At 62.4% G+C, this 57,379-nt stretch carries 52 protein-coding genes and 2 pseudogenes (2 of these 54 running past the window's edge); 30 read left to right on the top strand and 24 right to left on the bottom strand.

From position 1 onward, the window contains the following. A protein-coding gene (locus ACQ86E_RS03685; protein ID WP_431204239.1) for a general secretion pathway protein GspK crosses the window boundary here: on the top strand, nt 1–921 show its 3' portion. The gene continues 690 nt to the left of window position 1, outside the view; 921 of the gene's 1,611 nt are visible here — the last part of the coding sequence; its start codon lies off the left edge, out of view; the stop codon is at nt 919–921. A gap of 61 nt (nt 922–982) precedes the next feature. On the opposite strand, the gene ACQ86E_RS03680 is transcribed toward ACQ86E_RS03685, so the two are convergent. Next, complete coding sequence (locus ACQ86E_RS03680; RefSeq protein WP_431204238.1) at nt 983–1,759, bottom strand: hypothetical protein; 777 nt, start codon at nt 1,757–1,759, stop codon at nt 983–985. Between the two features lie 13 nt (nt 1,760–1,772). Here ACQ86E_RS03680 and ACQ86E_RS03675 point away from each other — a divergent pair, with 13 nt between their 5' ends. After that, nucleotides 1,773–1,961, top strand: coding sequence for a PilN domain-containing protein (locus tag ACQ86E_RS03675; RefSeq protein ID WP_431206387.1), 189 nt, complete (start codon nt 1,773–1,775; stop codon nt 1,959–1,961). Next, on the top strand, nt 1,958–2,551 hold the full coding sequence (gene gspM / locus ACQ86E_RS03670) for a type II secretion system protein GspM (RefSeq protein ID WP_431204237.1): 594 nt from the start codon (nt 1,958–1,960) through the stop codon (nt 2,549–2,551). The genes ACQ86E_RS03675 and gspM overlap by 4 nt, the downstream gene beginning before the upstream one ends. A 16-nt stretch (nt 2,552–2,567) precedes the next feature. Here gspM and ACQ86E_RS03665 read toward each other — a convergent pair whose 3' ends face one another. Continuing rightward, nucleotides 2,568–6,173: an autotransporter outer membrane beta-barrel domain-containing protein gene (locus ACQ86E_RS03665; protein WP_431204236.1), complete on the bottom strand. Its 3,606-nt coding sequence runs from the start codon at nt 6,171–6,173 to the stop codon at nt 2,568–2,570. A 360-nt stretch (nt 6,174–6,533) separates the two neighbouring features. On the opposite strand from ACQ86E_RS03665, the gene ACQ86E_RS03660 reads away from it, so the two are divergent. Then, nucleotides 6,534–7,205, top strand: coding sequence for a hypothetical protein (locus ACQ86E_RS03660; RefSeq protein WP_431204235.1), 672 nt, complete (start codon nt 6,534–6,536; stop codon nt 7,203–7,205). Nucleotides 7,206–7,263: 58 nt separating this feature from the next. On the opposite strand, the gene ACQ86E_RS03655 is transcribed toward ACQ86E_RS03660, so the two are convergent. Next, entirely contained in the window at nt 7,264–7,683 is a 420-nt protein-coding gene (locus ACQ86E_RS03655; protein ID WP_431206386.1) for a DegT/DnrJ/EryC1/StrS family aminotransferase, read from the bottom strand. Continuing rightward, nucleotides 7,683–8,405: a dTDP-4-amino-4,6-dideoxygalactose transaminase gene (gene rffA, locus ACQ86E_RS03650; protein ID WP_431204234.1), complete on the bottom strand. Its 723-nt coding sequence runs from the start codon at nt 8,403–8,405 to the stop codon at nt 7,683–7,685. Before rffA ends, ACQ86E_RS03655 begins: the two co-directional genes overlap by 1 nt. A gap of 187 nt (nt 8,406–8,592) precedes the next feature. Here rffA and ACQ86E_RS03645 point away from each other — a divergent pair, with 187 nt between their 5' ends. From ACQ86E_RS03645 to rfbB, 3 genes and pseudogenes are all read left to right on the top strand, one after another. Continuing rightward, entirely contained in the window at nt 8,593–10,161 is a 1,569-nt protein-coding gene (locus ACQ86E_RS03645; RefSeq protein WP_431204233.1) for a lipopolysaccharide biosynthesis protein, read from the top strand. A 91-nt stretch (nt 10,162–10,252) separates the two neighbouring features. Beyond that, nucleotides 10,253–11,145: pseudogene (gene rfbA, locus ACQ86E_RS03640) on the top strand (glucose-1-phosphate thymidylyltransferase RfbA). Nucleotides 11,146–11,157: 12 nt separating this feature from the next. Continuing rightward, on the top strand, nt 11,158–12,234 hold the full coding sequence (gene rfbB, locus ACQ86E_RS03635) for a dTDP-glucose 4,6-dehydratase (RefSeq protein WP_431204232.1): 1,077 nt from the start codon (nt 11,158–11,160) through the stop codon (nt 12,232–12,234). 63 nt (nt 12,235–12,297) lie between these two features. Here the strand turns inward: rfbB and ACQ86E_RS03630 are convergent, their stop codons facing one another. From ACQ86E_RS03630 to ACQ86E_RS03605, 6 genes are all read right to left on the bottom strand, one after another. Further along, nucleotides 12,298–13,509, bottom strand: coding sequence for a glycosyltransferase (locus tag ACQ86E_RS03630; protein WP_431204231.1), 1,212 nt, complete (start codon nt 13,507–13,509; stop codon nt 12,298–12,300). Next, the gene (locus ACQ86E_RS03625; protein WP_431204230.1) at nt 13,506–14,273 is read right to left on the bottom strand and encodes a class I SAM-dependent DNA methyltransferase; all 768 of its coding nucleotides are present in this window, start codon (nt 14,271–14,273) and stop codon (nt 13,506–13,508) included. The genes ACQ86E_RS03630 and ACQ86E_RS03625 overlap by 4 nt, the downstream gene beginning before the upstream one ends. Beyond that, nucleotides 14,270–15,391 carry a DegT/DnrJ/EryC1/StrS family aminotransferase gene (locus ACQ86E_RS03620; RefSeq protein ID WP_431204229.1) on the bottom strand — a complete coding sequence of 374 codons (1,122 nt, stop codon included), beginning with the start codon at nt 15,389–15,391 and terminating at the stop codon, nt 14,270–14,272. The genes ACQ86E_RS03625 and ACQ86E_RS03620 overlap by 4 nt, the downstream gene beginning before the upstream one ends. Beyond that, entirely contained in the window at nt 15,388–15,834 is a 447-nt protein-coding gene (locus ACQ86E_RS03615) for a hypothetical protein (protein WP_431204228.1), read from the bottom strand. Before ACQ86E_RS03615 ends, ACQ86E_RS03620 begins: the two co-directional genes overlap by 4 nt. Nucleotides 15,835–15,941: 107 nt before the next feature. Further along, nucleotides 15,942–17,120 (bottom strand): CgeB family protein, encoded by a 1,179-nt coding sequence (locus ACQ86E_RS03610; RefSeq protein ID WP_431204227.1) that lies wholly within the window; start codon nt 17,118–17,120, stop codon nt 15,942–15,944. A 5-nt stretch (nt 17,121–17,125) separates the two neighbouring features. Beyond that, nucleotides 17,126–18,403: a hypothetical protein gene (locus tag ACQ86E_RS03605; RefSeq protein WP_431204226.1), complete on the bottom strand. Its 1,278-nt coding sequence runs from the start codon at nt 18,401–18,403 to the stop codon at nt 17,126–17,128. Nucleotides 18,404–18,649: 246 nt separating this feature from the next. On the opposite strand from ACQ86E_RS03605, the gene ACQ86E_RS03600 reads away from it, so the two are divergent. Beyond that, a complete protein-coding gene (locus tag ACQ86E_RS03600) occupies nt 18,650–18,844 on the top strand; it encodes a hypothetical protein (RefSeq protein WP_431204225.1) in 195 nt (64 codons plus the stop codon). Beyond that, entirely contained in the window at nt 18,844–19,257 is a 414-nt protein-coding gene (locus tag ACQ86E_RS03595; protein WP_431204224.1) for a hypothetical protein, read from the top strand. The genes ACQ86E_RS03600 and ACQ86E_RS03595 overlap by 1 nt, the downstream gene beginning before the upstream one ends. Before the next feature lie 32 nt (nt 19,258–19,289). On the opposite strand, the gene ACQ86E_RS03590 is transcribed toward ACQ86E_RS03595, so the two are convergent. Further along, nucleotides 19,290–20,603 carry a hypothetical protein gene (locus ACQ86E_RS03590; protein WP_431204223.1) on the bottom strand — a complete coding sequence of 438 codons (1,314 nt, stop codon included), beginning with the start codon at nt 20,601–20,603 and terminating at the stop codon, nt 19,290–19,292. A gap of 655 nt (nt 20,604–21,258) precedes the next feature. On the opposite strand from ACQ86E_RS03590, the gene ACQ86E_RS03585 reads away from it, so the two are divergent. The 4 genes from ACQ86E_RS03585 to ACQ86E_RS03570 all read left to right on the top strand — a co-directional run bounded on the left by ACQ86E_RS03585 (nt 21,259) and on the right by ACQ86E_RS03570 (nt 26,821). Then, on the top strand, nt 21,259–22,896 hold the full coding sequence (locus ACQ86E_RS03585; RefSeq protein ID WP_431204222.1) for a carbamoyltransferase family protein: 1,638 nt from the start codon (nt 21,259–21,261) through the stop codon (nt 22,894–22,896). Between the two features lie 315 nt (nt 22,897–23,211). Continuing rightward, a complete protein-coding gene (locus tag ACQ86E_RS03580; RefSeq protein ID WP_431204221.1) occupies nt 23,212–24,210 on the top strand; it encodes an NAD-dependent 4,6-dehydratase LegB in 999 nt (332 codons plus the stop codon). Between the two features lie 11 nt (nt 24,211–24,221). Further along, the gene (locus ACQ86E_RS03575) at nt 24,222–25,448 is read left to right on the top strand and encodes a LegC family aminotransferase (protein ID WP_431204220.1); all 1,227 of its coding nucleotides are present in this window, start codon (nt 24,222–24,224) and stop codon (nt 25,446–25,448) included. Continuing rightward, nucleotides 25,448–26,821, top strand: a complete 1,374-nt coding sequence (locus ACQ86E_RS03570) for a hypothetical protein (protein WP_431204219.1) — start codon at nt 25,448–25,450, stop codon at nt 26,819–26,821. Before ACQ86E_RS03575 ends, ACQ86E_RS03570 begins: the two co-directional genes overlap by 1 nt. Nucleotides 26,822–26,828: 7 nt before the next feature. Here ACQ86E_RS03570 and ACQ86E_RS03565 read toward each other — a convergent pair whose 3' ends face one another. From ACQ86E_RS03565 to ACQ86E_RS03545, 5 genes are all read right to left on the bottom strand, one after another. Beyond that, complete coding sequence (locus tag ACQ86E_RS03565; RefSeq protein WP_431204218.1) at nt 26,829–27,818, bottom strand: polysaccharide deacetylase family protein; 990 nt, start codon at nt 27,816–27,818, stop codon at nt 26,829–26,831. Between the two features lie 138 nt (nt 27,819–27,956). Continuing rightward, a complete protein-coding gene (locus ACQ86E_RS03560; protein ID WP_431204217.1) occupies nt 27,957–29,228 on the bottom strand; it encodes a MaoC/PaaZ C-terminal domain-containing protein in 1,272 nt (423 codons plus the stop codon). 9 nt (nt 29,229–29,237) lie between these two features. After that, nucleotides 29,238–30,221, bottom strand: coding sequence for a hypothetical protein (locus ACQ86E_RS03555; protein WP_431204216.1), 984 nt, complete (start codon nt 30,219–30,221; stop codon nt 29,238–29,240). Nucleotides 30,222–30,274: 53 nt separating this feature from the next. Continuing rightward, nucleotides 30,275–31,951 (bottom strand): HAD-IIIC family phosphatase, encoded by a 1,677-nt coding sequence (locus ACQ86E_RS03550; RefSeq protein ID WP_431204215.1) that lies wholly within the window; start codon nt 31,949–31,951, stop codon nt 30,275–30,277. 20 nt (nt 31,952–31,971) lie between these two features. Next, nucleotides 31,972–32,271 (bottom strand): hypothetical protein, encoded by a 300-nt coding sequence (locus tag ACQ86E_RS03545; protein WP_431204214.1) that lies wholly within the window; start codon nt 32,269–32,271, stop codon nt 31,972–31,974. 242 nt (nt 32,272–32,513) lie between these two features. On the opposite strand from ACQ86E_RS03545, the gene ACQ86E_RS03540 reads away from it, so the two are divergent. Further along, nucleotides 32,514–33,731: a lipopolysaccharide biosynthesis protein gene (locus tag ACQ86E_RS03540; RefSeq protein WP_431204213.1), complete on the top strand. Its 1,218-nt coding sequence runs from the start codon at nt 32,514–32,516 to the stop codon at nt 33,729–33,731. Nucleotides 33,732–33,831: 100 nt separating this feature from the next. Further along, nucleotides 33,832–35,508, top strand: coding sequence for a hypothetical protein (locus tag ACQ86E_RS03535; protein WP_431204212.1), 1,677 nt, complete (start codon nt 33,832–33,834; stop codon nt 35,506–35,508). A gap of 3 nt (nt 35,509–35,511) precedes the next feature. Here the strand turns inward: ACQ86E_RS03535 and ACQ86E_RS03530 are convergent, their stop codons facing one another. Next, entirely contained in the window at nt 35,512–36,471 is a 960-nt protein-coding gene (locus tag ACQ86E_RS03530) for an NAD-dependent epimerase/dehydratase family protein (protein WP_431204211.1), read from the bottom strand. A gap of 137 nt (nt 36,472–36,608) precedes the next feature. Between ACQ86E_RS03530 and ACQ86E_RS03525 the strand changes: the two genes are divergently transcribed. Beyond that, nucleotides 36,609–37,412, top strand: coding sequence for an FkbM family methyltransferase (locus ACQ86E_RS03525; RefSeq protein WP_431204210.1), 804 nt, complete (start codon nt 36,609–36,611; stop codon nt 37,410–37,412). A gap of 31 nt (nt 37,413–37,443) precedes the next feature. Here the strand turns inward: ACQ86E_RS03525 and ACQ86E_RS03520 are convergent, their stop codons facing one another. From ACQ86E_RS03520 to ACQ86E_RS03510, 3 genes are all read right to left on the bottom strand, one after another. After that, nucleotides 37,444–38,598: a phytanoyl-CoA dioxygenase family protein gene (locus ACQ86E_RS03520; RefSeq protein WP_431204209.1), complete on the bottom strand. Its 1,155-nt coding sequence runs from the start codon at nt 38,596–38,598 to the stop codon at nt 37,444–37,446. Between the two features lie 90 nt (nt 38,599–38,688). Continuing rightward, a complete protein-coding gene (gene neuC, locus ACQ86E_RS03515; RefSeq protein WP_431204208.1) occupies nt 38,689–39,882 on the bottom strand; it encodes a UDP-N-acetylglucosamine 2-epimerase in 1,194 nt (397 codons plus the stop codon). Next, on the bottom strand, nt 39,879–40,625 hold the full coding sequence (locus tag ACQ86E_RS03510; RefSeq protein WP_431204207.1) for an acylneuraminate cytidylyltransferase family protein: 747 nt from the start codon (nt 40,623–40,625) through the stop codon (nt 39,879–39,881). The genes neuC and ACQ86E_RS03510 overlap by 4 nt, the downstream gene beginning before the upstream one ends. Nucleotides 40,626–40,797: 172 nt before the next feature. Between ACQ86E_RS03510 and neuB the strand changes: the two genes are divergently transcribed. From neuB to ACQ86E_RS03460, 10 genes and pseudogenes are all read left to right on the top strand, one after another. Further along, entirely contained in the window at nt 40,798–41,880 is a 1,083-nt protein-coding gene (gene neuB / locus ACQ86E_RS03505) for an N-acetylneuraminate synthase (RefSeq protein WP_431204206.1), read from the top strand. Continuing rightward, nucleotides 41,877–42,503, top strand: coding sequence for a NeuD/PglB/VioB family sugar acetyltransferase (locus tag ACQ86E_RS03500; RefSeq protein ID WP_431204205.1), 627 nt, complete (start codon nt 41,877–41,879; stop codon nt 42,501–42,503). The genes neuB and ACQ86E_RS03500 overlap by 4 nt, the downstream gene beginning before the upstream one ends. Nucleotides 42,504–42,515: 12 nt before the next feature. After that, nucleotides 42,516–43,556: a nucleotidyltransferase family protein gene (locus ACQ86E_RS03495; RefSeq protein ID WP_431204204.1), complete on the top strand. Its 1,041-nt coding sequence runs from the start codon at nt 42,516–42,518 to the stop codon at nt 43,554–43,556. Beyond that, nucleotides 43,553–43,810, top strand: a pseudogene (locus ACQ86E_RS03490) (SDR family NAD(P)-dependent oxidoreductase); the annotation flags it as partial. The gene ACQ86E_RS03495 and the pseudogene ACQ86E_RS03490, both read left to right, overlap by 4 nt. 82 nt (nt 43,811–43,892) lie before the next feature. Then, complete coding sequence (locus tag ACQ86E_RS03485) at nt 43,893–44,366, top strand: SDR family oxidoreductase (RefSeq protein WP_431204203.1); 474 nt, start codon at nt 43,893–43,895, stop codon at nt 44,364–44,366. A 37-nt stretch (nt 44,367–44,403) separates the two neighbouring features. Further along, the gene (locus ACQ86E_RS03480) at nt 44,404–45,582 is read left to right on the top strand and encodes an N-acetyl sugar amidotransferase (protein ID WP_431204202.1); all 1,179 of its coding nucleotides are present in this window, start codon (nt 44,404–44,406) and stop codon (nt 45,580–45,582) included. 43 nt (nt 45,583–45,625) lie between these two features. Continuing rightward, nucleotides 45,626–46,264: an imidazole glycerol phosphate synthase subunit HisH gene (gene hisH, locus ACQ86E_RS03475; protein WP_431204201.1), complete on the top strand. Its 639-nt coding sequence runs from the start codon at nt 45,626–45,628 to the stop codon at nt 46,262–46,264. Nucleotides 46,265–46,273: 9 nt separating this feature from the next. Continuing rightward, complete coding sequence (gene hisF / locus ACQ86E_RS03470; protein WP_431204200.1) at nt 46,274–47,050, top strand: imidazole glycerol phosphate synthase subunit HisF; 777 nt, start codon at nt 46,274–46,276, stop codon at nt 47,048–47,050. 4 nt (nt 47,051–47,054) lie between these two features. After that, a complete protein-coding gene (locus ACQ86E_RS03465; RefSeq protein ID WP_431204199.1) occupies nt 47,055–47,714 on the top strand; it encodes a hypothetical protein in 660 nt (219 codons plus the stop codon). A 90-nt stretch (nt 47,715–47,804) separates the two neighbouring features. Next, a protein-coding gene (locus ACQ86E_RS03460; protein ID WP_431204198.1) for an IS630 family transposase occupies nt 47,805–48,742 on the top strand; the annotation gives its coding sequence in 2 pieces (ribosomal slippage) (nt 47,805–48,147 and nt 48,147–48,742; 939 coding nt in all). Nucleotides 48,743–48,777: 35 nt separating this feature from the next. Here the strand turns inward: ACQ86E_RS03460 and ACQ86E_RS03455 are convergent. From ACQ86E_RS03455 to ACQ86E_RS03445, 3 genes are read right to left on the bottom strand one after another with little or no spacing between them, the layout of a single operon-like run. Then, nucleotides 48,778–49,641, bottom strand: coding sequence for a glycosyltransferase family 2 protein (locus ACQ86E_RS03455; protein WP_431204197.1), 864 nt, complete (start codon nt 49,639–49,641; stop codon nt 48,778–48,780). Further along, the gene (locus ACQ86E_RS03450) at nt 49,638–50,333 is read right to left on the bottom strand and encodes a class I SAM-dependent methyltransferase (protein ID WP_431204196.1); all 696 of its coding nucleotides are present in this window, start codon (nt 50,331–50,333) and stop codon (nt 49,638–49,640) included. The genes ACQ86E_RS03455 and ACQ86E_RS03450 overlap by 4 nt, the downstream gene beginning before the upstream one ends. A 44-nt stretch (nt 50,334–50,377) precedes the next feature. Then, nucleotides 50,378–51,166, bottom strand: a complete 789-nt coding sequence (locus ACQ86E_RS03445; protein ID WP_431204195.1) for a class I SAM-dependent methyltransferase — start codon at nt 51,164–51,166, stop codon at nt 50,378–50,380. A 159-nt stretch (nt 51,167–51,325) separates the two neighbouring features. On the opposite strand from ACQ86E_RS03445, the gene ACQ86E_RS03440 reads away from it, so the two are divergent. From ACQ86E_RS03440 to asnB, 3 genes are all read left to right on the top strand, one after another. Then, nucleotides 51,326–52,645 carry a hypothetical protein gene (locus tag ACQ86E_RS03440; RefSeq protein WP_431204194.1) on the top strand — a complete coding sequence of 440 codons (1,320 nt, stop codon included), beginning with the start codon at nt 51,326–51,328 and terminating at the stop codon, nt 52,643–52,645. Further along, nucleotides 52,645–52,950: a hypothetical protein gene (locus ACQ86E_RS03435; protein WP_431204193.1), complete on the top strand. Its 306-nt coding sequence runs from the start codon at nt 52,645–52,647 to the stop codon at nt 52,948–52,950. The genes ACQ86E_RS03440 and ACQ86E_RS03435 overlap by 1 nt, the downstream gene beginning before the upstream one ends. A 99-nt stretch (nt 52,951–53,049) precedes the next feature. Continuing rightward, nucleotides 53,050–54,966, top strand: a complete 1,917-nt coding sequence (asnB, locus tag ACQ86E_RS03430) for an asparagine synthase (glutamine-hydrolyzing) (protein WP_431204192.1) — start codon at nt 53,050–53,052, stop codon at nt 54,964–54,966. A gap of 7 nt (nt 54,967–54,973) precedes the next feature. Here the strand turns inward: asnB and ACQ86E_RS03425 are convergent, their stop codons facing one another. Then, on the bottom strand, nt 54,974–56,287 hold the full coding sequence (locus ACQ86E_RS03425; protein WP_431204191.1) for an aminotransferase class III-fold pyridoxal phosphate-dependent enzyme: 1,314 nt from the start codon (nt 56,285–56,287) through the stop codon (nt 54,974–54,976). Between the two features lie 148 nt (nt 56,288–56,435). Here ACQ86E_RS03425 and ACQ86E_RS03420 point away from each other — a divergent pair, with 148 nt between their 5' ends. Next, nucleotides 56,436–57,379 carry the 5' portion of a hypothetical protein gene (locus ACQ86E_RS03420; protein ID WP_431204190.1) on the top strand. The gene runs 766 nt beyond the window's last position, so only the first 944 of its 1,710 coding nucleotides appear in the window; the start codon lies at nt 56,436–56,438; the stop codon falls past the right edge of the window.

The following is a 57,379-nucleotide window of genomic DNA, read 5'->3' as shown; positions in this document are numbered from 1 at the left end:
GGAGCAGCAGCTGTGAGCGGCGTTAGATGCAACTCGCTCCGCGACGGCGGCGGCTTCATCGTCGTCGTCGTGCTCTGGATGCTGGCGGCGCTGGCCGCGCTCGCGCTGATCTATTTGAGCTATGTCACCAACACCGCGGTCACGGTCGCCGTCAACACGGACCGCTTGCAGGCCGATGCGCTGGTGGCTGCCGGGCTCGAACTTGCGGCCTACCGGCTTTCGGCGCAGCCCGAGGCCACGCGTCCAACCAGCGGGACATTCAACGCCCGCGTCGGCGCTGGCCGGGTGAACGTCACGTTCCGCTCAGAGGCGGCGCGCATCGACCTCAACATGGCGCCGAAGTCGATCCTCGCGGGCCTGATGACGGCGCTCGGCGTCCCCGCGGCGGACGCGCCGGTTTATGCCGACCGCATTCTCGCCTGGCGCTCGTCGACGGAGCCCGGGCAGGACAATCCGGAGGATTCCTACTACCGCACGCTCGGCGCGTCCTATCTGCCGCGCCATGCGCCGTTTCCGCACAGCGACGAGCTCTGGCTCGTGCGCGGCATTCCGCCCGCAATCGTCGAGCGCGTGCTGCCCTTCGTCACCGTATTCAGCAACATGCGGACGGTGAACGTGCTCGATGCCGCGCCGCAGGTGCTGGCGGCACTGCCGGGCGTGACGCCGCAAACGCTGCAGCAGCTGTTGCGCGACCGTGCCGATCCCAATATCGACCGGCGATCCCTGGTCGGGATCGCCGGCAGCGCCGCTGCGACGATCGAGGGCTCGAAGACCTACCGGCTCACGGTCGCCGTCGAGGCGCCGTCGCACCGGCGGAGCTCGACCGAGATCGTCATCCTGCTTCTCGAAAGCGGCGATGAGCCTTATCGTGTATTGTCGTGGCACAACGCCTTCGACGGTTCTGCCGGAAAGCCTTTGTGAGATGAGTTCGCTCGGGTCCCTTCGCGCCATTGTCGATGCCTGGACCGGCACCGTGGCCGCGTCAATCGTCTCCGGGCTGGAGCGGATGGTGTCGCCGCGCGTGGTGCGGCTGGTCGAGGCCGAGACCGGCGCGTTCGCGCTGGAGGCCGCGAAGTCGGAGAACATGCCGAAACAGATCGCTTTCGAGGACGGCAAGTTCGTAAGCACCAACCTTGCTCAGATCGTCCGTGGCAGCCGGGTCGAGATCGTGCTGCGGCCGTCGCGCTTTCTGTTCCGCCCGCTGGAGCTGCCGGCCCGTGCGGCGGATTTCCTCGACGGCATCGTGCGGGCACAGATCGACCGGCTGACGCCGTGGAGCGCGAGCGAGGCCGTGTTCGGTTGCAGCCGGCCATCGGCGCAGGGCAGCGAAAGCCTCGTCACGCAGATCGCGGCGGCACCGCGCCGGCTGGCGATCGGCTATGTCGAGGCGGTGTCCGGCTTCCATCCTTCTGCGATTGCGATCGCGACGGAAGGGCCCGAAGGCGGACGCATCAAGGTATACGAGCAGAAATCGCGCGGCGCGGTCGATCCCGCGCGGCTGAGCCGGCTGCTGCAGGTGGCGCTGGCTCTCACCGCGGTCGCAGCCGTCGTCGGATCGGTCGCGGCAGGCTATCTCGCCGACAGCTCGAGAGCCCAGGAGAGCGAGCTCCAGCGGCAGATCACCCAGCGCCGTGCCGCGCTTCGCGGCAGCGACGGCGGCGAGCGCTCGCCGCTCGCACTGCTCGAGCCGCCGCAAATACGAGACGCCGGCGAGCGTAATCGTGCTGGAATCGTTGAGCCGGGTGTTGCCGGACCACACCTATGTCACCGAGATGCATGTGTCCGGCAACAAGATCCAGATTGCCGGCATCACGCGCGATGCGCCCTCGCTGATCCCGCTGATCGAGCAGTCGCAGCATTTCACCCGCGCGACCTTTTACGCTCCGACCACGCGCAGCTCCTCCGATCCCGGTGAGCGCTTCCACATCGAGGCGCAGATCGAACCGAGGAACGCGCCATGAGCAGCGTCAAGAGCATCGGTGGGATCGCCAGCGGAAACGCCATCGCGCGGGCGCTCTCGGCTTCGCCGCTGATTGCGGTCACGCTCTATCTCGCAGTTTCAGGCGGGCTGTTGCTGATGGCGGGCCTGTCGATCGCCGACGTCATCGCCCACCGCCAGGCCCTGGCGCAGACCTCCGACCTGCTCGACCAGCTGCGCGGCCGCAAGGGTGGCGCCAGGAATGCCGCGACAACATCGGTAGAGCATCCGGGCACGCCGTTTCTGGAAGGGCCGACGGTGACGGTCGCGGGCGCAAATCTGCTGCAGCGGGTTGCCGCCGCGGTCGGCAATGTCGGCGGATCGGTGCAGTCCTCGCAGGTCGACGTCGCAGGCGCGCAGGCGAAGGACGGCTTCGTCGGCCTCGTCATGAGCTGCGAGCTGGAGCAGCCCGCGCTGCAAAAGGTGCTCTACGACCTCGAAGCCGGCATGCCGTTCCTGTTCGTCGACCAGCTCGACGTCCAGGTGCCGCAGGCGACTGCGCAGAACGAAGCCGGCACCGGCCGCGTCAGGGTGATTTTGGGTGTCTCCGGCCAGTGGCAGGCAGGAAAGTAGGGCCGGCGTTTTGAGCTCACCAAGAGTACTTGAACACGCCCTTGCCGGAATAGCTGGTGACGTTGCCTGAGAACTCGCCGTCGAAGGTGCCGGCGATCGAGAAGCCGCTCAGCCATTTCATCTCGGCGCTGGCGCTGAGAAGCGCGGAGTCGGCATCGACCCTGGCGCCGTTCACGACGAAGCTGGTGCCGGGCAGGGTCTGGAACAGAGCGGTGACGGCGCGGCTCGGATTGTAGTCGTGCGCCCAGGCGGCGCGGCCGCGCAGGGTCAGCACGCCGTTCTGCATCGCATAGGCTTTGTCGGCGCGCAGGCCCAGCTCGGAGCGGGTGTCGGTCAGCGATTGCGAGGCGTAGTTCAGCGCGAACAGGCCGCCGCCGTTGAGGCTGACTTCGGAATAGTTGGGCAGGTTGAAATTCGTCACCTGCGTGGCCGCATAAGGCGTGATGCCGACCAGCGGCGTTGCGAAGCGGTAGCCGCCTTCGAACCGCGCCGAGAATGTATCGGCCTTGTAACGGCCCTGGAGCTGGTCGGCACCGGCGAGCGCCACGGTGCGGTTGGTGGTGACGTCGTGCCAACCATAGGCGAGCGCGGCCGAGACATAGGCCGGTCCGAAATTGTGCCGGCCGTAGATTCCGGCCTGGAAAAGGTCGGCCGAGCCCGAGCCCATCGCATTGGCAACCGAGTAGTTCAGTCCGCCGCCGCCGAGCGCGAAGCCGACCAGCGTGTTGACCGAGAGCCTGTAGTCGGCGCCGGCAGCCCCGCCCCAGACCCGCGCGGTGAGGTCCTGCGAGCCGACCTGCGCATTGCCGCCGACATCGGCCGAGCCGCCGTAGCCGGCGGCCCAGACACTCCAGCGGCTGCTCGGCTGCGAGGACAGCAGCGGCGCCTTGGTCGCCATGGCATAGGCCTCGCGCTCGCGCGGGGTAGCCGGACGCATCCTGGCATAGGCGGCCATGTCATCGCTGTCGGCGAATTGCGCGACGCTGCCCGCCTTGGCGAAGCCGCCCGAGCGGCCGATCACGGTCGGGTCGAGCATCAAATTGAGGAACTGGCCGTCGGCGTTGATCGCGGACTGGATGATGCCGGTGCCGAGCTCGCCGGAGGCGGTGGTCAGCCCCGCCGGTGACAGTGCGGCGAAGGCTGCGGGAATGCCGCCGGTCGCGTTGAAGAAATTTGTCAGCGTGTTCGCGACGTTCTGCTGGTTGACGTTGAGGCCGCCGGCTTGCGCGAAATCGACGTTGACGTTGAGGAATACGTTGTTGGGGTCGTAGCTCAGCGTCGCGTTGATCGTCGGCATGTTGGAGACGACGGCCGGATTGAAGGTGGTGCCGCCGATGCCACCGGTTGCCGACAGGATGGTGTACTGTTTCTTGACCGTACCCGAGGTGAAGTTCGCGCTCACCGTCGCGTTGCCGAGCGTGGCTGCGCCGATGACGTTGGCGAGGCTGGCGTTGGTCGACGAGACCTGGACGAGATAGGTCGAAGCTGCGGTGAAGCTGAGCGATCCGTTGACCGTCAGTGGGCCGAATGGGCTCGCCGCGCTGCCCGGCGCCAGCGTACCGCCGGTGACTGCGACGCCGGCCACCGTTCCGCTGCCGGCGAGCGTGCCGCCGGCGTTGACGGTGGTGGCGCTCTGGATCGAGCCGTCCACCACCAGCGTGCCGCCGTTCACGGTGGTGGCGCCGCTATAGGTGTTGGCGCCGGACAGCGTCTGCGTGCCGCCGGCCATGGTCAGGCCTCCGCCCGCGCCGCCATCGTCGATGATTCCCGCGAAATTGCCGATGCCGTTTGTTATTGTCAGCGTGTTGGCGCCGAGGTTCACGTTGCCCGAGCCCGCCAGCGACCTGATCGAGGTGCCGGCGCTCAAATTCTGGATGTCGAAGATGCCATTGGCGATGACGTTGCTCGAGGTGGCGATGCTGCCGTCGCCGCCGCCCAAATTGACGAGATCGAGCTCGCCGCCGCTCGCGATGGTCGTGGTGCCGGTGTAGGTGTTGGTGCCGTAGAGCTGCTGCACCGCGCCAGTCGCGATCGCGAAATTGCCGCCGGTTCCGCCGCCGATGCCGCCGTCCTGGATCACGCCGCCGAACGCGATGCCGCTGCTGCCCGTGAGGGTCAGAGTCTTCGATCCCAGCGCGACGACGCCGTTGGCGCCGAACGAGAACAGCTGCGTCACCGATGTCCCGGACGTGGTCTGGGAGATATCGAGCGTGGCGCCCGCGCCCGCGAACGCGACGTAGAGCGAGTTCGCGATCGAGCCGCTGCCCTTCAGGGCCAGCGTCGCGCCGCCATCGATCTGGGTGACGTTGCTGTAGGTGTTCACGCCCGAGAGCGTCTGGGTGCCGGCGCCGACCTCGAATCCGCCGGTGCCCTGGATGACGCCGGCAAATTCGGTCGAGCCGTTGCTGATGAAGAGCCCGCGGGCACCCATGTTGACGATGCCGCTCGAGCTGCCGGCGAGCGTCGTGATGGCGTTGAACGGGAAAGAGGAGGCCGAGATGTCGAATGTGCCGTTCACCGTGACGACGCTGGAACTCGCGATGCTGCCGTTCCCCGACAGCGCCAGCGTTCCGGCCGAGATCGTCGTCGCGCCCGTATAGGTGTTGGTGCCCGTGAGTGTCAGCGTGCCGGTGCCGACCTTGGTCAGGCCGCCGCCGGTACCGGAGATCACGCCGTCGACCTGGGTCGAGACATTGTTGCCGCCGACCGTGAGCGTCTTGGCGCCGAGCAAATAGTCGCCGGCGCCTGCGATCGAGCCCGCCGTCATGCCGGCGCTGGAGAGCCCCGATATGTCGACCGTGCCGCCGACGTTGGTGATGAAGCCGGCATTGCCGCCGGTCGACGTGCCGGTGAAGCTCGTGATGCCGCCATTGTCGGTGGTGATGCTGGAGCTGCCGGCCGTGGCGGAGTTGCCGAAGGTGAGCGAGCCGCTATTGACGATCGTCGAGGTCGCCGCGGTCGCTGTGTTGTTGAATGTCAGGAAGCCGGCGGCGGCGTTGGTGATGTTGGCGCTGCTCGCGGAGGTCGCGTCGTAGAAGCTCATCACCACATTGTTGACGATCGCCGCGGTTCCGGCGTTGGAGCTGCCGTTGAACTCGACGACACCGTTGTTGGTGATGTTGGCTGTGCCCGCGGTCGAGGTGTCGTTGAAGCTGATCGAGCCGCCGCTGACGCTGTACGTCACGACATTGCTGCCGCCGCTTGCGGTGCTCGAATTCGTAAACACCATGCTGGAGCCGACGTTGAACGTCTGGACGTTGGTCGAATTGTTCGAGATGCCGGCGCCGTTTACCAGGAAGATGTCGTTGATGTTGACGGTGTAGGCCTGCGCATCGGGCACGGCCGTGAAGACCACGGCGCCGATGCCGACGAGGCCGTTGCTGTCGACCGTCGGCGTGCCGGTGTTGGTGAAGGTGGCGGTGCCGTCGGGCACGGCCGGGGTCGAGGTCCAATTCGTGCCATCCGTCCACTCGCTGGACGTGCCGCCCACCCAGGTGCCGTCGACGGCATGGGCAGCAACGACGCCGAGCGCGGTGGTCGCGAGCAGGGTCGCCAAGGCGCGGCGCAACAGGGAACTCACCCTGTGTCGGCTGCTCCCACGCGCCATTTTCGGTTCAGCCATCGCTTCTCTCAAATCAGCAAAGTAATCGCCGGCGAATGCGCAACTTGAGCGCGAGGCAACCGCGCGCCGGTATCATAGTCTAACGGCGTCGCAACGCCCCGCAATGAACGGGGGGCCAATTGCGCAAGGTTCCCGCTTTTTCCGTTTGAAATTCGAGCGAACGTGGCCATTGAGCAACATTTTCATGCGTCGCAACACGCGCAGAATTGAGAACGCGCGGCATGTCCGCACCGGCCGAGCGATTCAGCCCGGGTTGCTGGCGAAGCCTATCGGAACTAGGCTGCTGCGCGGGCTTTGCTGCGTGCCGGCGGCCGCTAGGGAATTCCGATGTCCAGGTGCATGGGATCGACAGGGTTAGCCATGCTGTTCGCGCTGCTCGTCATCGCGTCATTGGGCATCGCCGAGAGTCCGGCTGCGACCTCGTCGCGCATGGACATCCTGTCCGACGATGCCGCGAGCAGCCCCGCCGAAAGCGTCGATGTCGGCACCATGAAGCCGATCGCGCGGCCGGCGAAGGCTGCGAGCAAGCCGATCCCCCGCGGCAATCCGTTGTGGTCGGTGCCACTGTCGGCCCTGACGGTGACGCAGGAGCGCCCGATCTTTTCGGCCATGCGCCGGCCGCCGCCGGGCGCGGTCGCCGCTTCGCCGGTCGAAGCGGTGAACGTGCCGACGCCGCCCAGGCCGGTCGAGGCTCCGCCGCTGCTGCTGGTCGGGGCCGTGGTGGGCGAGGGCGATGCCATCGCGATCTTCGTCAATCGTGCCGATCAGAAGGTCGTGCGGTTGCGGCAGGGCGAATCGCTCGGCGGCTGGTCGCTGACCGAGGTTCAGCCGCGCGAGGTTACGTTCAAGCAGGGCGATCGCAGCGAGGTTCTGGCGCTGCAGCGGCTGGACGGAACGGCAGCGGCTCCGCCGGCAGCCGCCACCGCACCGGCGGACGCCGGCAAGCTGACGATGCCGACCACGACCGATACGTCGTTTGCGCCCTTCGTGCCGCGCTCCACGCCGAAGAACGGCGAGTCGGACGGGCTGTGAATCACTGTCTGAGCACGATCAGGTCGGATAGCCGCTGGACACGTTTCGGCATCGAGCTCTAGCCCCCGAGGATCGCGCCGAGCGAGTCGCAGATTCGCTGCTGCTGCGCCTCTTGCAGGCCGATCCAGAACGGTAGTCTGAGCAGGCGCTCTGACAGGTCGGTCGTGCGCGGGAGATCGCCATGCCCGCGCCCGAACCGCATCCCGGCCGGCGCGGAATGCAGCGGCACGTAGTGGAAGACCGCTTGAATCTCCGCTTGCCGCAGCTTGCGGATCACCGTGTCACGATCGGTGCCTTGCGGCAGCAGCACGTAATAGAGATGGCCGTTGTGGGTGCAATGGGCGGGCACGACCGGACGACGCAACAACTCGCGCTGTTCGAGCGGCGCCAGCATGGCGTGATATCTGTCCCAGATCGCGAGCCTTTCGCGGGTGATATTTTCTGCGTCCTCAATCTGGGCCCACAGGAAAGCCGCGATCAGATCGCTCGGCAGAAGCGACGAACCGACGTCCTGCCAGGTGTATTTGTCGACCTCCCCCGGAAGAAGCGGCCGCGATCGGTGCCCTTTTCGCGGATGATCTCGGCGCGCAAGCCGAGCGAGGGATCGTTCACCAGCAGCGCGCCGCCTTCACCCGATATGATATTCTTGGTCTCATGGAAGCTCAAGCAGCCAAAATCGCCGATAGAGCCAAGAGGCGTGCCGTTGTAGCTTGCCAGGATGCCCTGTGCGGCATCCTCGACGATGCGCAAGCCGTGGCGCTTTGCGATTGCCACGATCGGATCCATCTCGCAGGAGACGCCGGCATAGTGCACCGGCGCAATCGCGCGGGTTCGCGAAGTGATGGCAGCTTCGATCTGGCCTTCGTCGAGATTCAGCGTGTCCTCGCGGATGTCGACGAAGACCGGGATTGCTCCGCGCAGCACAAAGGCATTCGCTGTCGAGACGAAGGTGAACGATGGCATGATGACCTCGTCACCGCTCTTCAGGTCGAGCAGGATCGCGGCGAGATCGAGTGCCGAAGTGCAAGAGTGCGTCAGCAACACCCTGGCGCTGCCGGTGTGCTGCCCGAGCCATTGATGACAACGCCGGGTGAAAGGCCCGTCGCCAGAAAGATGATGGCCCTTCAGAGCAAGCTCTATATTGGCCTGCTCCTTGCCCGTGATGTAGGGACGGTTGAAGGGGATAAATTCGGATGCCATTGCCTAAGCTGTCTATCCGCCTTAAGACGCGCTTTCAACGGTCCGATCGCATTGTTCCAGTGTGGTGGTTTCCGCAACGGGAATCAATAGGCGGCGGGATGCGATCGACCGGTGTCGCGTGCTGGCGGTCTGTTGAATGCGATCCGGGCGGTTTTCTGCCGATTATCTAGCCAGGAAGGTTCGAGACTTGACCGACGCGCGCGTTGATGCTCCGGGCAAGACGGTCGCCCCGACCGAGACCGGCGGCCGACGCACACGGCTTATTCACGGCTGGTCGGCAAACTTGGTCCAGATGCTGTTGGGCCTGACCCAGCAGCTGCTTCTGATTCCGGCGTTCCTCCAATTCTGGTCTAGCGACCAGCTGGCGGCGTGGCTTGCGATCTACGCGGCAGGTGGTCTGGTCGTCATCGCCGACGCCGGATTGCAGATGCGAGCCATTAACCGTTTTCTTGCCTTCAAATCCTGTGCTGATTGCGACGGGCGGACGGCGAACTTCTACGCGCGCGTGCTGCGGATCTATGTTGGGGTCATCGTGGCGCTGGGTGCTCTGCTGTTGCCTTGCGCCTACCTTGCGCGACCCTCGCTGGTGCTGGGCTTTCAGGCGACGCCTTGGTTCGATGCCGCATTTATCGTGATGACCGTGGGCATGCTGCTTACGTTACCGTCCAATCTGGTCTCCGGGCTTTATCGCACGAGAGGCAAATATGGCCGGACGGTCTGGATCCAAAACTTAGTGCTCCTGCTCGGTCAAATCGCGCAGCTGGTCGCGGTCGCCACTTTCGGGAATCTCCTCGCGGTCGTGATTGCCTTCGTCTCGATGCAGCTTCTGTTCACGGTCTTTCTGGTCGCCTATGACGCGCCGCGCCGGTTTCCATTTCTGCGCCGGGGCCGGCGCGCCCGCCAGCAAAGTTGGCGTTGGGACATTGGGCAATTCGGCCGCGGCTTTCCTTTCGCGGTCGCGAACCTCACGGAACTGGCGTTGGTGAACTTCCCCGTGCTGCTGGTCAGTGCCCTCGTCGCCGACCGCGTTGCGGTGGCGCAATGGGGGTTGACGCGGGTGATCGCGAGTTTGGTGCGCGGCTTCTGCCTGCAGGCGGCGCTACCGTTGGCGGCCGAGCTCGGTCAGGACTATGCGATCGGCGACAGGGAGCGGCTACGCAAGCTCTACGCCACCGGCTCGGTCTTTGTGACGGTACTTGCCTGCGTCATCGTCGCGGGTCTGTTGCCCTTCTGGCACGACTTCTTCGCGCTGTGGACGCACGGCAGCATTCCCTACGATGCTCCGCTCGCCATCACGCTGCTGCTCGGCTCGGCCGCCGTGGCCCCCTCTCTGTTGGCGCTTTCCTTTGCCAATCATAGCAATCGAGGAGGGCTCCTGGTCCGGGTCAAGGGACTACAATTCGTTGTATTCGCGGTGCTTTCGGTGGGTTTGATACGCTGGCTTGGACCGCTTGGAGCAGCGATAGCGGTCGTCGCGAGCGACGTTGTGGTCCAGTTCGGAATTCTCGGGTTCGCCATTACCGGGACGACATTGCGACACCCGGTCCGTCATACGGTCTTCCTGATGGCAGTCGCGACGGTTATCGTGTCCTCAGGCTGGTTCATCGGCAGCGGGATTGCTTCAGTCGTGCCCGGAAGCAGCTACGTTCACTTCATTGGCGAGAGCACAATCTGGTTGATCGTGGTCGGAATGCTCGCCAGCCCGCTTCTGAGCAAACAGCGCCGCGATAGGCTGATCGCCTGTATTCCTGCTTAGAGTTGCTCGGCGGACGTGCGCAGAACCGGCTATACGGTGAGCCCATCATCCATTATCAAGTTGAAATGGCCGGACGAGGCTTCGAGGACGCATGAAGGGCATTATCCTGGCGGGGGGACGGGTTCCCGACTTTATCCGGTCACGGCCGTGGTGTCGAAGCAGCTCTTGCCTGTCTTCGACAAGCCGATGATCTATTATCCGCTATCCACCCTGATGTTTGCCGGCATTCGGGATATCCTCATCATCACGACGCCGCACGACCAGCCCCTCTTTCAGCGATTGCTCGGCGACGGCTCCGAGATCGGCCTGCGTTTCTCCTATGCCCATCAGGACAAGCCGCGCGGACTGGCTGACGCCTTCATCGTCGGCCGGGACTTCGTCGGAAAGGATTCCGTTGCGCTCGTGTTGGGCGACAACATTTTCTATGGCAGTCGATTGCCGGAGATGCTGAGCCAGGCCGCCGTACGCGGGCAGGGAGCCACGATTTTCGGATATACCGTCAACAAGCCCGAGGAATATGGCGTGGTCGAGCTCGATGCGAGTGGACGGCGCGCGTTGTCCATCGAGGAGAAGCCGTCGCAGCCGCGCTCCAATATCGCGGTCACCGGGCTCTATTTCTACGACAACGACGTTCTCGACATTGCCGCCCAGATTACGCCGTCGACCCGCGGCGAGCTCGAAATCACCGACGTCAACAGGGTCTATCTGGAGCGTGGGGATCTATTTGTGCGTCTCATGGGCCGCGGCATGGCCTGGCTCGACACCGGGACGCATTCATCGCTGGTCGAAGCCAGCCATTTCGTCCAGATCCTCGAACAGCGCCAGGGGTTGCGCATTGCCTGCCCCGAGGAGATTGCACTGCGGCAGGGCTATATCTCCCTTGAAGCCTTCGAGAAGCTGGCGCAAAAGAACGCCAAGAGTAGCTACGGCCAATATCTGCTGTCGGTCTTTCGCTCGTTCGGGCGCGACGCGGGCGGCTCCTGAAGCAGAGACCGAATGCGCTTCGATGGCATCACCATCTTCGTGACCGGCGGCGCAGGCTTCATCGGCTCCGCCGTGATCCGCCATTTGCTGTCGGATACAGGCGCGCGCGTCGTCAACATCGACAAGCTGACTTACGCGGCGAATCTCGATTCGCTGCCGGGGGCCCTCGATCATCCGAACTATGTGTTTGCACGACAATGCATCGGCGATAGCTCTGGTTTGCGCGCGCTGTTCGACAAATATCAGCCTGACGCGGTTATGAATCTCGCTGCGGAAAGCCATGTCGACCGTTCGATCGACGGCCCGGCAGAGTTCATCCAGACCAATGTGGTGGGCACCTTCATCCTGCTTCAGGAGGCCCTGCACCACTGGCGAAGGCTGGCGCCGGAGAGGCGTGCGCGATTCCGCTTCCTTCACGTCTCGACCGACGAGGTGTTCGGATCGCTCGGAAAAAGCGGCTTGTTCAGCGAGGACTCCGCCTACGCTCCGAACTCGCCTTATTCTGCCAGCAAGGCATCGTCAGACCATCTGGTCCGCGCCTGGAGGGAGACCTACGGACTTCCTACCATGGTGACGAACTGCTCGAACAATTACGGGCCGTATCATTTTCCTGAGAAGCTCATCCCGCATATGATCATCCGCGGGTTGGCCAACGAGCCACTGCCCATCTATGGCGACGGCGGCAACGTCCGCGATTGGCTCTATGTCGCCGACCATGTCGAGGCCCTGACGCTGGTGCTTGAGCACGGCAGGATTGGAGAGACCTACAACATCGGTGCGCGCTGCGAACGGAGCAATCTCCAGGTGGTAGAGCGCATCTGCGACCTGCTCGACGACATCTCGCCCGGCGCCGCCGAACGCCGTGGTTTGATTGGTTTCGTTCCCGATCGGCCCGGACACGATCGCCGCTATGCCATTGATCCCGGCAAGATCGAACGTGAACTGGGCTGGCGCCCGCGGGAAGATTTCGAGAGCGGTCTCGTGAAGACCGTCCGTTGGTTCTGCTGCAATCGGACCTGGTGGCAGAACATTCTCGATCGCGGATACGAGCATGCGCGGATCGGTCTCGAAGGAAATTCAAATGAATGACCCGCGGCTGCATCGGCCATCGAGCCTTATTCGACCGCGTCATGCCCGGGCGTTGCGCGGCTTTCAGTAGATCTGAGGGTAGCGGCGGTATCTCAGCCGCATCAGGTGCCGGGCGAGCTGCCGGTGTCCTTCGTCGATCCGCTCGGCAAAATAAGCGAGCCTTTGCTTGCCTGCGATGGCGAGCCGAGTGCGTTCTTCCGCAGAGCCGACCTGGACAATCGCCTTAGCGAGTGAGGCAGGATCGTCGTAGTCGAACAGGATGGCGGCGTCGCCGGCCTGTGCCTTGAAGGCTTCCGGATAGATCACCGGGGTGCCGACTGCCCACGCCTCCAGCGGCGGCAGATTGGTGGGACCGAAATAGGTGGCCATGACGAGCGCCTTCGCGCCGCGATAGAGCGCGCCGAGCTCAGCGGAGGGAACGAAGCCGAGCATGCGCACGGAATCGCCGAGGCCGTGCTGCGCGACGAGGACCTCGAATGCAGCGAGAGCGCCGGGGTCGGAGCCGCAGAGCACCAGGGTGTGGCTTTCGCCCCGATCCCTGAGCAGGCGCATCGCGAGCAGGATGGTCGCGTGGTTCTTGTGCGACCAAAATTGTGCCGGATAGAACAGATAGCCGGGCTCGATGCCGTGCTTCTTCAGGATTGCGACGTCCTCGACCTCACCGGTCGCGCCTGATCGCGACACGTAGAGCGACGGCGAGAACGGGATGCAGACGGCGTGGTCGCGCTCCATGGCGTAACGCCGGCATAGCATGTCGATCAGTTCATCGGCATTGGTGATGACCATCGCTGCCTTGGTGACGGCGCTGCGCCACACGATATCGCGCCGCTCGAACTGGCCGAACTCGCGCACCTCATCGAACTCGGGACTGTCGCGGAAGCAGCCGTCGAAGATCGTGATGATGAACGGCAGCTTGTAGAGCACCAGGTTCCAGTTCGAGGTGGTGGTGAAATAGACGATGTCCACGTCCGCCCTGGAGAGCTTCTTCTCGAACGGCGCGCAGACCCGCACGGCATATTGCAGCAGGTCGAACGGCCCCCAATATTTCAGGAACAGGAACAGACGATCGAGCCAGCCGAGCTTCAGATACGCGCTGTTGACGCCGAGATCGGCCAGAATCGCGACGTTGTCGGACAGCGTCGTAAACACGGTGACGTCGATACCCGCACTCTTCGCCCAGTCGCGCATCCACAGGATGTCGGTGAGCGACTGCTGGAAGCCGCCGCCGACGTCGAGCGGAAGCTCGAGGAAAATGCCGACGTGATAGCGTTTCACGGCTGCGCGGCCTTTCTGGCGATGGAATAGGCGGCCCAGTCCCTGGTGTTCGGTGCGGTGTCCGACAGCCATGCATGGCTGCCGGCCGGCTCGAATCCGCAAATCGTGAGCGCGGCCTCGACCTCGAACGGAAACCAGTAGCGCATGCGGTGGGTCTCGTCGACGCGGCGGATCGTGGAGCGATCCGTGTCTTCGCAGAACAGCGTGTAGTTCACGAGCACCGTGGCCTTGGGCTCGTCGTGGTGCGATTGCGCAATCCTGGTCAGGCGCAGCGGTGCCTGCTCGATGATCTTGACGCGCGTCTCGACGCCCTGGGCGAGCACGGCGCCGCCGTACCAATAGTCGAAGAAAAAGATGCCGCCGGGTTTCAGTGCGGCATGAGCGGTGCGGAACAGCGCCTCCAGCCTGTCGCGGTCGTTCTGATAGCTTGCAACGTGAAACAGCGACACGACCACGTCGCAGTCTCGCTCAGGGCCGGCCGCGCAGGCATCGCCCTGCCGGAAGGGAATTTCGAGGCCGGCTTGCGCGGCGCGCGCGTTCGCCCTCGCGATCATGTCGGCGCTGAGATCGACGCCGGCCACGTCCCAGCCGCGGCGGGCGAATTCGATCGCATGTACGCCGGTGCCGCAGCCGAGATCGAGGAGCTTGCCCGAGCCGATGCCGTGGTCGCGCAGCCGTGCTTCGACGAAGTCGACTTCGGCGGCGTAATCCTTGTCCCGGTACAAAAGATCGTACCAGGGGGCGTAGTCGGCAAACACGCTCACGCCAAAATCTCCTTCAGCGCCTGCGCGGACCTCGTGATGTCATCTTCGGTCAGCGCCAGCCCGCTCGGCAGATAGAAGCCGCGCCGCGCGATGCGCTCCGCGTTCGGATGCTGCTCGTCCAGCATGAAGCCCATGCGCCGCAGCACCGGCTGTTCGTGCATGCACCAGAAGAACGGTCGTGTGCCGATGCCCCTGTCTGCCAGACGCCGCATCGCCTCCTTGGCGTCGAAGGGGACGTCTTCGTTCAGGACGACGCCGTAGACCCAGTAGATGTTGTCGGCATAGTTGGTCCGGGCTACGGGGCGGCTGACGCGATCGACGTTGCCGAGGTGGCTGTCGTAGAGCCGGCCGATTCGGCGCTTGAGCTCGACCGTCTGCGGCAGCCGCTCGACCTGGGCGACGCCGAGCGCGGCCTGAAGGTTGGTCATGCGCGCGTTCCAGCCGAGCTCTTCATGGACGAAGCGCTGCTGCGGCTGGAAGCAGAGGTTGCGGAGGCTGCCGAGACGGTCGGCGAACGCGTCGTCGTCCGTGAGGATCATGCCACCTTCGCCGGTCGTGACGTGCTTGTTGGGGTAGAAGCTGAAGGTCGAGACATCGCCGAAACTGCCGCATGGCGCGCCGCGATAGGTCTGGCCGTGCATCTCGGCGGCGTCTTCGATCACCTTCAGGCCGTGCTTGCCTGCAAGTTCGAGGATCGGGTCGAGATCGACCGGCAGGCCGTAGATGTGGACCAGCATGATCGCGCGCGTGCGCGGAGTGAGCGCTGCCTCGACACCTTCGATCGTCATGTTCCAGGTTGTGGGATCGCAATCCACGCCGACGGGAACGAGGCCCGCCCGCACCACGGCGGCGGCGCAACTGATGATGGTGAAGGTCGGGATGATGACTTCGGAGCCAGCCTCGAGCCCCAGCGCGTGAATGGCGATGTCGAGTGCGACCGAGCCGTTGGTGACAGCAACGCCGTGCCGTCGGCCTGCGGCACGCGCCATCGCGTCCTCGAAGCGCTTGATGAACGGGCCTTCCGACGAGATCCATCCGGTGCGGATGCACTCAGCGAGATATTCGGCCTCGTTGCCGTCGAGGAGCGGCGTATTGACGGGAACGAAGGCTGGGCTCACAGCGCAGGACCCTTGACCCGCATCTCGGACGCCGGCGCTTCAGGGAAGCGCGTCTTGTCGTTCTCGCCGGCATAAGGGCCTTGCTTGATCTCGAACATCTCGAGCGGCTCGATGACGTGGAAGCCGTGAGCGCCGCTGCAGAGCAGGATGATGTCACCGGCGCCGAGCACGCGGCTCTCCAGATAAGCCTCAGCCTCGGTATAGAAATCGACCTGCAGCTTGCCCTTCTGGATCAGGAGGACCTCCTGCGTAAAATGCACCTCGCGCGTCACCTTGTTATGACGATGCGGAGCGATGCTCTTGCCTTCAGGATGGCTCATGAAGGCGAGCTGTTGCGACAGTTCAGGCGACGAGAAGAAGGTAATCCCGGGCTCGCGAAACGAGGCGCGAACGATGATCGCGTAGAGCTGCTCGCCGAATCTGACATGTTCGACGTGTTCCATCCGAGGCCTCGACAAAAACCGCTGTGATTATAGGGACATAGCGTCGCTATGCGGGGCACTTTGGCTATTTTGGCCCACACCGTCAAGGGCGGAAGGGCCCGCGAGCTTCAGCTGGCGAGGCGGAGAATGTGGTCGACCCGTTGCCTGAACGTATGGGTCGAAAGCGTCCGTGCTTGCCCCGCGGCGGCAACCGCGCGGCGCTCGTCTTCGTTGGCCAGGTAACGATCGATCTCGGCGAGACAATCGTTGGCCGACCGCCACGCTGCGACCTCGCGGTCCACGTCGAACAAGGTGTCGAGATTGTCCTTGAAATCGGTCAGCAGGAACGTGCCGACGCCGGTCGCCTCGAACAGGCGCGCGTTGCCGGCCTCGCGCCCGGCCATGTCGATATGCGAATTGAGCGTGAGCCGGGACGAGCGGAGCGCCTGGTACATCTCCACGCCCCACACCTCGCCCTGGTAGCAGCGGTGCAGCGGCGACGAGGCGGGGAGGGTGTGCAGGCCGCTGCCGTAGAGCTTCAGATCGTATCTCCGAGCCACCGCTTCGAGTTGTGCCACCCGCCGCTGGTGATCCGCTGACACGGCGCCGACGAAGGAAACGTCAATGCTGCGCTCGGGCGCGGCCGGAAGAACGTCGAGGATACCGGGTTCGAAGGCCAGATGAACCACCTCGGACCTGACATCGACATCGCGGAAGGACTGAACGACGCGGAAAAGCTGCGAGATCATCAGGTCATAGGCCGACCAGTCCTGGCCGCGCGAGGGCAGGATGCCGACCTGACCGATCAGGATCGGGCGGCCGATGCCTTTGATCTGGCGCGCGAGGCGCGCGTCGACGTGGAAGACGTCCTGGTTGAGCACGAGGTCGGGCCTAAACTCTTCGATCTGCGCCAGCAGGATCTTTTCCGCCTGCGCATCGAGCCGCGGACTCAGCCCGACCTTGCGCGCCAGCGGTCTGAGGACGGGCTTTAACGGTGCGATCGTGCGCTGCAGCCAGTTGGGGATCGCCTGCCGCTGCACGTCCGCGCCTGGCAACGGCGGCTGCTCGGCGACGAGGCCATGCTCGCGCGCCCAGGCCGCCCGCATCCAGGGATTGTTGACGTGAATGTCGGCGGCGACATGTCCCGCCGCGGCGAAGTTGCGCGAGTAGAAATCGGCGACGCCGAACAGGCTGGCATTTCGCGCCGCCATCTGCACCGCGTAGGGCTGGCTCTCGAGGCCCGGATGGCGGCGGTAGAGCCAGGACAGGAACCGCGGATAGTCGGCATTGAGGATCAGGATACGCATAGTCTTCAGCGCCCCTGTTCGAGGATGCCGCGCGGCATCACGTACCACAGGAGAAATAGCAGCGCCGCCCCGTGCGTCAGCATCACCGTCGTGAAGGGAACGTTCATGAACGTCTGAGGCAACAGTGCCCCGGATACCAGAATGATACGTTGGGACAGGCCGGCGGACATTCCGTTGGCGATGGAGATGACGATGCCGCAGGCAAGCGCCGAGACAGGAGCAAACAGCGGGCCGACCGATGCGACGCCTTCGGTCGCGAACAGGGATGCGTTCATGTAGCCGCCGATGCCGAACCAGTTGTAGATGACGACCGCGAGCGGTTCCCCATAGCTGCAAGGCACGATCGGCTTCAAGACGCTGATCTGGCAGAAGCGCGTCAGCTCGTGTGTAAAGAAGAACTCGTTGTAGTAGTCCATCGCGAGTGACGGGATGGCCATCATGCGGAGGTTCACAAACTGGAAGACGGTCATCGCGAGTCGTTCCGGAAACAGGCCGAGATGGTAGAGCCCGACCAGAATCAGGCCTGCCGCGCCCGGAACCAGCATCGACAAAATGACGGCGCGCCGAAGGTCCAGGAACCGCGTCGCCACCAGCATCAGCACAAGCCAGGCCGGAGCGAAGAAGGCCTGCTTGCTTAGCGTGACCGGATAGAACGACAGCAGCAGCAGCAGGATGCTGCCCGCCCGCCAGTAGCTGCCGCGAAGCGCGTAGCATGCGAATGTGAACGGCAGCAGCGCGGTCGTCATGATCCCGACCGAATAGTTCACCGGAGCCGGCGCGGTCATGGCGTCGCGATATTTGTAGATGTCCTCAAGCCCGACCAGCCTGAAATTGTAGTACGCGCCGATGACAGCGACGGCGGCGCCGAGCAACGCAATCATTGTCAGCAGCCGCTCGAAGACTTGCGGCGTCAATACAGGCAAACGCGGCAGTGTCGGCTGATAAAGCGCAGGTACCAGGAAAGCCACCACCGAAACGGCCGCCGAGAGGCCGCTCAGGCGATGGTCGTAGCCGAACCCGGAGAAGTTGTTCAACCAGAGAAAGCCGGCAATCATCAAGAAGAGGTAGTAGCCGACAAAATACCCGAAGCTGAAACGGGCGCGGACGAAAAGAAACGTCAGGACGGCGAACGCAGCAATCGTAGCGACCGCCGCGGGAAGCATCTCGTTGCGGAAGAAGAAATGGTACTCAGGATAGAACCGCGCGACGCAGATCAACGAGATACAGCCCAGAACAAGATGGCCCAGGATGAGAAGCGCGATGCTGCGGTCACTGCCGCGCAAGAGGATCCCCCGGCGGCTTGATGCTCCTCGATATCGGCAGGAAGACCCATTGAACGCTTCAAATATCTCATTCAAGTTGGAGGCACAACGTAGCGCGTGGCCCGGTTTCCGCCGAATATCCTCGGAGTTTCGAGCCCAACCTGACATGGGGCATGCGGAGCTGGCCATTGAAATTGCGTCTCGTGCGTCTAGTATGAATTTCCGGGCAAGGGAAGTTGCTTGGTGAGGCAGAGCAATGGTGCAGGAATGGCCGATGAGATCGATCCCCGAATTGAGCCTGAGACCAGGCGCATTGCGTCTGAAATGGGGATGCCGGTGCTGACTGATGCCGAGTGGGATATCTTCTTCGGTCGTCGTATCGGGGCGCTGTCGCGTCAAACCTCAAACAAGATGATTGCCGCGTATGCGGCAGCACAGTCGATCGCGCGAAGAGAGAAGTGATGCGCGTCCTGTCCGCCGTTGTAGCGATGCTGGTCGCATACGCTCCTGCTGTTTTGATTCTGAACAGGCGCCCGCAGCCGGACGGCACGATTTTGTCGGCGCCCTTCGTTCGCTACGATAACTCGAACGCTTTCATGACTTATCCCGTGATCCCCGGGGCGACGGCGGACGATAAGGATCATCGGGAGCAATCGACTTTGATCCTGTACGAGGACGACAAGCCGCTCGGCCCGGCACATAGCACAAATCGGGATGTGCTAGTCGAAGGCGGTGGGCGTTATTTGTTCTGGCACCACAACGCCAACATGCTCCTCTTCTCGACCAGCGACAACAGCGACCCCAACACGAACGGGCGAACCTACCGGATCTCTGATCCCGGGGCGCGCGATCCTTTTCAGGTCCAGCGTCGATAACGCTTGCTCCGGCGTATCGGACGCCCAATCGTTCAAGTGTGTTGCTTTCCGGGGCCAGGTTCGAACATTTCTCGCGGCATCAGGTACCAGAGCAGAAATGTGAAGCCGGCTCCGTGAGAGAGGAGGGTCGTCGTGAAAGGAACGTTCAAGAAAGCCTGGGCGAGAACGCCGCCGGAAAGCATGATAAACCGGTCAGGCAATCCGGTCGACATGCGATTGGCGGTTGCGATGACCAGGCCGCATGCTAATGCCGTTAGTGGCGCGAACACCGCGCCGACCGAGGCGATACCTTCAGTCGCGAACAGGGATGCGTTGAAATATCCGCCTATGCCGAAGTACTTGTAGATGATCACGGCCAGCGGTTCATTGTAAGGGCAATCGACGAGCGGGCTCAGCAGTCGAATCTGACAAAAATGGGTGAGCTCGTGCGTCGCAAAGAAGTAGTTGTAGTACTCCATTGCCAGTGACGGAATTGCCGTCATCCGAAAGTTGACCAGACCGAAATAGGCCATGGACATGCCTGAGGCGAGTACTCCGCTGTTGTGCAAGGCGTAGAGTATCAATCCGAGGGATACGGGGACCAGGACCGACAAGACGACGGTGGCCCGCGAGTCGATAATCCTGGAGGCGACAGTGAGGCCGACGAGCCAAGCCGGCGCGAACAACGACATTTTGGAGAGAGTGACCGGATAAAAGAGGAGCATGAGCAAAACGACGAGCCCTGCGCGCCAGAAATGGCTACGCAGGGCGAAGCAGGCGTAAGCGAAAGGCAGCAGGGCACTCGAGACGATTCCGATCGCGTAATTGAGGATCGTCGGGAACGCCAGTTCGCCCCGAAACTGATAGATGTCCTCCAGCGCGACGAGCTTGAAATTGTATTTTGCGCCAGCCGCGACTGTTGCGATCGCAGCCACGAGGATCGCAATGAGGAGCCGATCGACAGAGCGGATCGAAAGCGGGCAGATCTGCCGCAGAGGCGTGGTGATGAGCAGAGCTGGCAACAGGAACGACGCAGCCGATACGGCCGCAGATAGTCCGCTCAGCGCATGGTTGTACGAAAGTTGCGAGAAGGTGCTGAGCCAGAGATAGCCCAGTATCATTGCATAGAAATAGAGGCCAATCAGATATCCGAAGCTGAATCGCGCATAGGCAAACAGCCAGGAGAGACCAGCGAACGACAGAGTTGCGAGAACTGCCGAAAAGAGCCACCCGGGATGAAACGTGATGTGAAATTCAGGATAGAGGGCTGCGACGCAAATGAGGGATGCGCAGCAGATTGCGCTGCAAGCATACATCAGCGCGGCTAGCTGCTTTGGTCCAAACGTGTAATGGGTGACAGGCTTCATTGCGGATTTGCAAACCCTATGGCCGTTGATGCAAGTTCAACGTGTGTTCAGTCTATTTGTCAACGGTGCGGGATTTCGTCGCGTCCTCACGGTCGATTCCGGCGGCTGTCAATTTACCGGGATATCATATGTTGCAGAAGTGTCTGCCATCCGATCCGCCAGGACGAGGGGCGTCGGCCAGCGACAGGCATTTTCGAGCGCGTAGCACGCTCCTGCAAAGTGCAAAAGTTCCGTCGTTGAGATCCCGACCAGGTCGTCACCAATGTCGGCGCGGTGAAAGTCTCGCGATACGTGTAGACGTTTCCAAGCGAGACAGCTGAACTGCAGTAAGCTTCCATCATTTGCGACGAAAGCGAAGTCCGTCCGCGGTCTTGTGATCCATGAGGCCCGTGTGAGGCAGCGGTCGGATATCCCATCCGAAGAACGCACGCAATGTCCCAAGCTTGCCCCAATGGGGATATTTTGCGGCCTAAAGCCTTGATTTATTCGGGCTTTTGTTAATATACGTCGCCTGACCGGCGTGCTTGGACGTCGTGTCCTGAAGTTCGAGCATATCCCGCAGTTGCTGAGTCGCTCGTTGCGACCACGCCCGAGTCTGAGCCCCCACACATCATCACGTCGGGCTCTCTGTGAAAGGGTTTCGAGGTACCAACGCATGTACGTCATTGGAATCAGCTCCGGGCTCAAGCACGGTCACCACGACGGAGCTGCAGTCTTGCTGCGTGATGGTGAGTTGATCGCCGCCGCTGAAGAAGAGCGCTTTACGCTTGCCAAGCACGCCCGGGGAGAGCTCCCGCGCGGGGCGATCGCGTTCTGCTTGAAGCAGGCTGGAATAACGATCCGGGATGTCGACTGGATATGTTCGCCGCTTCGCACCTACACGAACTATGCCCGGCGCCTCGAGGAGTATTTTCGCTATCAGTTTGGCCACAGCCCCAAGATCGAGCTTTACGATCATCATACGTGCCATGCGGCGAGCAGCTTCTACGGATCGGGCTTTGCCGAGGCGACGGTTGCTTGCTTCGATTTCTCCGGCGATTCGGCCTCAGGTCTCGTCGCGCATGCCAAGGGTAACGACTTCCGCGTGCTGACCCGGTTCGGCCGGCACAACAGCCTCGGTCTCTATTACGGGATGCTGACGCAGTATCTCGGCTATCAGATGACCAATGACGAATACAAGGTGATGGGATTGTCCTCGTACGGCAGCCCGGAATTCCTCGACAAATTCGCCACGATTTTGCGGCCAGCAGGAATCAACTACGAGCTCGACCCCGATCTCGACAAGCGCAAGCATGACGCGGACATTTTTACGAGCGACTTCTCGACCCGTCAGGAGCGGATCTTTACCGAGAAAATGGAGAAGATCCTTGGTCCGCGGCGGCTGCGCGGCCAACCCCTCGATGAACGGCTGACCAACATCGCCGCGAGCGGGCAGAAGCAACTCGAGGTCGTGACCACCGAAGTTATCCGTTCTGCCATCGAGCTGACCGGCTGCGCGGATGTCTGCCTTGCCGGTGGTGTCGCGCTCAACTGCAAAATGAACATGGAGATTGCTTCGGAGCCGTGCGTGAAGCGGCTTTATGTTCCTCCTGTTCCGCACGACGCCGGTGTCGCGCTCGGCGCGGCCCAGCTCAAATGCGCCGAAATGGGCTGCAAGATCGCACCGCTCACGCATGCCTATTGGGGGCCGGAATATTCAAACGACCTGATCAAGGATACACTCGAGAAGATTGGCGCTCGTTATGATTTGCTCGATGATCCGGTCGAAGCCTGTGTCACCGATCTCGTCGAGCAGAAGACGGTAGGCTGGTTTCAGGGACGTATGGAGTACGGGCCTCGTGCGCTGGGCAATCGTTCGATCCTTGCCGATCCGCGCTCTGCGAGCATGAAAGATCGCATCAATTTGAGCATCAAGTACCGGGAGGAGTTCCGCCCGTTCTGTCCCTCGGTACTGTTTGACCGTCAGGCCGATTATTTTGAGGAGGCGTTCGACGCGCCGTTCATGGTCGTCACTTTTCCGGTCAACGAGGCTGTGAAGGAGAAGATGCCGGCCGTCGTTCATGTTGACGGAACCGCCCGCATTCAGAGCGTTCACCGGGAGAGCAATCCGCTTTACAGTCGACTGATCGGTCAGTTCGAGAGCGCGACCTCTCTGCCGGTGCTCATAAACACAAGCCTCAACATCAACGAGCAGCCAACCGTGAATGCGCCGCTGGAGGCCCTGCACACTTATTTCTGCTCCGGACTGGATGTTCTCTATCTGGGGCCTTACCGGCTGGCCAAGTCGCGCTGAGGCAGTCGCCGCTGACCGGAATCCGGACAACGTCCTGTCGCTGCATACCCTTGTTGAAATTACCCGGCACAGCAGGGTCGCGCGATTCCGGCTCCCGGTGAATTTTCCTGGCGTGCCGGCCGGGCTTCGGTGATGCGGAATTATTGATCCTTCTCAAGGGCTTGCGTGACCAGCGCGGTTGTATTTCGTGCCAGCGGTTCCCGGTGCAATGTCGGGAGCAGGGCTCATTCAAAACTGGCCTCCAGCGGCCAGAGTGGTTAGAAGCGGCCATAGCGGGTCGGCGGGGCGAGTGCCCCGGCCAGAGGGACAAGAGATTTGCGAAAGGTACTTTTGACGGGTGCAGGCGGATTCATCGGATCGCACCTTGCGGAAGAGCTGGTCCGACGCAACGTCGCGGTGCGCGCGTTCGTGCACTACAATGGCATGGGCTCGCTCGGCTGGCTCGATGCCTCGCCGCCCGATATCCGCAATGAGTTCGACGTCTTCGCCGGCAATGTGTGCGACCCCAACGGCGTGCGCACCGCCATGAAGGGCTGCGACGCGGTGCTGCATCTCGCCGCGCTGATCGCGATTCCCTACTCGTATCACTCGCCCGATACCTATGTCGAAGCTAACATCCGCGGCACGCTCAATGTGCTGCAAGCGGCGCGCGATCTCGGCGTTGAGAAGGTGATCCACACCTCGACCAGCGAGGTCTACGGTACTGCGCAGTTCGTTCCGATCACCGAGGAGCATCCGCTTCAGGGCCAGTCGCCGTATTCCGCGACAAAGATCGGCGCGGATCAGCTCGCGCTGTCCTTCGAGCGATCCTTCGGCACGCCAGTGACGGTGATTCGGCCGTTCAATACTTACGGGCCGCGGCAATCGGCTCGTGCGGTGATCCCGACCATCATCACCCAGCTCGCGGCTGGCGCGCGCAAGATCAAGCTCGGCAGCATCCATCCGACGCGTGACTTCAACTATGTCGGCGACACCGTCGGTGGCTTCCTGGCGGCGCTCGATTCCAAGGCCGGCATCGGCGAGGTCATCAACATCGGCAGCGCCTTCGAAATATCGATCGGCGACACCGCTCGGCTGATCGCCGAGCTGATGGAGGCCGAGATCGAGATCGAGCATGACGACGTACGCATGCGCCCCGAGCGCAGCGAGGTCGAGCGGCTCTGGGCCTCCAACGCCAAGGCGCAAAAGCTGCTTGGCTGGTCGCCACGCTTCGGCGGCGTGGACGGCCTGCGCAAGGGACTCGAACAGACCATCGCCTGGTTCATCAAGCCGGACAACCTGGCCCGCTATCGCGTCAATGCCTACACGTTGTGAGCAAAATGAGCATGTCCTCCGCGCAAGTGAGCCTGAGCCGTCCTGCCGTGGTTGACTTCAAGCCGGCGCTCGACGCCGTCGATGCGGTGCTTGGCTCGGCGCAGCGTCCGGTGGAACTTCACGAACCGCGTTTCGGGGATCGCGAGCGCGAGTTGGTGCTCGACTGCATCGATACCAATTGGGTGTCGTCGGCTGGAAAATACGTCACCCGCTTTGAGGAGATGGTGGCGGCCGCGACCGGATCGCGTCATGCGGTTGCGATCGTCAACGGCACGGCCGCGCTGCACGCGGCATTGGTGCTCGAAGGCGTCGAGCCGAACGACGAGGTGTTGCTGCCCTCGATCACCTTCGTTGCCACTGCCAATGCCGTGAGCCATGCCGGCGCCGCGCCGCATTTCGTCGATTCCACATGGGACACGTTGGGGCTCGATCCGCGCGCGCTCGAGGCGCATCTCGATGCGGTCGCGGTACGGCAGAATGGCTCCTGGTTGAACAAGCACACCGGGCGGCGGCTGCGCGCGGTGGTTCCCGTGCACATCTTCGGCCACCCCGTCGACATGGTCGCGCTCGGCGCGGTTGCTGCGCGATATGACCTGGTGATCGTGGAAGACGCGACCGAGTCGCTCGGCTCGACCTTGAATGGCAGGGGTTGCGGCACCTTCGGCCATTCCGCGGTGTTGAGCTTCAACGGCAACAAGATCGTCACCACGGGCGGCGGCGGCGTGATCGTGACCGACGACGAGGCGCACGCCCGCCGTGCCCGGCACTTCACCACGACGGCGAAGAAGGCGCATGCCTGGGCGTTCGAGCACGACGAGGTCGCGTACAATTATCGCTTGCCCAACATCAATGCGGCGCTTGGCTGCGCGCAGATGGAGCGGCTCGACGGCATGGTCACGGCCAAGCGCGTGCTCGCCGAGCGCTATCTTGCCGCTTTCCGCGATTTCCCCTGGGCACGCATCTATCGCGAGCCGAACGGGTCTGAGAGCAACTACTGGCTCAACACGCTGGTGCTCGACCGCGAATACGCTTCCGAACGCGACCGCCTGCTCGAGGCCCTGCACGGCCACGGCATTCGCGCCCGGCCGCTATGGACGCCGATGCACCTGTTGCCGATGTACCGCGACTGCCCGCGCGCGGCGCTGCCCGTCGCCGAAGACATGAATACCCGCTGCATCAACCTGCCGAGCAGTCCCTTCCTCGCCGGAGCGGCCCCGGAAGGCGTGAACCAGAGCTGATGCCCCGCATCGTCTTCTTCACCATTCACAGCACCACGGCGTGGTGGAAGTTCCTGGCGTCGCGGATCGATTTCGCCGACGTCACGGTGCTGAGCGACCTGCGCGGGGAGGGCGACTACTCGCTGGTCGACGACTTCTATCGCTTCATGACGAGCAGCGATCCGGCCAAGGTGGCGCTCGATCGCTATGGCGAGGAAGGCTGCACCGACATCATCCTGCGCTGCCGGTCGCTTCGCAGCCTGAAGCGCGATCTCGCGATGCGCATGATCGGCGGCATGACGCAGGCAATCGAGCTCGCCTTCGATCGTCTCGATCCGAGACTGGTGCTGACCTTCACCATGGACCGCTACGTCATGGACGTGATGGATCGCGTCGCCCGGGCGCGCGGCATCGACTTCCTTGAGATGACGGCCTCGATCATTCCAGACCAGATATTCTTTCATCGTCGCGGTCAGCTCGTTCCGCTCAAGGAGCCCTCCGAGGATGAGTTGAGCGTCGCGGTGGACGCGCTGTGCTCGGGCGACTTCGCGCCGGTCTATGTCAAAAACGCCAGGGATTTCTCCAAGAAGCGGTTCTGGCAGGTGTTCGGCTATTTTGCCGTGCGCGGCGCATTCTTCGATCTGTGGCGCTATCTCAAACGCGATCGGTACAACCTCCACTACATCGACGCGCTGAAGCGCCTGAAGCACAAGGTCAGGCCGGGTGACGTCGAGGTGCTCGATCTCCTGCGCAAGGACTGGCGCTCGCGGCTGGACGCGGTCCCGAGGGAGCGCCGGGTGTTCTGCGGCTTGCAGCTCTTCCCGGAAGCCTCGCTCGACTACTGGCTGAAATCCTACGACATGCTGCCGCATGACGATGTCGTCGTGCGCTATTGCGAGGTGCTAGGCGCGGCCGGCTATCACACTTTCGTCAAGGACCATCCGCTCCAGTTCGGCTTTCGTCAACGTGAGCTCTACGAACGGCTGTCGAAGCTGCCTTACGTGACCTGCGTGCCGTATGACATCTCGGCGAACTTCCTGCTCAGCCAGTGCGAGGTGTCCGTCACATTCACGGGAACGATCGGTTTCCAGGCGGCGCTCGCCGGACTTTGCTCCGTGGTGACCGAGCCCTATTACGCTACGGACGAATATTTTCTCCACGTGCGCAAATTCGCCGACATCGACGGTATCGTCGAACGGATCAGGCAATGGCAGCGGCCGGATAATCTCGACGCGGCGCGGCGCCAGATCATCAAAAAGCTCGCTAGCGCGGGCGCCGCCGGAAACTACTTTACCTGGAAGAATTTTGATCCCAACGACGAACTGGCTTGGGAGAGCACCAATTCGTTGGTGCGCGCCTTCAATCGCTATCTGCCTCAGTTCATGAAGCTCTGAGCGCGGGTTAAGCGCCGGCTGCCGAGGTCCATTCGTTTGACGGCGCGGATGCGTCCTTTGGCAAATGGTTGGTGTCCAGCCGCGGAAGCGCGAAACGTGCGGCCGCTGATGTCGGCGACAGCGCAACTTCGGTCGTGAGCGCGAGCTTGAATCCCCGCGATGCAATGGCCTCGATCGTCTCGGCGTTGTAGTCTCCATAGGGATAGCACATCGTGCGATAGGCGGGCGCGGTCCCGACCGCATCGAGCAAGGCGAGCGATCTGTCGATATCGGCCTCCTGTTCTTGCTTCGAGAGATGGCCGAGCCATTGATGCAGGTCGCCGTGCGAGCCGATGTGCATGCCGCTCGACCGCATCAGGCGCAGTTGCTCCACCGTGGCATAGAGCTCGCTCGCGAAGGCTGGTTCATCGGACGTAACGTAGCGGCGGAACAGCTGGTCGATCAGCGCGCGCCGCAGCTCCAACGGCAAAGCATGCTGCAACATCAGCTTGACGTAGTTGATGCCGGCCGGATCGAGAAAATTCCCGACCATGTGTTTCTCGCGGTAGTGTTCCACCGGCTGCAGTCCGAATTCCGCCGCGCGTTCCCGGCACGCATCCTCTATCATGACGACGAGATGGTCCGGATCGACGTCGGAGGCAAGCGTGAAGTGGATCTTGTTGACGTCGAGCACCTTGCGATCGAGCGCCGAGCAGGCCGGCGGAAAGAACGAGCCCTGAAACCTGCGCTCGGCCAGCTTGGGAAAGACGTAGGCGTAGTGGTCGAGATAACCGTCGTCGAACGTTAACAGGGCAGGGCGGGGCGGCAGCTCGCCGGCGCCGTCGATGGCGTCGACTAGCTGCTCCATCGTGATCAGTGAATAATGCCTTGCGAGATAGGCGAGCTGCGCCTCGAACAGGTCGAGGTCGAGCCCCTTGATCCTCGGAAACCGCGTGAGCCGGAGCGGACGCACATAGTGATACATGACGATCGTGACGTTTTGTCCCTGCGCGCCCAATTGTATCCCCTGTTCAGTGCGGTGCCTGCACCGATCGAATGAGCGGCAGCATGACGGCTTCCGGCGGCTCTGCCTTCACCTTCAAGAAGGTCTCGGTCTGCCTTGTCGCAGTCCGCGGCAATCGTGAGACGATAATTTTCAGGCCGGGCGTACTTTTTCCATGCGGTAGCAGAGCTGTTCACCCGCCAGCTTGGCGTCGCGATATTCGGCAAGATCCGATCCGGCCTCGTCGATTGCGACAGTCGAAGGATAGAATACGGTTAGCGGGAGGTGCTCCCGCTTCAGTGTGTCGACGATTGCACGGAAGCCGGTGACGAACACATCCTTGAAATCGAGAAAATCCTGCGCCTGGTACGGCTCGACCCGGCGGCGGAAGATGCGAGGCGTGGCGAAATAGTAGAGCTGGCGGCCGTCCCAGCCCGATGCGACGAGGTCCGCCAGCCCTTGCGCTGGTGCTGTCGCATCCAGCCGAAGCATCTGGCCGCTTGCTCCGAACGATCGGACGGTCTGCACGGTGTCGTCGGGCGCCGACGCATGCCACGTCAACAGCGGATCTGCGCCGCCGGCTGCGAGCAATTTCGCGGTCGAGGCCCCAAGTCCGCTCGATGCTCCCACAATGAGTGGCCGCTGGCCACTGAACTCGCCCGGCGAAACCATGCCGCGAAGCGCGTCATTCGGCGTCGAGGCAGCCGGCTCACGTCCAGCGAATGCCGAGACGCTGCCCTCGAGGCCCAGTCCGCGAACGTCGATTTCGACGAGGCTCATGGCGTCGTGAAACTTGCGAACCCTGAACGCGAGCTCGCCGCTGTCGCCCGGCGCAATCCTTACCGTCACCTTGGACAGCATGCTGCGCAGGCCCGGACAGTCCATGCCGACCAGGGTTGAGATCCCTGCGAGTCCAAGCAGACGATCGACCCCAATCGAGGACGCAAGAGCGCCAAAGCGGGTGGGGAGTGCCGTGATGGCCTGTGGGAGGCCAGCCGTACCAGTGAGTCCCGCGAAGTCCGAGACCGGGCGCGGGCGCGGCGAGGCCAGCGCGCCGCGGGCTTGGAATTCGCTCGCGCGGCGATCGGCGCTGTCGCCATAGGTGATGCGCGCCACCATCGCGATGTCGCGCATCAACGTGACGCGCACGAGCTTGCCATCTTCGGAGATGGAGGCCTCGACCCTGTCGCCGACCACGACCGGCTTGACGAAGGTCGCGTCGATCGCGGCGAAGGACGTGCCCGGCCGCAGAGTTGCGAGTTCATTCAGTGCCCAAAGCAGCACGTGCATGCCGTGGACCACGAGCGCGCCGGGAAAGTGCGTCGCAGCCCAGGCGGGATCGACATGGATCGGATTGCAGTCGCCGGAAGCGGCTGCAAACCAGCGCTGGTCGTCGATCTCGAAATGTCGTGCGGCGGCCGCCATGAATCGACCTTACAGGAGGTTCGGGCGGTCTTGGTCGGCGTCGCCCTTGCAAACGATGCGCATGTCGCCCGGACCGCGCAACGAGAAGGCAAGTTCGACGTTCGAGCGTTCGAATGGCTCGAAATAGCCCGGCAGCACGATCGTGGCATCCTTGGCAGGCGGTAGCCGCTGGAAGCCGGCTGCCTCAAGCTCGCTCTGAAGTCCGCTACAGAAGAAGTCGATATATTCGGTGCCGCTGGTCTGCAGCAATTCCTGGAAGCCCGTGCCTGCTCTTTGCAGGGCTGCGCTGTCACCGAGAAAATCCACCATCCGCAGCGCGCTCGCACCTTCGGCTTCGCAGCGTCTGAGCACACAGAGCGCTGCGTGCGGGCCGTCGGTAATCAGCGCCACACAATAGCGGTAGAATGGGTGCGAGAGGTATCGTCCATGAATGAAGGCGCGTGTCTTGCGTGGAACCTGGGGGCTGGTATCGAGGCCGAGAATCTCGGTCGCTGCCCAGAAACAGTCGCGATCAAGCTCGCGAACGCTCGCACCTGTGCTTGGCGCTGTGATGGTTGCCGATTGCGGAGGGACCGTAACGAGCTTGAAGTTCGTCATTGCGCTGTTGAGCATGTAATACCGCGGCAGCATGTCGACGTGATATCCGAGCGCCTGATAAATGCCCTTCGTCGCCAAATTGAGACCGACCGTGCCGATCCATCTGGGTGTCATCACGCTGTCGAGCTTGCGCAGCAGCAAGAGTCCGAGGCCGTGGGCGAAGTCAGGACGTACTTTCCACGTGGTCAGCCAGAGCGTGTCATGCTCGCCAGCGAGAGTGGCATCGTAGCGGCTGGCAAGGATGAAGCCCAGGATACCGACGATCTGTCCTTCGCCGTTGCGCGCGGCGATGAAATTGTAGCGCCGGTTTGCTTCGTCGCGGTGCTGCCAATCCATCAGGGCTTCACTGCGCGCCAGAACGTGGGTCTTGCTCCAGTAGTCGCGGATGAAGTCCATCAGGCCTTGTCGATCGTCAAGCCCGCACAGGTCGAGAGTGGTGCTCATGGCCGTCAGATCGCCGAAGCCATTTGTCCGGCCGGTGCGATGTCACCCTCCAGCGTGATGAAGGGCGGCTTCGGATAGACCGTCGCGGTCTTCCACGCAAACACGTTGTCCCCGTCTTCCGAAAACCCCGAGCTCTGCCAGAACTCCAAGCAGGGACGGTTCTTGGCGGTCGGGATGAACTTTGCGACCACCGTGTCGCACGATGCACGGGAGGCGGCCAGCACGGCTAGGTGAACCATGAGCTGCTCGACCTTCCGGCCCATCGCCCGGCAGCTCAGCACATAGTCGACGATCTCGAGCGTCGAGCCGATCTGCTCCCAACTGACGATGCCGGTCAGTCCGAGATCGCCGAACCGGTCGGAGACAGTGACAGCAGCGAGGTTGCGGTTCGTCCCGTCGGTAAGCCACTGAGCCAGCTCCTTCTCCGTGGTTCGCCGCGTGCGCAAGTTGAGCTGATTGGTTTTGTTCATGAGCTGGACGATTCGCTTCACGTTCGACGCGGAGACGGGGCTCGCCTGCACTCGCACGCCGAGGGATGCCTGCCAGTCGTCGAGTGAGGAGGCGACATCGAGGCTGTCGCGTCGTTCGCGCTCCTGGACATACATCCGGGTCCGCTCACGGTCTTCGGAGGTGACAGAAGAGCGGTCGAAGCAATCGAGCTGCCGCAACGCATCAGCATATTTTGCCGGATCGGTCGGCCATTCCGGGACCAGTACTTCGGGCAGCGCATCGCGGACGCGGGCGCGCTCGATCGGGTTGTCGTCGATGAATACGGTGGACTGCAAACCCAAATTCAATTCCGCGACGAGTTCGGCGATGTTCTGGGCCTTGTCCTTCCAGTTGATGCGCCAGGCCGCAAGATCGTCCTTGCGAATGATCATCTCCGGGTGCTTTGCAATCGCCTCGAGTGCCACCGCTTCGTCATTCTTGCTGACAACTGCAATGGCGATACCGCGATTGACCAGCGTCTTCAGAGCGCTCTGGAATTCGGCGTAAGCTTCGCCGACGTGATCGTGGCCGCCGAGCCGAAGATTTTCCCAGCCATCGTCGCCGACGATGCCACCCCACATGGTGTCATCCAGATCGACTACAACTAGCTTGCGGTTCTGACCCGAGGCGGTACGCAGAGCGGACTTCACGTCACCAGCTGCGGCCTTGAAGACCTTTTCGGTGAATGGCGCCTTGGTCAGATACCACGACTTGCGGTCGCGCGGATCGTCTGTTGCGTCGATCCATCTCTGGCTGTCGAGCACGAAGACATCGGCGGCGTCGCCGAGCGCTTCGGCGAGCCGCAGGTTCATCCGCGCCAGATGGCGGGCCGTGCCGTCCTTGCCCCAGCTCAGCAGTCCCAGGCCGCGATCGTGGTAGGTCGGTGCCCAGCTCGCAACGAACACATATTTGCAGCTTTTCGCGAAGGATTTGATCGCTGCGGCAAATGCATCGACTTCCGCGTCCAATTGAGCGGCTTCGACGTTTTGCCCGGCCAGCAGTCTGGCGAGTTCGGGGACGACGCCTTCGGGGCGCGTCCAGATCAGCGCGACGCTGCCGGGCGCCGCGGCCGCGGGATTCGAAAGGACCTGAAAGACCTGGCCGTAGGGCGCGCTGGCAGCCTTGCATAAGGGAGCGGTGCGGTCGGCGGACAAATACCTGCTGACCAGGTCGGCATTGAAGTCGGACACCACCAGCACATCGTAGGCCTTGCTCATGAGCCGACGGCCTCTTCGACCAGTTCAACCAATGCGGCAGGCGTGGAGAAGCGCGCCAGATTGTCTTCCAGCTCCCGTCCATCCAGCAGGCTGATCTCCTTGTCGGACAGTTTCGAGGCCTGACGCTCGAGGTTAAGAATCAACATCGTCAGCGCGAGCGAATCGAGGCTGCCACCTTCACCCACCAGGAGCACGTCCGGACGCTTCTCGATCGCTTCTTCCGGCGGCCTGAGGTCGTTGATCTCGTCGATGCAACCATAAACCAGAGCGAGAATTTGTCCCGTGTTGGGAGGCATTTGCAGAAGTTCCCTAAGTGTCCGGATAGGCGGACATTTTAGGATTTCGGGCGGGATTTGTCACGCACGCCGAAACACGGTAAACGCGCAATTCCTCGAGGTTTGCCCGAGCCGGCGCGCTCGGGAAGGACGCAATGCAAGCGCAACTCATTGACTTTGTCAGGCGGCCGGCGGTCATGGCGGCCGTGGCCGTCCTGCTGCTGCGCGGGCTGACGCTGTTCAGCCGCTTTCTGCTGTCCATCGTGCTGGCGCGGATGCTGCCCCCGGACGAGGTCGGCGCCTATGGGCTGATCACGGCAACACTGGCATTTGCGTTGCTGGGGCTCGGGCTCGAGTTCTACTCTTACACCCTGCGCGAGCTCGTGCCCGCCTCGCCGCTGCGTCGTGCGCAGATCATCATGGATCAGCTCGCGCTCGGCGCCGCGACGTTCGCCGCTATCATGGTGTTCTCCGGCCTGGCGGTCGTCGCGGGGGCATTTCCATCCCAGCTCGCGCCTTGGTTCCTGCTTGTGCTGGCTACCGAGCATATCTCGCTCGAAGCAACCCGCATTCTCATCATCACGTCGCGGCCGGTTCGTGCCTATATCGGCGTCTTCCTGCGGGGAGGGGTGTGGGTTTATGCGATCACGCTGCTCATGTTCGCAAATCCTTCATCTCGCACGCTTGAGACAGTCCTGATCTGGTGGGCACTGGGCGGTGCGGCCTCGATCCTCTTCGCCGCGTTTTCGCTAAAGGAGCTGCCGTGGCGCGAGATCGGACGCCGGTCGATCGATTGGCAATGGGTCCGGACGGGTCTTCTCACGGCGCGTCCGTTCATGCTGACCGCGGCGGGGGCGCTGCTGATCTCCTACGCCGACCGCTTCCTGATCGACATGTTCATCGGACGCGGCGCGCTGGGCATTTATACGTTCTACTCGACCATCGCGATCGGGATATTGTCTCTCGGCGCTTCAATTTCCCAGCAGTTCCTTCCGAAAGTCATCGCGGCCTATGCCAGGGATTTGCCGACTTTTCGCCGGTCCGTCCGCAATTTCTTCTGGTCGCTGCTTGGCGTCGCAGGCGGAATGATCGTTCTTGCGGGAGTCCTGATCTTACCCCTGATGTCGCTACTCCAGCTTGATCAATATACCCAGGGTATCGGGGTCTTCTTCTTGATGCTCCCAGGCTTACTGGTGCGGGTGCTTGCTGATGTTCCGTCATACGCACTCTATGCGGCGCGGGCGGATTCAAGCCTGCTGTATTGTAATCTCGGGTCCGCGGTCGTCTCGGTCGCGCTCAATCTCGTCTTCATTCCGATTATGGGCAATTACGGTGCCGCGTTGTCCGGCTGCATCGCCAGCACCGTTCTGCTTGCAACGCTGACATATGCGACGATCCGGCGGTATCGCGAGGATATCGGAAAGCCGGCTCCGGCCACGCCCGCGGGTTTTCCGACTGACGCCGATATGCTCTATCCGTGATGTCGGCGCGACCGGATTGCGAATCGCAAGAGCGGGTCTCTCCGCCGCAAGGGCATGTCACCGTCGCTGACGGTGCTAAATTAGGACGTTCGATATTGCGATGGTGAAGCGGTCGGTCAAGTCAGCGCTGAGTCTTGCTTCCCCCGCGGTCCTCATCGTGATCGTCTGGAGTGTCCTTTTGCTGGCGGTGGCGGTCGGTCCGCTGGATTATCACGGTCAGCCGTCCGTGCCGGTTCTCGTTCTCACGGCTTGTGGCACGATCCTTTTCATCATCGCCCATCTGATCGGCGTCCGGTCTTCCGAGGCCTGGTTCGATCGACAGGTTGACTTCGAGGCTTCCTCACGACGCGTCTTGAACTGGGTGGTCGGCGCTGCGTCCGTGACCGGCATCGTCGGAATAGCGTTGATTGCGCTCGACCGGGTCATATTGAGTGGAGCCAACAATGCCGACTATACCCAGTTGCTGCGTTGCGCGCCAACGCTGGTCGATATCGTCGAGATCAAGCGGACTCCGCTGCTCTATCTCGGTTACCTAACTTTCTCGTTCAGCTACGCAGCGCTGGTCCTGTTCCTTCTCAGAGGTGAGCAGGTCCGTGGATGGATGGCGGCGCTTGCGCAACTGTCCTTCGTCTCCCCGATCGGCTACGCGCTGCTCTATTCCGGACGCATGCCGATCCTGTTCTTCATCGTGCTCATTGCGGCCGCGATCCTTGTTCGATGGTGCCAGGGGTTGTCTCCGTTGCCGCCTGGCCATCATCTCCTCACCAAGACGATAGCAGTTGTTCTACTATTCGCTGCCTATTCCAGCGCCATGTGGTCGATCAGGCAAGGCTTCTGTGTCGAGATGGGCGGCTTGATCCGCGAATTGCAGGCGAAACTGCAGGAGCAGGAAGCGGAGCAGGAACGGATCTTTCATGCGCGCATAGCCGCGCGCGAGAGGGGCTCGGCAGACGGCCAGCGCAAGTCTCAGATCTCCAGCGACGCAGGCCCGACGGATCCCGTGAGCATGCCGCCTGCGCAGCTGCCCGCGCCGGAAAACCAGGCCGAGACAGAGACGACCATCAGTGCCGAGAACGTCAGCAGAATGATCAAGCAGGCGCGGCAAACCGCTCAAGCCGAAGCTCGGGCCCATGCGCAAGCCGATCCCGGCACCCATTCCAAAGCGCCCCCGCCGACGCCGCTTTTGTCGGTCATGATCGAGGCGTGGGAGGCTCCACCGCGTGGCTACATCATGTCGGCCCTCAACTCTGGCCTCGTGCCGCAGGGGACCGTGATGTCGGCACTCAGCTCATACTTCTACCTGACGCACGGTGTTCGCGTGTTTGATGTTACGTGGCGTGCGCGGAACGAGTTTTCACCGCATTGGGGAGTTTACGAAATCGGCGTCTTGTCGCCGATCCTTAGGGTGTTCTTTCCGGACAACGAGCTTTTGGCCACGCTAAGTGTTGAGCTGAAATCGGCAGGAATCTATGGTTTTTTCCCGTCTGTTTGGGCTGCCGCCTTCATCGACTTCGGTATCGCCGGTACGGTCGTCTATATTCTGATCTGGGGATTTGTCGCAGGCTGGAGCTTTGCGGGTGTGAGACACTCGACGTTGATGGTTCCCTCGATGATGTTGACCTTCGTCATCGCAAGCATCCTGCTGAGTCCGGTCAACGGCCCGCTGGGCGTTGCGAATTCAGCACTGGTGCTTGTGTCAATGTTTGTCGTCGGCGCGGTCGCAGATCTCGCGGCATCAAGCCCCGCGAAGCGGCGTCGGAGAGACAGGATGGGCTAACGGTCAGTCCGGCGCAGAAGCGACGAGCCACTTCGCAGTCTCGGCAACGCCTTGCTCCATCGTATAGGGAAGCGGGCCGCAGACTGCTTCGGTCTCACGCATGTCAAACCGATACTGCGTCAGCACGTTGTTTAGACGGAACGAGTTGAACGGAAACCGCCTCAGCCCGGCGGCATTCACGAGGTCGCCGCAGTGCGCCACGAGGCGAGCGAGCGCCGGGGGAACGTGCGGGATCGGCCGCGATCTGAACTCGCGCTGAAACGCGTCGCTCCACGTCAGCAAGTCGATCGGGTCGTAATCGGCAAGGTAGAACGTCTTGCGGTTGATCTGCGCGACGGGGGCTTCGAGCAGCCGGTGGTACTGAAATGCGATGTTGTCGATATAACTGTAGGATTTCCAGAGCGGGGTATGACCGACATGAAAGTACCGGCCGCGCTGGATCATGCGAAGAAAGCGCTGGTAGTGCGCGCTCATCCCCGGGCCCCAGACCGTCGTCGGGCGAACCAGGCACCATTCCCGTCCGGCACCGTCGCTTTGGCGAACGAGTTGCTCGGTCAGTACCTTGCTTTGTCCGTAGAGCGTCGTGGCGGCGTAGTCGGTGTCATGACGAGGAACATACCCGACGCGGCAGACAAGCTGCGACGAGGTCCATATGGCTCGCTTTACCGAGGGCGTGTTCGCGATGGCGGCGATCAAGTTCTGTACGCCCTCGATATTGGCCGCGTAACCTGCAAGGTCGGTCTTCTCGTCGAGATCGATACGCGCGGCGAGATGCACGACCGCGTCGGCGGCGTAATCTTGCAGGGCGGCGCCAAGCCGCTTGGCGTCTAGTACGTCGCACACGTAGCCGGTTCCGGTCCCCGGTCGGTTGTCGAGTCCCGCGACGTCGTGACCCTCGGCGTTCAGGCGGCGTGCGACAGCCTGGCCGATGAAGCCCGAGCTGCCGGTCACGAGGACTTTCATGCGGAATTCGCTGCTCTGATGTAAGGGCTGTCGCTTGACCAGCCGGGGAGGGTGATCTACCAAACCGGCTTGTTGTTTGCAAACAGAGGTGGCACTGCGTTGAACATGCGGATGCCCCCGTCACCAAACCAGATCTCATGAGAACGTTCGTTTCCACCGTATTCCGCGGCATCAATGTCGTGCTTGAGAGTTTCGGGCTGCGCCTGATGCGCACCAACGCGCCAGTGCGAAGCTTCGGCCTGTTCTTCAAGCACCTGAAGTCGCTCGGCTTCGAAGTCCGCACCGTGATCGATGTCGGTATCGCATTCGGAACGGAGTCCATTTACGAGGCGTTTCCGCGCGCGAAGTATTTCCTGGTTGAACCCGTAGCGGAATGCCGTCCGGTCCTCGAAAGGCTCAAGCAGCGCCTGAATGCGGAATACTTCCTCGTTGCCGCCGGCTCGGAGAACAAGGAGGTCGTCCTCAACGTCCACGACGACATCTCAGGATCGAGCCTCTACAGCCAGACCGAGGGTGGGGCGTTCGACGGCGAGGCGCGGCCGACGCAGATGCGACGGCTCGACAGTCTGCTGCCGGAAACGCTCGAGCATCCCGTGTTTCTGAAGCTGGATACGCAGGGCGCGGAGATCGAGGCCCTGAAAGGGCTCGGCAGTCGGATCGGCGAGATCGACCTCTTGATCGTCGAGACCGTGATGATGAAGGTGCGTAAGGGTATTCCGGAATTCGCCGAGCTCGTGCGCTTCTGCGATGAGGCCGGGTTTGCCGTTTACGACGTGCTCGAAGGACACATGCGTGAACTCGACGGCGCGCTGGCGCAGATCGATCTCGCCTTCGTTCGCAAGGACAGCGTGCTGCGGCGTCAGCTCGAAACCTTCACGCCGGACCAGCTCACCGCCTATCTCAAGGCGCCGAGCAAGCTGCGCGCCGCGCGCAACGCCTGATCGAAGGTGCGACGCGGAAGCGTCGCTGGCCTCAGATCTCCGCGAGCAGGATGAAGAGGCAGCGGCGTTCCCCCTTGTTGACCATGCCGCCGCGATGGATGCCGTTGCCGTCGAACAGGATGCAGTTGCCGAAGTTCGACGTGGCGCTGAAATGGCCCTCACGGAGCCGGTCGGCTTCGGGTGAATCGTCGCGAATGTCTGCGCCGAATTCGGCCTTCTTGCGCAGGAAGGCGGGCAGAGCCATGAATTTCTTGCGGATGTCGACCTTGCGGCTGGCGAAGCCGGCGAAGTCATTGGTGCGGCGGACCATGCCCTCGAACCAGCCGACCTTCGCGCGCTGGCTGCCACGCACGTAGCAGAACGGGCCGCCATCCGGGCCGATGTCGTGGGTATAGATGGCGCATTTCAGCATGCCGTAGGTCGCGTCGATGTGCAGGTAGCTGCCCCAAGGATCGGCAATCTCGGTGTCGGGGAACTGCCGCTTCCAGAAGGCATATTCCTGGTCGTTGATCTGCGCATTGACGTGCTTCACGCCGACCGGGCGGCCGAGATAGGCGCTCGCGGCTTCGATGACCCCGTACCGATTGAAGATATTCTCGACCGTGGTGAACGCCTGCGGATCGAGCGAGCGTGTGCACCAATAGACATTGTCGTCGAACTTGCGCTTCTCGAGCGGAATGTTGGCGCGACGTTCGTCGAGACGGGCGAAGCCTTGTGCGGTTGCGGCGTTGATCCGGCCGATCTCGTCGGGCGTCAGCGTCAGGCACACGATGCCGTCGGACTTGATCTGATTGAGCAGCGCCGGATTGGTCGGAGTGGCGGGACGACGCGTGCCGATCAGGCTGCCGATCATGCGGCCGACGCGGATGCGCGTGAACATGGTGATGTAACGGATCGCGGTCGACGCATTCAACCCGGTGAAGCCGGCTTCCTTGGAAAGGAGCGGCATGTTCTCATAATCGACGACGCGGCGGATGGCGACGAAGGCGAAGGTGCGCAGGAACCTGCTCAGCGCCTCAACGCGTTCGCCCAGCGTCGGCCTGGGCAGCATGGCGCCATAGGCCGGGTGCGTGTCGTAGTCGATCTGCGGCAGTATCGAACTGCGGTACGGTGGGATCGGCAATTCATGGATATCGACGGCGCGTACCACCGGCGTCGCGTCGGAAAGTGATTCGATCGTCGTCATGTCGCGTTCTCCCGGAACGAGCGCGGTTCGTCTCAAACTCGCCCCGATCTATACAGCCAGGCACGCTGCACAGGCAACAATGGGTGGGAGTTATACGGTCGGCTCGGGCGGGGCAGGCACATCCGCTAAATCGTGGAAATGCTTGGGGAAAGCGCGCTCGATAGCAATCTTTCGAAGGGTTCCAGCAATGGCTTCGGACGCGCCGCCGCGGCCATAGGGCGGCACAACCGCGGGATCGGGCTGGAACCGGCCCTCGAATATGCGCCGGAGGCTTTCGAGGATCAGGAGCGAATCGGCCGGGCAATCGATGATCGAGGCGGCGCGCAGCCGGCCTTTTTGGCGGTCGCCGATATTGATCGAAGGCACGCCGACCGCCGGTGCCTCCAAAATGCCGCTGGAGGAGTTGCCGATTACGGCGTCCGCAAGCCGCAGTGCGGCCCAGTAGCGCTCGCTGCCGAGCGAGGTGAAGAGATGGGCGCGACCGGGGCACGCCGCTACGAACGCCCGGATCGCATCGTCGATGGCGCGATAGCCGGGATCGGCATTCACGCCGGTGAAGATGAAGCTGCGGTCCTCGATCCCGGCAAGCGCGCCGAGGAGAGCGCCGACATTGGCAGCGTCGGTCTGGGGCTGAGCCGTGGTCGGATGAAGCGTCACCAGCAGAAAGCGCTCGGGACCGGCTATGCCGAGCTTTGCGAACAGCTCGGTGCGGGTCAGGGTCGGCGCGGTGTCCGCCATATCGAGACCGGGCGCACCGACGTTGAAGACGAAATCGGGCTGCTCGCCCATCTGGATTACGCGCCGGCGATAGGGCTCGGCCGCGACGAAATGCAAGCAGGCCATCTTGGTGATGGCGTGACGGATCGCGTCGTCGAAGGCGCCCGCGGTGATCTCGCCGCCATGAATATGCGCGATCGGGATGTTCAGGAGCGTTGCCGCGACTGCGGCAGCCAGCACCTCGAAGCGGTCGCCGAGCACGACGAGAATATCGGGCGCCAGCTTCGGCAGCGCGTCGGCGAAGCCGGTCACCCCGATGCCGGTGCCGCGCGCGATAGTCTCGGCGCGATCGTCGCCGAGCGCGAGATCGATCTTGGCTGCGATCGAAAAGCCGTCGGCCTCGATCGCCCGCCAGGTCTCGCCGAAACGCGGCGCCAGATGCATGCCGCAGGCAATCACACTCAGTGCGACGTCGTCGGCCGCCTCGAGCCGCGCCAGGATCCCCCGCAACAAGCCGTAATCGGCGCGCGAGCCTGTAACGACGGCAATGCGGCGGCGTGAACTCATGCCGGTCGCCTCCAGGGAGAGGCGTCGAGCATCCCGTGGTCGACGACATAGGACGCGTAGGCGAGGTCAGCCGCGCTTTCGATCTCGATGGAATGCATGCGGTCCATCATGATGCCGTAGCTCGCGGCCGGATCGGCGTAGATCTTGCGATGCTGGCGCATCGCGTCCCAGCCGACGAGATAGAGCGCGCCGTTCATCGTGACTTCGATGGCCTGGTCCTGCCGCCGCTGCGCTGTGGTCGTGAGCATCTTCTCGACGATCCCGCCGATCGAGCCGTCCTTGCCGAGCGTGCCGACGAAAATAGAGGAGACTTCGGTCTCGCGCATGCCGACCACGAGACTCGCCTTGCGTGCCGCGAACAACTCGACCGCTTCATCGAAATGGTCCGGTGTCGCAAACGGCGACGAGGGCTCCAGCAGCATGATGGCGTGGTAGCGCCGCTTCTCATGCGCCTCGATCCAATCCATCGCGTGCAACACCACGTCGTTGGACGAGGCGGTGTCACTCGCAAGCTCGGCCGGTCGCTCGAACAGCACCTCGGCGCCATGCCGTTTTGCTTCTGCGCGTATCTCGGGGCTATCGCTGGAGACGATCAGGCGTGAGCAGTAGCGGGACTGCCGCGCCGCGATCGCCTTGTAGCCGGTCAGGCTAAGGCCACCGATCTCGCGCAAATTCTTGCCGGGCAGGCCCTTCGATCCGCCGCGGCCGACCAGCAGGAACAATATCTCGGGCGAGTTCGACATGGCTCTCGATAATCCTGCCTTCAAGCGCCCCCGAGTCGGGGTGATTCGACACCTGGCTGGGCCGTTGGGGAGCGCCGCAAGCCGCCTGCTTGCGTTGCTTTTACCAGCGTGCTCGACTAAGACAACCGCTTGATTGGCGGGCGATTTCGCTTCGTCCTGGCGACCGAACCCCATGCATCCCAAAACCCTGATCATTGCCGAGGCGGGCGTCAACCACAACGGCGACCGTGCACGCGCGCTGGCGCTGGTGGGGGCCGCCGCAAAGGCGGGAGCCGACGTCGTCAAGTTTCAGTCATTTCGCGCCGACAGGCTCGCAACCGTCGCGGCGACGAAAGCGACCTACCAGCAAGTGACCACCGGCGAGGCGCAGACGCAACTCGACATGCTCCGCGGGCTCGAACTCAGTGCTGACGACGAGGAGCAGATCGCCGCAGCCTGCGCAGCCTCTGGCATCACCTACATGTCTACGCCGTTCGATGCCGAGAGCGCCACGCATCTGGTCCACCGCGTCGGCGTGTCCTCACTGAAGGTCGGCTCGGGCGATCTCACCAATGCGCCGCTGCTGCTGCATCTGGCGCGCTTCCGCCTGCCGATCATCCTCTCGACCGGCATGGGAACCCTCGCCGAGGTGGAGCAGGCGCTCGGCGTCATCGCCTTCGGATATTTCCGGGATGCGACGGCGCGGCCCGAGCCCGCCGCGTTTGCAAATCTGTTGCTCGACCGTGCGACCTGGACGAAGCTGCGCGCAAAGGTCACTCTGTTGCATTGTACGACCGAATATCCGGCCGATCCGCGGTCGATCAATCTTCGCGCCATGGTGACGTTGCGCGAAGCGTTCGGTCTGCCGGTCGGCTTCTCCGACCATAGCCGCGGCATCCATATCGCATCGGCCGCCGTGGCGCTCGGTGCCACCGTGATCGAAAAACACCTGACGCTGGACCGCAATCTGCCGGGACCGGACCACCGCGCCTCGATCGAGCCGGACGAACTGGAGGCGATGATCGCGGCGATCCGCGACATCGAGGCCGCGCTCGGCGACGGTCGCAAGGTGCCCGCGCCGGAGGAAATCCCGAACCGCGCGGTGGCGCGCCGCAGCCTCATTGCACTTCGCGCGGTGCTGGCGGGCGAGCGTTTCACAGAGGACAATCTCGGCATCAAGCGCCCGGGCAACGGCGTTCCGCCGATCGAATATTGGAGCTATCTCGGCAAGACCGCTGGGCGCGACTATGCGGCCAACGAGGCGATCGAGCCATGAGCCTTATCGTGCTTTGCGCCGGCGGTCACGCTCGCGTCGTCATCGAGGCCTTGCTGAGCAGCGGCATTCGTCCGGCGGGCATTGCCGACCGCGACGTCGCACGTATCGGCTCGGCCATCGGCGGCGTCAAGGTCACGGGATCCGACGACGACGTCATGAAGATGGCCGTGGACGAGGTCGAACTCGCAAACGGTCTCGGCAACCGTGCTTCGCGGAAGGATTCAGGGTTGTCGGATAGGCGTGCATTGTTCGATCGATTTGACGTGCTGGGGTTCAAGTTTCCAGTCATTGCACATGCCTCCGCCGTGATCGCCTCCGATGCGCAACTCGGCGACGGCGCCCAAGTGATGGCGGGTGCCGTGATCCAGCCGGCGGCGCGGATCGGGCGGAACGTCCTGGTGAACACGCGGGCGGTGGTGGAGCACGATTGCATCGTCGGCGATCATGCGCATGTCGCGCCTGGCGCGGTGCTGTGCGGGGGCGTATCGATCGGTGAGAGTGTCCATGTCGGCGCTGGCGCCGTGGTCTTGGTCGGCGTCAAAGTGGGCGCAGGAGCCGTCGTTGCCGCGGGCGCGGTGGTTACAAAGGATGTCGCGGCCGGCGGGTTCGCCGGCAACGAATAGGATTGGTCGGTCATGAAGGGCGCGTTCGTCGTCAATGAAGATACACCTCTGATGGAGACGCTGCGGCGGATCGATCAGGGCACGCTGCAACTCGCCATCGTCGAGCGCGACGGCAAAATCGTCGGCACCGTCACTGACGGCGACGTGAGGCGCGCGCTGCTCGGCGGCACCGGCCTCGACGCCTCCGTCAGCCTCGTGATGAACCGCACGCCGATCACGGCGCCCGTCGGCATCTCGAATCCGGCTGCGCTCAATTTGATGCGCAAGCATTCGATCCACCAGCTTCCGCTGGTCGATGCGGAGGGGCGGGTGGTCGAGGTCCGCCTGATCGACGATCTCGCGCTTGCACACCAATCCGATCATTGGGTCGTGCTGATGGCCGGCGGCCTCGGCTCGCGGCTGAAGCCGCTGACTGACGACGTCCCAAAACCACTAATCCGCGTCGGCGACAAGCCGATCCTGGAGACAGTGCTTGGCGGCTTCGTCAAGGCCGGTTTCGGCAAGTTCTTCATCTCGGTCAACTACAAGGCCGACATGATCCGCGACTACTTCGGCGACGGCTCGGCCTGGGGTGTGGAAATCAGCTACCTCCAGGAGAACGAGCGGCTCGGTACTGCCGGCGCGCTGTCGCTACTGCCTGAGCGGCCGTCGCAGCCGTTCTTCGTCATGAACGGCGATCTGCTGACAACTGTGAATTTCGAACAGATGCTGAAATATCATCGCGAACACCAGGCGTTTTCCACCGTCTGCGTGCGCGAGCATTCCGTGACCGTGCCGTTCGGAGTGATCGATTTCGACGACCATCGTCTGCTCGGTATCCGCGAGAAGCCGACGCAAAAGTTCTTCGTCAACGCCGGCGTCTATCTGCTCGATCCCGGCGTGCTCGATCATCTCGACGCGAACGAGGCCGTGGATATGCCGACCCTGATCGAGCGCACCATCGCCAAGGGCAAGCCGTCAGTCGTGTTCCCGTTGCGGGAGTACTGGATCGACGTCGGTCGGCTCGACGATCTGCAACGCGCCTCCGACGAATTCCAGAGGATATTTGGATGAGCACCGAGCGTTCGCTTCGCGAGATGATGTCGCTCGATGGCCGCATCGCCGTCGTTACCGGGGGCGCCGGTCATATCGGCCGAGCCATTGCCGCGGGTCTCGCCGAACTCGGCGCCAGCATCGCGCTGGTCGATATCGCCGCGTCCGCCGGCACGGAGATCGCCGCGAAGCTGGGCTCGGACCATTCGGTCAAGTCCGCAATGTTCGATTGCGATTTCGAGCAGGGCGAGGGGGTGAAGGATCTGCCGAGGCGGGTGCGGGAAGCCTTTGGCGGCGTCGACATCATCGTCAATTGCGCAGCCTTCGTCGGCACCAGTGGAGCTCGAGGGCTGGGCGGTGCCGTTCGCGCAGCAGTCGGATGCGACCTGGCGGCGGGCGATCGAGGTCAACCTCACTGCGCCCTTTGTCCTGATCCAGGCTGCAGCCGAGGATCTGGCCAAGTCAGGCCATGGCAGCGTGATCAACATTTCCTCGATCTACGGCCTCGCGGGGCCGGACTGGCGGCTCTACGAGGGAACCGCACTCGGAAATCCGGCCGCCTATTCCGCAAGCAAGGGCGGCCTGATCCAGATGACTCGGTGGCTGGCCACCACGATGGCCCCAAAAGTCCGCGTCAATGCGGTCGCGCCGGGCGGAGTCTTCAGGGCCACGCCGGAACCGTTTTTAAGCCGCTATGTGGCCCGGACGCCGCTTGCACGCATGGCGCGCGAGGACGATATGAAAGGCGCTGTAGCCTACCTCGCGAGCGACCTGTCGGCCTATGTGACGGGCCAGTGCGTTGCAGTCGACGGGGGGTGGACGGCGTGGTAAGCCGGCAGCAAATCATTCAATCGCGAGAATCTCCGAAATGTTGAGCTGTAGCAAGTGCTTATTGCCGGAAACGGCGGAGGCCACTTCATTCGACGAAGCCGGCTCGTGCAGCGTCTGCGCGCAGATCGAGGTGCGCGATACCCAGATCAACTGGGAGGAGCGCCACGGCCAGATGATGGAGCTGGTCGCACAATACCGCGATAAAGGACTGTACGACTGTATCGTGCCCTACTCGGGCGGCAAGGACAGCGTTTTCCAGCTCTGGTACGTCGTCAAAAAGCTCGGCCTGAAACCGTTGGTGGTGCGCTTCGACCACTGGTTCTATCGCCCGCTGATTGAAGAGAACAACACCAGCGTGTTCAAGCAGCTCGGCGTCGATGTCCTCAACTTTACGCCGAACTGGCATGTGGTGCGTGAGCTGATGCTCGAATCGCTGAAGCGCCGCGGCGATTTCTGCTGGCACTGTCATACCGGCATCTACGCCCATACCATGCAGATTGCGATCCGCTACGAGACGCCGCTGCTGTTCTGGGGCGAGAGTCTGGCGGAGTACCAGTCTTTCTATTCCTACGACGAGATGGAAGAGGTCGACGAGAAGCGCTTCAACCGTGCGATGAATCTCGGTATCACCGCCGACGACATGTACGAATTCCTAGGCGGCCGCGTTGCCAAGCGCGACCTGTATCCATTTGTCTATCCGCCGCGCAAGGAGCTGATGCGGATCAAGTGCCGCTCGATCTGCCTCGGCAGCTACATCAAGTGGGACACCAAGAAGCACGTCGAGATCATCAAGCGCGAACTCGGCTGGAAGGGCCAGGAGGTCGAGGGCATTCCGCCGGAGTACGACTACGAGAAGATCGAGTGCTTCTTTCAGGGCGTGCGTGACTATCTGAAATACATCAAGCGTGGCATGGGCCGGACCAACCATCTCGCAAACATCGACATCCGTAACAAGCGTATGACCCGCGAGCAGGGCGAGGCGCTGGTACGCGAGTTCGACGGCAAGCGGCCGCCGAGCCTCGATCTGTTCCTCGACTATCTCCAGCTCACCGAGGAGCAGTTTCTGGGCATCGCGATCAAGCACGAGGTCAGCCCGTGGCAGTTCTCGGCGAACACGGTCGAGCCGGGCCGTCGCATGCCCGACATGGACAAGTGGAACAACACGCAAGTTCCCTGGCCGAACCATCCGGGCGTCGAAATCGGCGGTAAGGGCTGAGCTAGCGAGGGGCGATCGGGCGCGCGTCCCGGGGGAGCAGGCGATGTCAGGCGTAGCGATCGTTGACTACGGCATCAACAATGTGCGCTCGATGAAGAACGCCGTCGAATATTGCGGCTTCGATCCGATCGTGACCCATGACGCCGACGAGATCGCGAGCGCCTCCCACGTGATTCTGCCTGGTGTCGGCGCGTTTGGGGATGCCATGAGCAATATCCGCGCGCGCGGCATCGACGAGATGCTCGAGCGTCAGGTTCGCGAGAAGGGCAAGCCGTTCCTCGCCGTGTGCCTGGGCATGCAGTTGCTCGCGAACAGCTCCGAAGAGCATTCCGATGACGGCATCCCGCATCGCGGCCTTGGTTGGTTCGATGCCGACGTCCTGCGGTTGATGCCGAACGACCCGGCGCTAAAAATCCCGCATATGGGCTGGAACATGGTGGCGAAGGAACGCAACCATCCAATCCTCGCCAATATCCGCGACAGCAATCTCGCGTTCTACTTCGTGCACTCCTTTGCCATGCGCTGCAGGGATGCGGGCGACGTGGTCGGCTTCGCCCAATATGACCAGCCGGTGACCGCGATCATTGCGCGGGACAACATCGCCGCCACGCAGTTCCATCCCGAGAAAAGCCAGGATACCGGGATCGAGCTGATGGGCAATTTCCTGCGCTGGAATCCATAAAGTCCAGAGATGCTGAAGAAGCGCCTGATCCCAAAATTTCTGCTGCGCGACGGCAGGCTCGTTAAATATGTCCGCTTCTTCGAGAACGAGCGCGCCGCCGGCAACCCGGTGACGACTGCGAAGGTCTACAACGACTACGGCGTCGACGAACTGATCGTGCTCGACATCGTGCCGAGCGCCGCCTCGCGCGGCCGCGTCGTCGACATCATCGAGCGGATGTCGGAAGAGATATTCATGCCGTTTACGGTCGGCGGCGGCGTCAAGACCCTCGACGACGTCAACGTGCTGCTGCGTGCCGGTGCGGACAAGGTTTCGGTGAATTCGGAGGCCGTCCGGCGCCCGGAGTTCCTGCGTGAGGCCGCGCGCACTTTCGGCGACCAGTGCATGACGGTGTCGATCGACTACAAGACGACCGGCCCTGGACAGGCCAGCGTGTTCATCGATGGCGGGCGCGAAGACACAGCGCTCGATCCGGTGGAATGGGCGCAGCGCTGCGAGGACCTGCATTGCGGCGAAGTTCTGCTTGGCTCGATCGACCGCGACGGCACCATGAGCGGCTACGACCTCGACCTGATCCACAAGGCTGCTCGCGTGCTGAGCGTGCCCTTGATCGTCTCCGGCGGCTGCGGTTCACTCCAGCATGCGATCGACGCGCTGGAGGCGGGTGCCTCGGCGGTCGCGATCTCCTCGATGTTCCTCTTCACCGACCACAGCCCGATCAAGCTGCGCAGCCATCTGTTCTCGCGCGGCCTCGACGTGCGTGCCAGCTTCTCAAGCAGGAATTAGCACCGTGCAGCTTTCGCTTGCCCGCAACGACCTCGCCCTCTATGTGCGCAAGCAGTTCGAGAACCTGTTTCCTGACGGCGCTGACCTCGGCGACCTCCCGAGATTCGTGGATCTCGCGCTCGACCGGGTCGATCACTGTTTTTCGCGCGTGAGGCTGAAAGGGTTCTTTGCGAACGGGGAGGCGCGGTTCTCGCACTGGCACTCCGACCAGTATGCGATCTTCCTCTACTATCTCGCCAATTCAGCGTTTCGCGAACGGCCCGGCCATCCCGTCGCCGACAAGGCCTATGCGCTGAACAAGGCACTGCACGCGCTCGACGCGTTCTATGAGGTGGAGTTACCCGACGTGTTCGCGGTGCAGCATCCGGTCGGCACCGTGCTCGGCCGCGCCAGCTATTCGGACTATTTCATCTCCTATCACAACTGCACTGTTGGGGCGAACCTCGACAATGAATACCCATCGTTCGGCCGCGGCGTCGTGATGTTTGGCGGCGCTCGCGTGATTGGGAAGACCGCCGTGGGCGACAACACTTTCGTATCGACCGGCGCGATCGTTATCGACGGCGGTGCGCTTGCCGCGGATAGCATTTTGCATGGTATCTATCCGAAGGCGGCGAGGTTGACGACCACGCGGAACGTGGTGCGGGACATTTTTGGCATTTAAAGCGGGATGGCATTAGGCTGAATCGATTTGGGATTCCCAAATCAGTGCATTTCTGATTCACCATGCTGGCTGGAGTGGAGGCCAGCATGGATGGGCAAGCCTTATTCGCTGGATCTTCGCAAGCGTGTCGTGGCCGCCATCGAAGGCGGGATGTCCCGCAATCAGGCAGCCAGACAGTTTGGGGTCGCGATCAGCACGGCGATCGGCTGGATGCAGCGGGTCGAGAAGACCGGTAGCGTTGAGCCCAGCCAGATCGGTGGCTACAAGCCAAAGGCGATCTCGGGCGAGCATGCGGTCTGGGTGTCGCAACGGATCAAAGACGGTGACTTCACCATACGCGGCCTCGTTGCCGAGCTTGCCGGGCGCGGTCTGAAGGTCGACTATCACTCGGTGTGGGACTTCGTGCATGCCGAGAAGCTCAGCTTCAAAAAAGCGTGGCGGCTGGCGAACGCGATCGTCCCGACGTAGCGCGGCGGCGGGCCCAGTGGACAAAATATCAAGGTCGCGTCGAAGCTGAACGGCTGGTCTTTATCGACGAGACCTGGACCAGAACTGATATGGCCCCTTTGCGGGGATGGGCGCCGCGCGGGCGCAGACTTCATACCAAGGTTCCTCACGGCCGCTGGAGGACCATGACCTTCCTGGCTGCCTTGCGCCATGATCGGATCGATGCGCCATGGTTCATCGAGGGGCCGATCGATGGCGTGAGCTTTCGCACCTATGTCGAGAAGGTTCTTCTGCCCACTCTAAGACCTGGCGATATCGTCGTTCTGGACAATCTCGGAAGCCACAAAAGCAAAGCCGTGCGCCAGCTCATCCGCTCGGTCGGCGCCAAGTTGTTCTTCCTGCCGAAATACTCGCCCGATCTGAACCCGATCGAGCAGGTCTTTGCCAAACTCAAGCACCTGATTCGCAAAGCTGCAGCTCGAACCGTCGACACCGTCTGCGCCGCAATCGGTCAGGCTCTCGATGCCTTCACCTCCGAAGAATGCGCCAACTACCTCAAAAATTCAGGCTATCGAACCTAATGCCATCCCGCTTTAGTCTAGCCCGCGCAGCCCTGTCAGGCCTTGTCCATGATCTGCTTGAGCAACACCGCGAGCATGCCGATGCCAAGCATGATCACCGAAACCATCGCGGTCCCGATCGAAAGCATGATCCCCGTCACGATCGAGAACGAAAGGGACACCAGCATCATGGCCGTCGCTACTGCGATGCAGATCAGGCTGGTGAGCAGGAAGATTTTCAACGGATTGTAGTAAACGATCGCTTCGACGATGTACTGCAGCGTCTTCAGGGAGTCCCTGAACAGGCGGACCTTGCTGCTGCCAGTTCGTTCGAAATAGTCGATTTTGTGATAAGTGACAAAGCGCCTCGTCATCATGTACGCGAGCGTCATGGACGTCGTGAAGCTGAACGTGTCGCACAGATGAGGAAAATATTCCATCGCGGTGGTGCGGCCGAAAACGCGCAGGCCGGAATTGATGTCCGGAATGCGACGGCCGGCAGTCCACTCCACCAGGAAGCGCAGTAGCGCACGCAACGGCATCTTGAGCGCGGATTGCCGGTAGTGGGGGCCATGCCGCTCGCCGACGGCCATGTCGAAGCCGTCCTGGTAGAGGCGGACGAGGTCTGGAATCGCCGCAGCAGGGTAGGTGCTGTCGGCATCGCAAATTGCGATCATGTCATGACTTGCCGCCTCGATGCCCTTCTTGAGCGAACGGCCATAGCCGACATTGTGCGGGTGGCGGAGAACCTTTGCTCCGGCTTCGCTTGCGAGCCTTCCTGTCGCATCCTTGGATCCGTCGTCGACCACGATGATCTCGAACGGGATCAGGTTGGCCGTCGTCAGCACGGCGGCGATGTTCTTGACCGTCTCGCTGATGCCTCTTTCCTCGTTGAGGGCCGGAATGACGACGGAAATCATGATCGGCGGGCCACGCAGATCAGGGACTGGCCGAAGAAGCTTCGTGTCAGGGGGTCAACGAGCCTGGAGATCGGAAGGATATATTTGTCGAAGATGCGGATCTGGATGTTGACCGCCGAGTCGTCCAGGGTCTCGTGCTTCGCGAAAGTGTTGATCCACCAGGCGAGACCTCCAATCGGATTGAAATAACGCAATTCGAGGATCTCGATCGGCGCTCCCGCGCAGGCCTTGAGCATCAGCGCCTTGTTGTATCGGCGATGGTGACCCGCGAGCCGGTCCAGGTCGCCGTAAAGCTGCTGCAACGCCGGCACCAGCAGCAGCAAATGACCGCCCGGCGACAAGGCGTTGGCCATGTTGGCAACGGCGCGATTGTCGTCTTCGATATGTTCGATGACGTTGCAGCAGACGACGGTGTCGACGCTGCCGGGCGCGAAGCGCGCGCGAAATTCTTCCGAGCAGATGTCAGCGATCGCGAAATCACCGCCAGGGTATCGGCCTCTGGAATTCGCGACATTCTCGGGGTCAATGTCGACGCCACGATACCGGCCGGGTTTCCCGAGAATTTCGTAGTAGCTGCCATGGCCGATGCCGACCTCAAGGACGTCACGGCCGAGATAGGGCCGCATCGTCCCGATGATCCAGTTCATGTAGTTGTGCGCGTCTCCGATGGCGCTCGAAAATGTGGGCGCCAATCCGTGCGTGTCTGATCCCTGTTCGTGCGCAGGCATGGTGCCCATCAGGAGACCGGCACGGCGGTTCGCTTCCACTTCGCTAGGAAACACGGATACATGCTGGGCAGTGGAATGTTGCTGAACGCAACTTCGAACGGCTTCACGAGGGGCCAGAGGATCGGCTTGATGCCGAGCGGCACGCGCATGATGAGGCTGTTGAGGATGAGAAAATAGGCCAATCCGCCAAAATAACGCACGGCTTCGCCCTCGAAATACGGAGATGCCTGCTTCAGAATGGCGTCGTGCGATAGAGCTTCTTCAGTCGGAGCGTCGAAGTACCTGTCAGATGCATACCACTTGTTGCGGACGACGTTCAGCGCAAAATCGGCGCTGGGCTCCATCATCAGGAGGTCACCGCCGGGTTTCACCAGATTAGCGACGTTCCGAAGTGTCTGGCGGAGGTCCGCAACACAGTGGTGGAGCCCACCTATGATGATGGCGCCGTCAAATTGCTCGGAAATGTGGGCCGGCTTCGTCAGATCGATGACATGCGCGGTGTTCTGTGTGGTCCGGGTATAGGACTCGCATGCCGGCGTCGAGATGTCGAAGCCGACGGTTTTGACGCTGTGATACCGTTCGATGATAGCGAGCGAGTTGTGGCCGCTTCCACATGCCAGATCGGCGATCGACTTGTTGTTCAGGTCAAGACCGTCGAACAGCCAATTATACATGAAGCGCGCACGATATTTCATCGACGACACGTCGTAGTAGTGTGCCTCGTAAGCATCGTGGATTGCCGTATAGTGCTGCTTCTGGCGGGAACTATCCGGACTGTGGTTTGCGAGTGCCGTCAATTTCGACCGTCTCTACCCTTTAAAGTGGCAAGTTGCCTTATGATCGCCCTTATTGCATATCTTTGCGGAGTCTGAAAGACAACCAGAACCTGTTTGGGACTTTTTTGGGGGGGAATGAAGTTTAGGCTTTGCGCAGCGTGGGCTGTCGCTTTCGGTGTCTTGGCGGTCTGGCTCTACACGGTGCGGCTGCGGCTCGCCTACATGGATCAGGTGCCGGTATTCGATGCCGATGGCATTACCCCCGAGGCGAAGATGTGGGCCCTGATGTGGTGGGATGAAAATCCCTTCAAGATGTGGTTCTCTACGCCGCGGGCGCCCCGTTCCATCGAAACGCCGACGCTGGCGGCGCGCACGCTCTACGAGTCCTGGCCGTCCGGCGCCTTCGTGCCGATCTATCTGGTGGCAAAGATACTGGGCGTCGAGCCAAGCGTCACCATGGTCAACTGGATCAATGCCACGCTGCAGGGCCTGATCGCGCTCGCGGCGGCATTCATCGGCTTCAATCTCGCTCTGCTGAATCGGCTGAGCAAGCTCAGCAGCGGGATCATTGCGCTTGCCGTCTCGTTTCCGATTTTGCTGTCGAGCGGGTTGATCTACATATTCTCGCAAGTCTACGATGTCGTGACGGTTGTCCTGATCTACACCGCGTTTTTCATTTTGCTCGAGGTCCTGTTCTATCGAGCGCGTTCGCCGCGTAAACGGCAGATCATTACGATCGCTCAGTTCGCGACGATATACGGTGCTTTTCTGGTCGACTGGCTTTCGTACACCTTGTTTGCGTTTTGGATGCTGACGCGCCTGGCTGCGGGATTTCTTGGGGTCGGGCCGCGCATTACCTTCCGGCGCTTGGCTGGCCTGTCGCTGCTGCCGGTCTCGGCCTTTGCCATTTACCTCTGCTGGCGTTTCTTTGCCCCAGGGTCGGTAGCCGCAAGCTACGGAGTCTCAGCGTCGATCCGTGAATTGATCGGAAAGATCATGGAGCGGATGAACTTGACCGACGAAAGTCATATCAGCGGATTTGGCGCTGCTTTTGTCGAGATGCATCGTGACTTTCTGTGGCCATGGGCGTTCCCGTGGATCGCTGGATCGGTGCTGATCGCTTTGGCATTGCTGGTGATCGCATTGCTCCGGGCGCGCGATCAGACCGATCGGCGTGCCACTTTTGCAACCGTGTCGGTCCTGGTGCTGGTCACAGTTCCATTCTACGTACATATGCTCGTGCTTTATCAGCATACGTTCATTCATCGCTGGGCCATCACCAAGGCGGTGCTTGCCCTGGGCGTCGTTCCCTTTGCAATCGTGCCGATCGCTATTTTTACGCTCCTCAGACAGTCTTCTCGAGCAGTAGCTGTGTCGGAACGCAAGGGGTCCAGGCGACTGCGGGCCTGGCTCTTGCTCTGGTCTCATTCCTGTGTTCGGCAGATACTTTCCGCGCGCCCTTTCATTTTCTGGGGCGGATCAATCGCGAACATCTGCTGATGTGGGAGGATATCGGACGTAACACCAGATACGAGGACGTCGTAGTGTCGCCGGTGCTCGAAGCTCTCCCGATCACCAAGGAGATCGGCGCGTCGAACAAGCTGATTCACCACGCCGCGAATTTTTCCGAGGTGGACCGGGTAGTCGAGCGCGTTTGCGGCAAATTCAACGTCGTACTTGCGTTGCCGAAGGGGACCGAAGCGGGTGAACTTGGCTCTCGTGAACCAAACGAGGTCATCGACACGGGGCGCATTCGCTTGCTTCGGTACGTATCCTATCCCGGAAAGGCTGCAGGGTGCTCTTAGAGGTAGCCCGTTCGCGTGACGCTAGCTGGCCGTCCTTGGCCCGCGACCGCCACCGTCGTCTCGTTCATCGCTTCCCCAAATCCGGTCCGTCCTGAGCGCATGTGTGGTATCGCCGGCATCTTCAATCTTGACGGCCGGGATGTTGACCCGGCCATTCTGACGCGGATGACCGACGTCATGATGCACCGGGGGCCGGATGCCGGTGAGATCTGGCGCGACGGCGCCGTTGGTCTTGGACATCGGCGGCTTGCGATCCGCGACCTCACCGCCGCCGGACGGCAGCCGATGAGCGATCCAAGTGGACGGATCACGGTCACCTACAATGGCGAGATCTACAACGAAGCGGAGCTGCGCTCCGAGCTCACGCGCGACTTCGGCTTCGTCTCTCGTTCTCACTGCGACACCGAGATCCTTCCGGCCGGGTATCTGGCCTGGGGTGAAAAGCTGTTCTCCCGCATCGAGGGAATCTTCGCCATCGGCCTCTGGGACAGAGCGGCCAAACGCCTGATCCTGGCGCGGGATCCCGTCGGCACCAAGCCGCTGTTCTTTTCCGCGATCGGCGGCGTCGTGCGCTTCGCGAGTGAGATCAAGGGACTTCTGGCCGACCCGCAACATCCGCGCGAGCTGGATGGCGAGGGGCTGCACCGATTTTTCGCGATGGGTTATGTCGGGCCGGCTGCGACGACGATGCGACATATTCGCCAGGTCGAGCCGGGATCGATCGTGGTTCACGACGGGGACGGCGAGGCATCTCGGCGCTTCTGGCAGCCGCACCGCAAGCAAAGCTTCCGAAGTCTCGACGATGCCGTCGAGTGCTTCCTTCCGCTGTTCGAGCAAGTCGTCAACGACCAGCTGATTAGCGACGTTCCGGTCGGGATTCTGCAGAGTGGCGGAATAGACAGCTCCTTGATCGCTTACTCCGTCGCAAAGCGGGGAAAGTTTCCGCTGATGACGGCATCGTTCGCCGAGCAGTCGCATGACGAAACGGCGATTGCTGCCCTGGTCGCGCAAGAGACCTCGATGCCGCACCGCATCGTCCCGGTCAGCGAGGACCCGCATCCGGCGGATACGCTGGCGCGCGTGGTTCATCATTTCGACGGTCAGGTCGCGGACGAAAGCGCCGGTCCGTTGCTGTTGCTGACGCAAGAGCTCCGTCGCAACTCCACGGTGGCGCTGTCGGGGGACGGCGCCGATGAGTTCTTCGGAGGCTATCCGACGTATCGGGCCTCACGTCTTGCCGGCGGACTGGGCGCTGCGATCCCGGCCGGCTTTGCAGGAGCGGTCGGAAAACTGCTTTATGCGGCATCGGGTGCCAACGAAAAACGGCTTCCTGCGACGGCTCTTCTTGCACGGTTCCTGCTCGGCATCGCGGCTGGCGGGCGTCACGCGCACGCCGAGTGGAGGCGATACATCCCGGACTTCATGCTTCCTGCGTTGTATGGACCCGGTCTTCGCGAACTCATCGACGTCAGCCCGATGGCCGGTTACCGCGCGGCGATCGATCGCGCCGACGGTCCCACAATGCTCGACCGATGCCTGATCTCGGATCAGACCTACCATCTGCCGAGTGGGCTGTTGATGAAGACAGATGCGATGAGCATGGCCAACAGCGTCGAGATCCGCGTCCCCTTCCTCGACCGGCGCATCATGGAATTTTCAGGGAGCTGCAGCCTCGACCTGGTGGTGCCGGCGCGGGGGCCGACCAAGCCCGTGCTGAGAAACGCGCTTCGCGGGAAGGGCGCTTCTGAGCGGATATGGAATGCACCCAAGCGCGGATTCAACAATCCGCTCGCCGGACTCTTGCGTGGGCCGCTGAGGCAGCTCTGTGACAACGTGTTCGACCGTTCGCGCGGCATCTTCGAGCCGTATCTGCAACCCGATGCGGTTCGCGATCTCTGGCAGAGCCACGCGAGCCAGACGACAAACCACGCCTATGCGCTCTGGCCGCTGTTGACATTCGCGCTGTGGCGGTCGGAGCTGGCGGGGGGCGATCTGTTCGTCAGGCGCGATCGATAGTGCGCGGTTACGTCAGCCGCTTGAATCCCGAATGCGCGACGGGGCCGCGCAGCAACTGCTTGACGGCCTTCTGGTCTACGGCGGTACGCAACTCGCGGAATACTTCCGTCACCGTCTCCAGATATCGATCGACATGGGCGTCGGTATGCGCCCACATCGCGTAGAACGAGCCGGTGGCAAGGATGCCGCGGTCCAGCATCATCTGCGTGAACAGCGTGCGCACCTCCTGGGCGTCAGGCAGGTCGAAGCCAAAATGGCCGAGCGGCGAGATGCCGGACACGTGCAGTGGCATGCCGGTCACCTGCGATGCCTCGGTCCAGCCCTTCTGAATGCGGGTTCCGATCCGCATCAGGTGGCGGGCGACATTCTGCTCGCGATGCTTGCGCAATGTAGCAAGCGCTGCAACCGGGCCGACACGCTCGGTCCACGCCGTCGAACTGACGAATGTCTCTTGTGCTGCGTCCATCACCGAGGCGCGGCCGACGATGGCAGCCATCGGAAAACCGTTGGCGATGGCCTTGGCGAACACGGCGATATCGGGATCGACGCCATAAGCGAGGTGCGCGCCGCCGGAATTGATGCGGAAGCCCGACGTCACCTCGTCGAAGATCAGCGCGGCACCGCTGCGGTCGGCGAGAGCTCGGACGCCCTTGATGAAGGCCGGCTCGGGTTCGCTGGACCGCACCGGCTCCATCACGATCGCGGCGAGTCGCTCGCCATGAGCGGCGACGATTGCCTCGATCTCCTCGAGATTGTTGAAGTGGAACGGGTGCATCAACCCAGCGAGGCCGCGCGGCACTCCCTTCGTGTCGAGGCCCGGCAGCAGGTGGCCGTCGAGCGCGGTGGTCTCACCGAGATTGGCGCTAAGATACCAGTCGTGCCAGCCGTGATAGCCGCAGAACGCTACCATGTCGCGGCCGGTCGCCGCACGAGCGATGCGCACCGCGATCGCCATCGCCTCGCCGCCGGCGCGGCCAAAGCGCACCATGTCGGCCCAAGGATGCGTTTCGACCAGAAGCTCCGCGAGTTCGATATCCTCAGCGCAATTCAGCGTCGACATCGAGCCCATATCGATTGCGGTTTTCACCGCAGCGTCGACGTCGGGATCGGCGAAGCCCAGAATGGTGGCGCCGATACCGCAATAGCTCATGTCGAGATAGGTCTTGCCGTCGAGGTCGGTGACCTCGGCGCCCTTGGCCGATTTGTAGTAGGTCGGCCACTGCTCGGGCAGGAACATTTCCGGCCGTTTTGAGAGCAATTGCGTTCCACCGGGCATGACATTGCGCGCGCGTCGGTAAAGCGTCTGGCCGGTGCTCGACATGAGATTCTCCTGCGCGGAAGGCAAGCGGTGGATACCGCAAGCTCTGCCGTCAGGCAAGCTGAGCGCAAATGGTGCTGTAAGCTTGAAATCCCCCTGCGATGCTGCAAGACAGGCCGGGGTCTGATCATGGGTGCAGAGGGGGATCATTATGGACGCTTTGGGACGTGACCGCAGCTTTGCTGCCTCGGGCGTCATTGTCCTCGCGGCCGTTATCGTTGCGTGGCTTGTGCTCTCGGTTATCGCTGTGACGCGACAGGGCACCTGGGCGGACGAGGCGGGCTACATCATCAAGTCCTGGTGGTATGTCAGCGGCGCGGTGAAGCCTTACAGCGCACTTGATTCGACCTGGTATCAGCCGCTGTTCTTCTACTGGCTCGGTGCGTGGCAGTGGCTCGCAGGCCCGGACATCGTGACCTCGCGCGTGCTCTCGCTTCTCCTCACGGCGGCAAATATCGCGCTGTTGGCAACCTTCCTGCGCCGGCTCGGCGGCACTGTCTGGCCGATCGCGCTGGCCGTCATCATCTATGCGTTGACGGAAGACAGCATCTTCTATTTCAACAGCGCGACGCCCTTCAGTCACGCCATCTTCCTGCAATTACTCGCATGGCACCTCCTGCTGTCGATGCAGGGGCGCGCAGGTTATCCGCTCGCCATCGCGCTCGGCGTCGTACTGACGATGACCTATCTGCTGCGTATCAATCTGGTGTCATTCATCGCGCTCAGTCTCGTGGTCGTATGGGTGCGTGCGGGGTGCGATCGCTGGCGCGTCTATGTCGTGACAGCGGCCATCTTCCTCGTCGTCTGGGTGACGCTCTCCTGGTTGTGGGGCAGTCGCTTCATCTACATCTCGTTGTGGGTTCCGCTGGTGACGGACCTGCTGGTCAATGCGGGCATTCTGCCGCGGCTGTTTCCGAATGCCTTCGGCTTCAGTCATCAGATCATTATCGAACAGCAACCCACGCTGCGCGCGCTGCTCGTATACGCCTTCGGTCGGGAGATATTGCGGGACTGGATTCTCGCGCATCACATAGTGCCGATCGCGGGGGTGGCGTTAGGAGCAATCGTTGCACCCATGAAACGGATCGCCAATCA

It is taken from the genome of Bradyrhizobium betae (assembly GCF_050632175.1).
In the GTDB taxonomy this organism is placed as follows: Bacteria; Pseudomonadota; Alphaproteobacteria; order Rhizobiales; family Xanthobacteraceae; genus Bradyrhizobium; species Bradyrhizobium betae_B.
The sequence above is the reverse complement of the archived record's forward strand: the minus strand, read 5'-3'. Positions and strand labels throughout refer to the sequence as shown.

Bases quoted from the DNA above. Each gene is read 5' to 3' on its own strand.
- ACQ86E_RS03675 (WP_431206387.1), top strand. From the start codon at position 1,773: ATGCATGTGTCCGGCAACAAGATCCAGATTGCCGGCATCACGCGCGAT.
- gspM (WP_431204237.1), top strand. From the start codon at position 1,958: ATGAGCAGCGTCAAGAGCATCGGTGGGATCGCCAGCGGAAACGCCATC.
- ACQ86E_RS03665 (WP_431204236.1), bottom strand. From the start codon at position 6,173: ATGGCTGAACCGAAAATGGCGCGTGGGAGCAGCCGACACAGGGTGAGT.
- ACQ86E_RS03660 (WP_431204235.1), top strand. From the start codon at position 6,534: ATGCTGTTCGCGCTGCTCGTCATCGCGTCATTGGGCATCGCCGAGAGT.
- rffA (WP_431204234.1), bottom strand. From the start codon at position 8,405: ATGGCATCCGAATTTATCCCCTTCAACCGTCCCTACATCACGGGCAAG.
- rfbB (WP_431204232.1), top strand. From the start codon at position 11,158: ATGCGCTTCGATGGCATCACCATCTTCGTGACCGGCGGCGCAGGCTTC.
- ACQ86E_RS03615 (WP_431204228.1), bottom strand. From the start codon at position 15,834: ATGGAACACGTCGAACATGTCAGATTCGGCGAGCAGCTCTACGCGATC.
- ACQ86E_RS03610 (WP_431204227.1), bottom strand. From the start codon at position 17,120: ATGCGTATCCTGATCCTCAATGCCGACTATCCGCGGTTCCTGTCCTGG.
- ACQ86E_RS03600 (WP_431204225.1), top strand. From the start codon at position 18,650: ATGGCCGATGAGATCGATCCCCGAATTGAGCCTGAGACCAGGCGCATT.
- ACQ86E_RS03595 (WP_431204224.1), top strand. From the start codon at position 18,844: ATGCGCGTCCTGTCCGCCGTTGTAGCGATGCTGGTCGCATACGCTCCT.
- ACQ86E_RS03590 (WP_431204223.1), bottom strand. From the start codon at position 20,603: ATGAAGCCTGTCACCCATTACACGTTTGGACCAAAGCAGCTAGCCGCG.
- ACQ86E_RS03585 (WP_431204222.1), top strand. From the start codon at position 21,259: ATGTACGTCATTGGAATCAGCTCCGGGCTCAAGCACGGTCACCACGAC.
- ACQ86E_RS03575 (WP_431204220.1), top strand. From the start codon at position 24,222: ATGTCCTCCGCGCAAGTGAGCCTGAGCCGTCCTGCCGTGGTTGACTTC.
- ACQ86E_RS03570 (WP_431204219.1), top strand. From the start codon at position 25,448: ATGCCCCGCATCGTCTTCTTCACCATTCACAGCACCACGGCGTGGTGG.
- ACQ86E_RS03560 (WP_431204217.1), bottom strand. From the start codon at position 29,228: ATGGCGGCCGCCGCACGACATTTCGAGATCGACGACCAGCGCTGGTTT.
- ACQ86E_RS03555 (WP_431204216.1), bottom strand. From the start codon at position 30,221: ATGGACTTCATCCGCGACTACTGGAGCAAGACCCACGTTCTGGCGCGC.
- ACQ86E_RS03545 (WP_431204214.1), bottom strand. From the start codon at position 32,271: ATGCCTCCCAACACGGGACAAATTCTCGCTCTGGTTTATGGTTGCATC.
- ACQ86E_RS03535 (WP_431204212.1), top strand. From the start codon at position 33,832: ATGGTGAAGCGGTCGGTCAAGTCAGCGCTGAGTCTTGCTTCCCCCGCG.
- ACQ86E_RS03530 (WP_431204211.1), bottom strand. From the start codon at position 36,471: ATGAAAGTCCTCGTGACCGGCAGCTCGGGCTTCATCGGCCAGGCTGTC.
- ACQ86E_RS03525 (WP_431204210.1), top strand. From the start codon at position 36,609: ATGAGAACGTTCGTTTCCACCGTATTCCGCGGCATCAATGTCGTGCTT.
- ACQ86E_RS03520 (WP_431204209.1), bottom strand. From the start codon at position 38,598: ATGACGACGATCGAATCACTTTCCGACGCGACGCCGGTGGTACGCGCC.
- neuC (WP_431204208.1), bottom strand. From the start codon at position 39,882: ATGAGTTCACGCCGCCGCATTGCCGTCGTTACAGGCTCGCGCGCCGAT.
- ACQ86E_RS03510 (WP_431204207.1), bottom strand. From the start codon at position 40,625: ATGTCGAACTCGCCCGAGATATTGTTCCTGCTGGTCGGCCGCGGCGGA.
- neuB (WP_431204206.1), top strand. From the start codon at position 40,798: ATGCATCCCAAAACCCTGATCATTGCCGAGGCGGGCGTCAACCACAAC.
- ACQ86E_RS03500 (WP_431204205.1), top strand. From the start codon at position 41,877: ATGAGCCTTATCGTGCTTTGCGCCGGCGGTCACGCTCGCGTCGTCATC.
- ACQ86E_RS03495 (WP_431204204.1), top strand. From the start codon at position 42,516: ATGAAGGGCGCGTTCGTCGTCAATGAAGATACACCTCTGATGGAGACG.
- ACQ86E_RS03480 (WP_431204202.1), top strand. From the start codon at position 44,404: ATGTTGAGCTGTAGCAAGTGCTTATTGCCGGAAACGGCGGAGGCCACT.
- hisH (WP_431204201.1), top strand. From the start codon at position 45,626: ATGTCAGGCGTAGCGATCGTTGACTACGGCATCAACAATGTGCGCTCG.
- hisF (WP_431204200.1), top strand. From the start codon at position 46,274: ATGCTGAAGAAGCGCCTGATCCCAAAATTTCTGCTGCGCGACGGCAGG.
- ACQ86E_RS03455 (WP_431204197.1), bottom strand. From the start codon at position 49,641: ATGATTTCCGTCGTCATTCCGGCCCTCAACGAGGAAAGAGGCATCAGC.
- ACQ86E_RS03435 (WP_431204193.1), top strand. From the start codon at position 52,645: ATGTGGGAGGATATCGGACGTAACACCAGATACGAGGACGTCGTAGTG.
- asnB (WP_431204192.1), top strand. From the start codon at position 53,050: ATGTGTGGTATCGCCGGCATCTTCAATCTTGACGGCCGGGATGTTGAC.
- ACQ86E_RS03425 (WP_431204191.1), bottom strand. From the start codon at position 56,287: ATGTCGAGCACCGGCCAGACGCTTTACCGACGCGCGCGCAATGTCATG.